Annotated in this window: 50 protein-coding genes and 1 pseudogene (2 of these 51 cut by a window edge); 14 read left to right on the plus strand and 37 right to left on the minus strand. The window is 34.8% G+C overall.

Annotated elements, in window-relative coordinates; genetic code table 11:
- Window positions 1-412 carry the 3' end of a peptide MFS transporter gene (locus MKO96_RS23550; RefSeq protein WP_087979402.1) on the plus strand. It extends 974 nt beyond the left edge of the window, so the window shows 412 of its 1,386 coding nt (coding positions 975-1,386); the start codon falls outside the window, past its left edge; the stop codon is at window positions 410-412.
- A 42-nt stretch (window positions 413-454) separates the two neighbouring features.
- On the opposite strand, the gene MKO96_RS23555 is transcribed toward MKO96_RS23550, so the two are convergent.
- Both MKO96_RS23555 and MKO96_RS23560 read right to left on the minus strand, forming a co-directional pair.
- Window positions 455-634: an acid-soluble spore protein H gene (locus tag MKO96_RS23555; protein ID WP_087979401.1), complete on the minus strand. Its 180-nt coding sequence runs from the start codon at window positions 632-634 to the stop codon at window positions 455-457.
- 191 nt (window positions 635-825) lie between these two features.
- Window positions 826-1,113, minus strand: a complete 288-nt coding sequence (locus tag MKO96_RS23560) for an ArsR/SmtB family transcription factor (RefSeq protein ID WP_000081429.1) — start codon at window positions 1,111-1,113, stop codon at window positions 826-828.
- Between the two features lie 814 nt (window positions 1,114-1,927).
- Here MKO96_RS23560 and MKO96_RS23565 point away from each other — a divergent pair.
- Window positions 1,928-3,547 (plus strand): L-lactate permease, encoded by a 1,620-nt coding sequence (locus MKO96_RS23565; protein ID WP_087979400.1) that lies wholly within the window; start codon window positions 1,928-1,930, stop codon window positions 3,545-3,547.
- Window positions 3,548-3,587: 40 nt separating this feature from the next.
- Here the strand turns inward: MKO96_RS23565 and aspA are convergent, their stop codons facing one another.
- The 3 genes from aspA to gloA2 all read right to left on the minus strand — a co-directional run bounded on the left by aspA (window position 3,588) and on the right by gloA2 (window position 7,138).
- On the minus strand, window positions 3,588-5,021 hold the full coding sequence (aspA, locus tag MKO96_RS23570) for an aspartate ammonia-lyase (protein ID WP_240588854.1): 1,434 nt from the start codon (window positions 5,019-5,021) through the stop codon (window positions 3,588-3,590).
- Between the two features lie 324 nt (window positions 5,022-5,345).
- Window positions 5,346-6,644, minus strand: a complete 1,299-nt coding sequence (locus MKO96_RS23575; protein ID WP_240588855.1) for a hemolysin family protein — start codon at window positions 6,642-6,644, stop codon at window positions 5,346-5,348.
- Window positions 6,645-6,751: 107 nt separating this feature from the next.
- Complete coding sequence (gene gloA2 / locus MKO96_RS23580; protein WP_240588856.1) at window positions 6,752-7,138, minus strand: SMU1112c/YaeR family gloxylase I-like metalloprotein; 387 nt, start codon at window positions 7,136-7,138, stop codon at window positions 6,752-6,754.
- Between the two features lie 91 nt (window positions 7,139-7,229).
- Between gloA2 and MKO96_RS23585 the strand changes: the two genes are divergently transcribed.
- The 3 genes from MKO96_RS23585 (at window position 7,230) to MKO96_RS23595 (ending at window position 11,107) form a co-directional block, all read left to right on the plus strand.
- On the plus strand, window positions 7,230-8,408 hold the full coding sequence (locus MKO96_RS23585) for a NupC/NupG family nucleoside CNT transporter (RefSeq protein ID WP_240588857.1): 1,179 nt from the start codon (window positions 7,230-7,232) through the stop codon (window positions 8,406-8,408).
- A gap of 185 nt (window positions 8,409-8,593) precedes the next feature.
- Entirely contained in the window at window positions 8,594-9,610 is a 1,017-nt protein-coding gene (locus MKO96_RS23590) for an LCP family protein (RefSeq protein ID WP_369294526.1), read from the plus strand.
- A 234-nt stretch (window positions 9,611-9,844) separates the two neighbouring features.
- Window positions 9,845-11,107 (plus strand): VanW family protein, encoded by a 1,263-nt coding sequence (locus MKO96_RS23595; protein WP_240588859.1) that lies wholly within the window; start codon window positions 9,845-9,847, stop codon window positions 11,105-11,107.
- A gap of 39 nt (window positions 11,108-11,146) precedes the next feature.
- On the opposite strand, the gene MKO96_RS23600 is transcribed toward MKO96_RS23595, so the two are convergent.
- Together MKO96_RS23600 and MKO96_RS23605 are read right to left on the minus strand one after the other, a co-directional pair.
- Window positions 11,147-11,419, minus strand: a complete 273-nt coding sequence (locus MKO96_RS23600; protein ID WP_000288799.1) for a hypothetical protein — start codon at window positions 11,417-11,419, stop codon at window positions 11,147-11,149.
- A 15-nt stretch (window positions 11,420-11,434) separates the two neighbouring features.
- The gene (locus MKO96_RS23605; protein ID WP_240588860.1) at window positions 11,435-11,953 is read right to left on the minus strand and encodes an RNase A-like domain-containing lipoprotein; all 519 of its coding nucleotides are present in this window, start codon (window positions 11,951-11,953) and stop codon (window positions 11,435-11,437) included.
- A gap of 399 nt (window positions 11,954-12,352) precedes the next feature.
- Here MKO96_RS23605 and MKO96_RS23610 point away from each other — a divergent pair, with 399 nt between their 5' ends.
- A complete protein-coding gene (locus MKO96_RS23610) occupies window positions 12,353-12,901 on the plus strand; it encodes a TVP38/TMEM64 family protein (protein ID WP_240588861.1) in 549 nt (182 codons plus the stop codon).
- A gap of 63 nt (window positions 12,902-12,964) precedes the next feature.
- Here the strand turns inward: MKO96_RS23610 and MKO96_RS23615 are convergent, their stop codons facing one another.
- From MKO96_RS23615 to MKO96_RS23625, 3 genes are all read right to left on the minus strand, one after another.
- Complete coding sequence (locus MKO96_RS23615) at window positions 12,965-14,665, minus strand: M4 family metallopeptidase (protein WP_240588862.1); 1,701 nt, start codon at window positions 14,663-14,665, stop codon at window positions 12,965-12,967.
- 168 nt (window positions 14,666-14,833) lie between these two features.
- A complete protein-coding gene (locus tag MKO96_RS23620; RefSeq protein WP_000733137.1) occupies window positions 14,834-14,962 on the minus strand; it encodes an NprX family peptide pheromone in 129 nt (42 codons plus the stop codon).
- A gap of 14 nt (window positions 14,963-14,976) precedes the next feature.
- Entirely contained in the window at window positions 14,977-16,236 is a 1,260-nt protein-coding gene (locus MKO96_RS23625; protein WP_240588863.1) for a tetratricopeptide repeat protein, read from the minus strand.
- A 199-nt stretch (window positions 16,237-16,435) separates the two neighbouring features.
- Here MKO96_RS23625 and MKO96_RS23630 point away from each other — a divergent pair, with 199 nt between their 5' ends.
- Entirely contained in the window at window positions 16,436-17,899 is a 1,464-nt protein-coding gene (locus MKO96_RS23630) for a nicotinate phosphoribosyltransferase (protein WP_240588864.1), read from the plus strand.
- Window positions 17,900-18,100: 201 nt separating this feature from the next.
- On the opposite strand, the gene MKO96_RS23635 is transcribed toward MKO96_RS23630, so the two are convergent.
- The 7 genes from MKO96_RS23635 to fdhF form a co-directional block, all read right to left on the minus strand.
- Window positions 18,101-20,467: a heavy metal translocating P-type ATPase gene (locus tag MKO96_RS23635; protein ID WP_240588865.1), complete on the minus strand. Its 2,367-nt coding sequence runs from the start codon at window positions 20,465-20,467 to the stop codon at window positions 18,101-18,103.
- Between the two features lie 23 nt (window positions 20,468-20,490).
- A complete protein-coding gene (locus MKO96_RS23640; RefSeq protein WP_000290207.1) occupies window positions 20,491-20,868 on the minus strand; it encodes an ArsR/SmtB family transcription factor in 378 nt (125 codons plus the stop codon).
- Window positions 20,869-21,124: 256 nt separating this feature from the next.
- Window positions 21,125-22,540 carry an amino acid permease gene (locus MKO96_RS23645; RefSeq protein WP_048562855.1) on the minus strand — a complete coding sequence of 472 codons (1,416 nt, stop codon included), beginning with the start codon at window positions 22,538-22,540 and terminating at the stop codon, window positions 21,125-21,127.
- A 103-nt stretch (window positions 22,541-22,643) separates the two neighbouring features.
- Window positions 22,644-23,777, minus strand: a complete 1,134-nt coding sequence (ald, locus tag MKO96_RS23650) for an alanine dehydrogenase (protein WP_001219749.1) — start codon at window positions 23,775-23,777, stop codon at window positions 22,644-22,646.
- 370 nt (window positions 23,778-24,147) lie between these two features.
- The gene (locus MKO96_RS23655; protein WP_098096014.1) at window positions 24,148-26,019 is read right to left on the minus strand and encodes a glycerophosphoryl diester phosphodiesterase membrane domain-containing protein; all 1,872 of its coding nucleotides are present in this window, start codon (window positions 26,017-26,019) and stop codon (window positions 24,148-24,150) included.
- Window positions 26,020-26,175: 156 nt separating this feature from the next.
- On the minus strand, window positions 26,176-26,658 hold the full coding sequence (locus MKO96_RS23660) for a helical membrane plugin domain-containing protein (RefSeq protein WP_240588866.1): 483 nt from the start codon (window positions 26,656-26,658) through the stop codon (window positions 26,176-26,178).
- 12 nt (window positions 26,659-26,670) lie between these two features.
- Entirely contained in the window at window positions 26,671-29,607 is a 2,937-nt protein-coding gene (gene fdhF, locus MKO96_RS23665; RefSeq protein ID WP_240588867.1) for a formate dehydrogenase subunit alpha, read from the minus strand.
- Between the two features lie 300 nt (window positions 29,608-29,907).
- On the opposite strand from fdhF, the gene fdhD reads away from it, so the two are divergent.
- Window positions 29,908-30,714, plus strand: coding sequence for a formate dehydrogenase accessory sulfurtransferase FdhD (fdhD, locus tag MKO96_RS23670; protein WP_240588868.1), 807 nt, complete (start codon window positions 29,908-29,910; stop codon window positions 30,712-30,714).
- Window positions 30,715-30,944: 230 nt separating this feature from the next.
- Window positions 30,945-31,451, plus strand: coding sequence for a GNAT family N-acetyltransferase (locus MKO96_RS23675; protein ID WP_240588869.1), 507 nt, complete (start codon window positions 30,945-30,947; stop codon window positions 31,449-31,451).
- Between the two features lie 359 nt (window positions 31,452-31,810).
- Here the strand turns inward: MKO96_RS23675 and MKO96_RS29425 are convergent, their stop codons facing one another.
- A complete protein-coding gene (locus MKO96_RS29425; RefSeq protein ID WP_001068388.1) occupies window positions 31,811-31,933 on the minus strand; it encodes a hypothetical protein in 123 nt (40 codons plus the stop codon).
- Between the two features lie 329 nt (window positions 31,934-32,262).
- On the opposite strand from MKO96_RS29425, the gene MKO96_RS23680 reads away from it, so the two are divergent.
- From MKO96_RS23680 to MKO96_RS23690, 3 genes are all read left to right on the plus strand, one after another.
- Window positions 32,263-32,934: a response regulator transcription factor gene (locus MKO96_RS23680; RefSeq protein ID WP_240588870.1), complete on the plus strand. Its 672-nt coding sequence runs from the start codon at window positions 32,263-32,265 to the stop codon at window positions 32,932-32,934.
- A gap of 65 nt (window positions 32,935-32,999) precedes the next feature.
- Window positions 33,000-34,463 carry a sensor histidine kinase gene (locus tag MKO96_RS23685; protein WP_240588871.1) on the plus strand — a complete coding sequence of 488 codons (1,464 nt, stop codon included), beginning with the start codon at window positions 33,000-33,002 and terminating at the stop codon, window positions 34,461-34,463.
- A gap of 145 nt (window positions 34,464-34,608) precedes the next feature.
- Window positions 34,609-35,121, plus strand: a complete 513-nt coding sequence (locus MKO96_RS23690; protein ID WP_000351216.1) for a GNAT family N-acetyltransferase — start codon at window positions 34,609-34,611, stop codon at window positions 35,119-35,121.
- Between the two features lie 32 nt (window positions 35,122-35,153).
- On the opposite strand, the gene pdxR is transcribed toward MKO96_RS23690, so the two are convergent.
- Entirely contained in the window at window positions 35,154-36,554 is a 1,401-nt protein-coding gene (gene pdxR / locus MKO96_RS23695; RefSeq protein WP_240588872.1) for a MocR-like pyridoxine biosynthesis transcription factor PdxR, read from the minus strand.
- Window positions 36,555-36,674: 120 nt separating this feature from the next.
- Here pdxR and MKO96_RS23700 point away from each other — a divergent pair, with 120 nt between their 5' ends.
- Window positions 36,675-37,601 (plus strand): DMT family transporter, encoded by a 927-nt coding sequence (locus MKO96_RS23700; protein ID WP_240588873.1) that lies wholly within the window; start codon window positions 36,675-36,677, stop codon window positions 37,599-37,601.
- Between the two features lie 50 nt (window positions 37,602-37,651).
- On the opposite strand, the gene MKO96_RS23705 is transcribed toward MKO96_RS23700, so the two are convergent.
- A complete protein-coding gene (locus MKO96_RS23705) occupies window positions 37,652-39,052 on the minus strand; it encodes an RNA-guided endonuclease InsQ/TnpB family protein (RefSeq protein WP_240588904.1) in 1,401 nt (466 codons plus the stop codon).
- A 183-nt stretch (window positions 39,053-39,235) separates the two neighbouring features.
- Here MKO96_RS23705 and MKO96_RS23710 point away from each other — a divergent pair, with 183 nt between their 5' ends.
- Complete coding sequence (locus MKO96_RS23710; RefSeq protein WP_240588874.1) at window positions 39,236-39,760, plus strand: DUF4871 domain-containing protein; 525 nt, start codon at window positions 39,236-39,238, stop codon at window positions 39,758-39,760.
- A 297-nt stretch (window positions 39,761-40,057) separates the two neighbouring features.
- Here the strand turns inward: MKO96_RS23710 and MKO96_RS23715 are convergent, their stop codons facing one another.
- The 17 genes and pseudogenes from MKO96_RS23715 to MKO96_RS23790 all read right to left on the minus strand — a co-directional run.
- A complete protein-coding gene (locus MKO96_RS23715) occupies window positions 40,058-41,257 on the minus strand; it encodes an NAD(P)-dependent malic enzyme (protein ID WP_240588875.1) in 1,200 nt (399 codons plus the stop codon).
- A 59-nt stretch (window positions 41,258-41,316) separates the two neighbouring features.
- Window positions 41,317-42,663 (minus strand): 2-hydroxycarboxylate transporter family protein, encoded by a 1,347-nt coding sequence (locus MKO96_RS23720; protein WP_000512714.1) that lies wholly within the window; start codon window positions 42,661-42,663, stop codon window positions 41,317-41,319.
- Between the two features lie 122 nt (window positions 42,664-42,785).
- On the minus strand, window positions 42,786-43,493 hold the full coding sequence (locus MKO96_RS23725) for a response regulator (RefSeq protein ID WP_087979378.1): 708 nt from the start codon (window positions 43,491-43,493) through the stop codon (window positions 42,786-42,788).
- Complete coding sequence (locus tag MKO96_RS23730; protein ID WP_240588876.1) at window positions 43,490-45,091, minus strand: sensor histidine kinase; 1,602 nt, start codon at window positions 45,089-45,091, stop codon at window positions 43,490-43,492. Before MKO96_RS23730 ends, MKO96_RS23725 begins: the two co-directional genes overlap by 4 nt.
- Window positions 45,092-45,169: 78 nt before the next feature.
- Window positions 45,170-46,117: a methyl-accepting chemotaxis protein gene (locus MKO96_RS29640; protein ID WP_437435021.1), complete on the minus strand. Its 948-nt coding sequence runs from the start codon at window positions 46,115-46,117 to the stop codon at window positions 45,170-45,172.
- Window positions 46,109-47,152: pseudogene (locus MKO96_RS29645) on the minus strand (HAMP domain-containing protein); the annotation flags it as partial. The pseudogene MKO96_RS29645 and the gene MKO96_RS29640, both read right to left, overlap by 9 nt.
- 234 nt (window positions 47,153-47,386) lie before the next feature.
- Window positions 47,387-48,133, minus strand: coding sequence for a C39 family peptidase (locus MKO96_RS23740; protein ID WP_240588878.1), 747 nt, complete (start codon window positions 48,131-48,133; stop codon window positions 47,387-47,389).
- 13 nt (window positions 48,134-48,146) lie between these two features.
- Window positions 48,147-48,968 (minus strand): transporter, encoded by an 822-nt coding sequence (locus MKO96_RS23745; RefSeq protein WP_240588879.1) that lies wholly within the window; start codon window positions 48,966-48,968, stop codon window positions 48,147-48,149.
- Window positions 48,969-49,175: 207 nt separating this feature from the next.
- Window positions 49,176-50,426, minus strand: coding sequence for a sensor histidine kinase (locus tag MKO96_RS23750; RefSeq protein WP_483298334.1), 1,251 nt, complete (start codon window positions 50,424-50,426; stop codon window positions 49,176-49,178).
- Entirely contained in the window at window positions 50,423-51,094 is a 672-nt protein-coding gene (locus tag MKO96_RS23755; RefSeq protein WP_001238626.1) for a response regulator transcription factor, read from the minus strand. Before MKO96_RS23755 ends, MKO96_RS23750 begins: the two co-directional genes overlap by 4 nt.
- A gap of 150 nt (window positions 51,095-51,244) precedes the next feature.
- Window positions 51,245-51,949, minus strand: a complete 705-nt coding sequence (locus MKO96_RS23760) for a metallophosphoesterase family protein (protein ID WP_240588881.1) — start codon at window positions 51,947-51,949, stop codon at window positions 51,245-51,247.
- A gap of 419 nt (window positions 51,950-52,368) precedes the next feature.
- Window positions 52,369-53,745, minus strand: coding sequence for an ABC transporter substrate-binding protein (locus MKO96_RS23765; protein WP_240588882.1), 1,377 nt, complete (start codon window positions 53,743-53,745; stop codon window positions 52,369-52,371).
- A 21-nt stretch (window positions 53,746-53,766) separates the two neighbouring features.
- A complete protein-coding gene (locus MKO96_RS23770) occupies window positions 53,767-54,588 on the minus strand; it encodes a carbohydrate ABC transporter permease (RefSeq protein ID WP_064477144.1) in 822 nt (273 codons plus the stop codon).
- Window positions 54,585-55,517, minus strand: coding sequence for a carbohydrate ABC transporter permease (locus tag MKO96_RS23775; protein ID WP_060629471.1), 933 nt, complete (start codon window positions 55,515-55,517; stop codon window positions 54,585-54,587). The genes MKO96_RS23770 and MKO96_RS23775 overlap by 4 nt, the downstream gene beginning before the upstream one ends.
- On the minus strand, window positions 55,517-56,614 hold the full coding sequence (locus MKO96_RS23780; RefSeq protein WP_240588883.1) for an ABC transporter ATP-binding protein: 1,098 nt from the start codon (window positions 56,612-56,614) through the stop codon (window positions 55,517-55,519). The genes MKO96_RS23775 and MKO96_RS23780 overlap by 1 nt, the downstream gene beginning before the upstream one ends.
- The gene (locus MKO96_RS23785) at window positions 56,611-57,177 is read right to left on the minus strand and encodes a glycerol-3-phosphate responsive antiterminator (protein ID WP_000472007.1); all 567 of its coding nucleotides are present in this window, start codon (window positions 57,175-57,177) and stop codon (window positions 56,611-56,613) included. Before MKO96_RS23785 ends, MKO96_RS23780 begins: the two co-directional genes overlap by 4 nt.
- Before the next feature lie 306 nt (window positions 57,178-57,483).
- Window positions 57,484-57,671: the 3' portion of a GNAT family N-acetyltransferase gene (locus MKO96_RS23790; protein WP_240588884.1), read on the minus strand. It continues 493 nt past the right edge of the window; 188 of the gene's 681 nt are visible here — the last part of the coding sequence; its start codon lies beyond the right edge, outside the window; it ends in the stop codon at window positions 57,484-57,486.

The following is a 57,671-nucleotide window of genomic DNA, read 5'->3' on the forward strand; positions in this document are numbered from 1 at the left end:
CGATTTAAAAATACCAACAAAAATGGCATTTGGTATGATTTTACTAGGTATAGGTTACCTTGTTTTAACATTAGCGGTTCTAAAAACTGGAAGTAGTGAAGCTGATATAACTGTTAAAGCAAACTTATTATTCATCGTTATCACTTATATGTTCCATACAATTGGCGAACTATTCTTATCACCAATCGGTCTATCAATGGTAAGTGCAATTGCACCTGTTAAATTAGCATCATTACTAATGGGGGTATGGTTAGCTGGTTCAGGTATGGCTAACTGGTTAGCTGGTAAGCTTGCTTCCTTTACACAATCATTAGGCTATCTTGAAGTATTTGCAAGTATTGGTATTATCGTTATCGTCCTAGGATTTGTACTTCTTCTCTGCTCTAAAAAAGTTGCAAGTATGATGGAATAACACAAAAAAGACGCTTCTAAACATTTAGAAGCGTCTTTTCTATTACTTCTCCTCTAAGGCCGTCACGTTCACGTGAACGCTTTCTCCAGGATTAGATACATCATACACTTGAGCAACTCCACTCTGCTCGTCACAGCTCTCAATCCATACTGGTACGCCCTCATATGTAACGTCAATTCTACTTGAAGAAGATAAAATCTGTTTCGCACGTTTTACATCCATACTACTATTCCTCCTTTTCCTTACTACACTCCTTTCTATCTTTTCTTTTCCCTTTAGAATATATTCCATATAGCAACATGTTAATTGATAGCCTTTTCTTCCTTACATACTAACATTTACTCTTATATCACCTTTCTGACAAATAAAAAAAGACGTATATCCTACACGTCTTTTTCCATAATATTCAAATTTTAAGAAAATAATGTTTTTACAACTTCACTTACTTTATCATTATGAATTTGATAATACACTTCTAATCCTCGTCGTTCAAAGCGCACTACTTTATTTTGTTTTAATTTCGTTAAATGTTGTGAAACTGTTGATTGCGGAATTTCTAATACTTCCTGTAATTGTGTTACATTACATGTTCCACGTTGCATTAGTTCCATTACTAGGCGTAGACGCAACGGATGCGCTAACGCTCTTAACATTTGTACATCTTCTTCTGAAATACGACATTCGAATTGATTTTGGCTCATAAAGTTCCCCTCATTTTCGTTTTTATTTTCTTTTTATTTATTTATATATCTGTTCTTATATTTCCTGTTACGACATAACTTTATCAACTTATAAAGCCGAAAATTTTTTCCATCTTAACCAGCAAAGAACTCAGGAATAAATCCTTGCTGATTTTGAATATTATACTATATGATATAACGAAAAAGCAAAACAACAGGCTGCAAATACTTTGCTTGCAAACGTTGTTTTATCAAGCTTTTTGTTATATTTTCACCTCATTGAAACGTACAGTAATGATATTGTAAAATACCGTCCATAATTGATAACCTCTCGTAACGTAGTTGAACCATATTTAACCTCTTTGTTATGCTAAAAGGAATTTTCAGTAAAAAAGATAATGTAATATTAAAAATTAACTTATTGTTGTTTTAATTCGTATTGTACTTGCTCAGACTGTTATTCAAAACTTCCTATTAAATGCATTTACTTTCTCTTTCTTACTAGATCAACTCAGACCAGCATGTGACACCTATCAAATTTCAACATCCTATATACTTAATGCAAAGACGTCATCTAACATATAGGATTAATGATATACGAACAAATAAAACAATATGGAAATAACTTCAAAAAGCGCACTCAAATCTATTCGAGTGCGCTTTTTGTCTACTTTATGAACAAAGTATTCCTTTTAACACTATTATGGAATAATTATACTTTTTTACGTTGACAATAGTGTTGAAGGAGAATATACTAAGCATGTAAGTTGATTGTGAATTGTTTCACAAATAATGTGAATTTCTTCACATAAAATAGATAGGAGTTGTCATTATTATGAGTACTTGGACACAAATTTATGACCCATTAAACAATATTTGGTTATCTGCACTAATCGCAGCACTTCCAATTTTCTGCTTCATCATTTGTTTAATGGGACTGAAAATGAAAAGTTATATCGCTGGTCTTTACAGTGTGATTGTCGCTATTATTCTTGCTATATTTGTTTATAAAATGCCAGCAACTGTAGCTGTAGCATCTGCCGGATTCGGTGTTTTATCTGGATTTTATCCAATTTGTACTATCGTTATCGCAGCAATTTTCCTTTACAAATTAACTGTTAAAACAGAGCAATTCAACATCATTCGTGATAGTATTTCAAGCATTACAAATGATCAACGTTTACAAGTATTATTAATTGCTTATTCTTTCGGTGCTTTCTTAGAAGGCGCAGCTGGTCTAGGGGTTCCAGTTGCTATTACAGCTGCACTACTTGTAGGTATGGGCTTTAATCCATTAAAAGCAGCAGGTATTTGTTTAGTAGCTAACATCGCTGGTGGTGCTATGGGGGCTATGGGTATCCCAGTTACAGTACCAGCACAATTAACTGAACTGGATGCATTAACTATCGGTCGTCAAACTGTTCTTATTTTACCTTTCATTAGCATTATTTTACCTTTCTTACTTGTTTCAATGGTCGATGGAATTAAAGGTATTAAAGAAACTTGGCAAGGTATTCTTGTAAGTGGTTTTTCTTTCGCCATTACTCAGTTCCTTGTAACTTACTTCTTAGGTGCAGAACTTACTAATATTTTCGCAGCTGTTGTAAGTATGGTCTCTCTTGCATTATTCTTACGTGTTTGGCAGCCAAAATCTTCTACTAAAGAAGAAAAACAAGAAGAAAAAGGATCTCATACATTCAACCAAATTTTATATGCTTGGTCTCCATTCGTATTCTTAACTGCATTCGTAACAATCTTTAATTTAAAACCAATTAAAGCTTTATTTGCTCCAGATGGCGCACTAGCAAACTTAGTATTTAACATTCAGTTCCCTGGTCTTCATAATGCTGTTATGAAAACTACACCAATTACAAAAGCTGATACACCTTTCGCAGCTGTTTTCAAGTTTGATGTATTCTCTTCTACAACTACTGCAATCGTATTAGCAATTATCGTTTCACTTATCGTTTACCGCGTAAAGGGTAAAATGATTAAAGAACTAATAGTTGAAACAATGAAGGAACTAAAAGCTCCAGTATATACAATTTGTAGCGTTATCGCTTTAGCTTACGTAGAGAACTACTCTGGTATGTCATCTACACTTGGACTTGCATTCTCTTCTACTGGTAATGCATTCCCAGTTCTTTCTCCAATCTTAGGATGGATTGGCGTATTCATTACAGGATCAGTAGTATCAAGTGGTTCATTATTCGCACCACTTCAAGCAGTAACTGCAGATCAATTAAACATCGTTCCTTCTACACTCGTTGCTTTAAACGTAGTAGGTGGTACAATGGCGAAAATGGTTTCACCACAATCTGTAGCAGTTGCTTGTGCAGCAGTTGGACTAGTTGGTCAAGAATCTGCCTTATTTAAAACAGCAATGAAATACAGTTTAATCTTCTTAGCTGTTATTAGCTTACTTCAATTAAACGCTGTATTTAATATCTTTTAAAAATAAAACACCGATCCAAATGGATCGGTGTTTTTTCACATTACATTTTCTTGTTCTTTAATAAAGAAGCTCCAGCAATTTCAGGATGCGTCATTTCGAATGGATCTAAAATAATATCCAATTCTTCTTCTGTCAGTACACCATGTTCTAAACATAACTCCCTAACAGATTTTCCTGTTTCAATTGCTTCACGTGCAATACGAGATGCTGCTTCATACCCAATATGAGGATTAACTGCTGTAATAATCCCAACACTTTTCTCAACATATTGCTTCAACAATTCTTCATTTGCTGTAATTCCTTTAATGCAATATTCACGGAATACACGGAATCCGTTATTCATAATACTAATAGATTGAATTAAATTAAATACGAGTACAGGCTCCATTACGTTTAACTCTAATTGGCCTGCTTCTGATGCTAAGCAAATTGTATGATCATTACCAATTACTTGGAAAGCAACTTGATTAATTACTTCTGCCATAACAGGATTTACTTTCCCTGGCATAATAGATGAACCTGGTTGACGAGCTGGTAATTGAATTTCTGCCAATCCAACACGTGGACCAGATGCCATAATACGAAGGTCATTCGCAATTTTAGACATATTCATCATACATACTTTTAATGCCGCAGATACTTCTGTGTATGCATCTGTATTTTGCGTTGCATCAACTAAATGCTCTGCACCAACAAGTGGGAATCCGCTAAATGTTCGTAAATGTTTAACCACTTGTTCAATGTACGTAGGGTTTGCATTTAATCCCGTACCAACAGCTGTCGCCCCCATGTTCACTTCATATAAATGTTGGCGAGACTGTTTAATTCTTTTTATATCACGCTCAAGCACGCGGCTATACGCTTCAAATTCTTGCCCAAGACGAATCGGAACAGCATCTTGTAAATGTGTACGTCCCATTTTAATGACGTGATCAAACTCTTTTGCTTTTGCACGGAAAGCAGCATGAAGTTCTTCCATTGTAATAAGAAGTTCTTCTAACATCATAAGAGTTGCAATATGAATTCCTGTTGGAAACGCATCATTCGTTGATTGAGCCATGTTCACATGCGTGTTTGGACTAATTTTCGCATACTCACCTTTTTCATATCCCATACGTTCTAACGCTCGATTAGCGATTACTTCATTTGTATTCATATTAATAGAAGTTCCAGCACCGCCTTGGATCGGATCCACGATAAATTGATCATGGAATTTTCCATCAACAATTTCTTGCGCTGCTTCTGCAATTTCACGTCCAATATCTTTAGCTAAGTAACCAGTATCCATATTTGCAAGTGCCGCCGCTTTTTTCACAATTGCCATTGCCGTAATGAGTGACGGATGAATGCGATATCCTGTAATCGGGAAGTTTTCAACAGCACGTAATGTTTGTACACCATAATAAGCTACACTCGGTACTTCCTTTTCACCTAAAAAATCTTTTTCTATACGTATATCCTTCGTTGCTATCATTTTCATCACCTATGCTTTTCATTCTAAATCCTTATCTAAAAAATTCGCCATCTAAAAATACGAGTATCATTCAGAAGAATTTTTCAGTATCCACCTTCACTATATAGCACCTATTTTGAAAGCGCAAACATTTATTTATATATATATATCTTTTATAAAGCGAAACCTTAATCAGTGGGAATTTTGTTCATCCCCCACTGATTATTAGTTGAACCAATCGAGCTTTTACAGGCAGTTGATCCCCCACCTAACTTTTTCGCTTTCGCTGAATTTTGAGGTGGGGGTCTTACTGCCCGTTAATGCGGGATAAAAATTTATAGAAAATCATTCTTCTATCTTCTTTATTTCCACTCGTTTAATTTGATGCATATCCTTTTCAAGAACTTTAAAAGAAAAGCCGTTTTTTTCAATAATATCTCCTTCAGCAACGATTTGCTTTTGTACCATAATCCAGCCACCGATTGTATCTACATCATCAGCGATTAAGTGTATGCCAAATAAATCATTTACTTCACTAATAAGCACTTTTCCCTCTACGATTTTATAGCCTTCACTTATATGCTCTATAGGCGGGTGTTCATCTTCATCGTATTCATCTCGGATTTCTCCAACAATTTCTTCTAAAATATCTTCTAGTGTAACAATCCCCGCTGTACCACCATATTCGTCATATAATACAGCTAATGGGATTCGTTTTCTTTGCATTTGTAATAGCAAATCATGTATAGGAATATTTTCTAGTACTTCAATAACTGGCCTTGTATACGGTGTAATCGAGCACTCCTCATCTCGATTACCATCCATATAACGAATAAATAAATCTTTTACATTAACCATCCCAATAATTTCATCTTTATCTTCACCAAATACGGGATACCTCGTATATTTTTCTTGTGCGATTATTTTAATATGTGTTTCAAATGGTTCGTCCTCATATAAACCTACAACTTCTGTACGAGGTACCATAATTTCCTTTGCGACTCTATTATCGAATTCAAAAATATTATTTACATATTTAAATTCCCTTTGATTGATCTCTCCGCTCTCATAACTCTCAGATAAGATTAATCGTAATTCTTCCTCCGAATGAGCTACTTCATGTTCAGAAGCCGGATGTAATCCGAATAACCCTGTTACAAGCCTCGCAGAACCATTTAAAGCCCAAATAAACGGATACATTACTCGGTAAAAGTAAATAATTGGCTTCGATAATAATAAGCTAACTTGCTCTGCTCTTTGTATAGCTAACGTCTTCGGAGCAAGTTCACCAATAACAACATGTAAAAACGTAATCAATGCAAAGGCAATAATAAATGAAACTGTACTTGCAATTGCAGGAGATAGGTGTAGTTTTAAAAACAACGGCTCGAGTAAATGTTTTATAGTCGGCTCGCCTAACCACCCAAGCCCTAAAGCAGTAATTGTAATACCTAACTGACATGCTGATAAATACTCATCTAAATTCGAAGTTACTTTTTTTGCTGCCAATGCTCCTCGTCGTTTCTCACTAACGAGTTGATCAATACGACTGCTACGCACCTTAATAATTGCAAACTCAACAGCCACAAAAAATGCTGTTAACGCAATAAGGATGGCTACCATCAGTAATTTTAAAATATCCACATATGTCCTTTAGCTTTCTTAGCTAAAGTTACACCTCCTTTAAAAAAGAAGTTTCACTTTAGTTTCTTCATTTATTTGAAAGCAACCCTATATAAAATTCACCAATTTCAAGCCTCATACAATTCTAAAGGCAAGCCATCAGGATCTTGGAAAAAGACGAATTTCTTTCCGGTTATTTCATCTATACGTATCGATTCAGTCTCCACACCGCATTGTTTTAAATGGTTTACAGCTTCTTCTATATTTGTAACAGCAAATGCTAAATGTCTAAGTCCAGCTGCTTCTGGAAAACTTGGTCGCTCAGGCGGACTAGGAAATGAAAATAATTCAATTTGATACTCTTCCCCTACACATAAATCTAACTTATAAGAATCTCGTTCTTTTCTATATACTTCATTTATCGCTTTAAAACCTAATATCCGAGTATAAAAATCCTTTGACAGTTCATAATTCGAACAAATAATTGCAACGTGGTGCACTCTACTTATATTCATGCTCTCTCTATTCCTTTCTTTACCAAAGATGCATATTCTCCCTTGAAATGAAAAACATATATAGCAGAATATCTCTTTTAGGAGGCTTACTATGAAATTTATTACTTTTTTCGTGGGACTTATCGTTGTTTTCTTCTTTGCTTATATTGCTAGCAACAATAAGAAACATATTAAATTTAAACCCATTTTCATCATGCTTATTATACAGTTGATTTTAACCTATTTATTATTAAATACAGAAATTGGCCTCATACTTATTCGGGTCATTTCCAGTCTGTTTACAAAGCTACTCGAGTATGCTGCTGATGGTATAAACTTTGTATTTGGCGGTCTTGCCAATAAAGGTGAAATGTCATTTTTCCTTACTGTATTATTACCAATTGTCTTCATTTCTGTCTTAATTGGTATACTACAACATTTCAAAATACTTCCATTTTTTATTCATTGGATCGGTTACTTCCTTAGCAAAATAAATGGTCTTGGGAAATTAGAATCTTACAACGCTATCGCCTCTGCCATTGTCGGCCAATCAGAAGTTTTTATTACAGTTAAAAAGCAATTAGCTCAAATTCCAAAACACCGTCTTTATACACTTTGTGCTTCTGCCATGTCAACCGTATCTATGTCTATCGTAGGTGCCTATATGACAATGATCGAGCCTAAATATGTAGTAACCGCACTCGTTCTCAATTTATTTAGTGGTTTTATTATCGTACTCATCATCAATCCTTACGACGTTAAAGATGACGAAGATATTTTAGAAATTAAAGGCGAAAAGCAAAGCTTTTTTGAAATGCTTGGAGAATACATTCTAGATGGCTTTCGCGTAGCTATTGTTGTCGGTGCTATGCTCATCGGATTCGTCGCATTAATTAGCTGCATTAATGACCTATTTCTCATTATATTCGGCATTACTTTCCAGCAATTAATCGGCTACGTATTTGCGCCTGTTGCATTCCTTATCGGTGTACCAAGTTCCGAAATTGTCACAGCTGGTAGCATTATGGCAACGAAGCTTGTAACGAATGAATTTGTAGCAATGATGGACCTTAATAAAATTTCTAATAGCCTTTCTCCCCGTACAGTAGGTATCATTTCTGTTTTCCTCGTTTCTTTTGCCAATTTTTCTTCTATCGGTATTATTTCAGGTGCAGTAAAAGGGTTAAACGAAGAACAAGGAAACGTCGTTGCCAGATTTGGCCTTAAATTACTATATGGAGCTACTCTCGTTAGCATTTTATCTGCAATTATCGTAAGCATTATGTTGTAATTAGGTAAAATTTTATCATTTTCTTATCCCTATCTTTTGTATACAATAACGAATAGATGTCTTATAAATAATCAAGACATCTATTTTTTATACATGTACAATCGCTTTTATTTAGCGTACAATATTTTTTATGTGTTTGAATGCGCTTCTAGATGTATACACTTTGATAGTTTTAAAGGAGAAAAATGATGAAATCCGATATGAACAAAGATACCCGAGCCAAAAAAGGACACTCAAAGAAAAAACGCCTACTCTGGTTCCTTCTTATTCCATTACTGATTATAGCACTTGGAGCAGGAGGTTACTCCTTCCATATATACAGTAAAGCAAAGTCTGTATTAAGTAATGCTTATTCTGAACTGGGCCGCGGGGATAAATCCAGCAAACGTGAAAAAGCCGTGAAACCTATGACTGACAACATTTCCGTACTTATTATGGGTGTTGATGAAAGTGAGATTAGGGATAAGAATTATGGAAAAGCAACTCGTACGGATGCGCTATTACTTGCAACAATTAATAAAAACGATAAATCTGTTAAACTTGTGAGTATTCCACGTGACTCACGTGTCTACATTAAATCACGTGATAAATACGATAAAATTACACATGCGCACGTATTCGGTGGTGTGGATAGCACAATTGATACAGTAGAGAACTTTTTAGATGTTCCAGTTGATTACTATGTAAAATTCAACTTTAAATCATTTATCAAAATTGTCGATTCTCTTGGTGGTATTACTGTCGATGTTCCAGTTGAGTTTACAGAACAAAATAGTAAAGACGAAGCAGGTGCTATTCATCTGAAAAAAGGACGTCAACATTTAAATGGAGAAGAGGCATTAGCACTAGCTAGAACTCGTCATATCGATAGTGATTATATGCGCGGTCAACGACAACAGCTTGTTCTAGAAGCTATTGCTGCAAAAGCACTATCTCTTAATTCCATTAATAAAATCGGTGGTCTATTAGACGCTGTCGATAAAGACTTAAAAACAAATTTAACTTTTGATGATATGATGACAATTGCCAAAAATTCAATGGATTCCAATTTAAAAATGGACAAAATGCAAGTAGAAGGTACTGATAAATATATAGGTGGTATTTATTATTACGTTCCAAATGAAAAAAGCGTCAATAATATTTCGACAACACTACAAGAACATCTCGGTGTTACGAATAAAAATGAACATAAAAAATTATAATAAAAAGGCTGCTAGATCTTTCTAGACAGCCTTTTTATTATAATTTTCAACATATTTCTCGTACATATTGTGACAAAAAGAGACAATTATTACAACAGTGTAACGTTTTTTATAAAAACATTACACACATAGTGGAAATAATAGTATACTAGTACGTACATAATGTTATTTTCATCATTTTTATACAAAAAATGTAATACATATATTTATACAAAAATTTCTGGGGGGAAATAAATGAAGCTAAGTAAAATACTGATCGGTTCTGCAATTACTGGAGGCATATTACTTTGTGTAGGCGGTGTTGGTGGATATCAATATGTATCCAAACTAAATAATCAATTAGATACTACTGCATTACCAAATACTACATTTGAAGGTATTTCTCTCGATGGAAAAAATAAAAAAGATATTCAAGCAATTATAAATCAAAAGGTAACTGAATTAGATCAAAAATCTCTTACATACATATTCCAAAATGATAAACAAACGTACACATGGAAAGATTTAGGTATAAATTATAAAGAAAAAGATATTATCGACAAAATCTTTAAAGAACAAGAAGGAAGCGCAATGAATCGTTACCAAATGCGGAAGCAGGCCGAAAACGGTGAATTAAAACGTGACTATAAATTAACAGCTCAATTAAATACAACTGCTTATGAAAGCTTTATGAAGGATAAATATAATGACACATTAAAAAATCCTGTTAATGCAGAATTAAGTGTTGAAGGCTCTACAGTAAATATTAGCCAAAGTCAAAATGGAGAAAAAATTGATAAAGGAAAACTAACTGATTTAACGCAGCAAGCCATTACTTCTGGCTCATCGGACGTTACATTACCAGTTACACTCTTAAAACCTGAGCGTTCTACAGAAGATATACAGAAAATGGGGATTAAAGAAGTAATTGCTGAATATTCAACTCCAATGGCTGGTCGGAATGGAAACCAGTCCTATAACGTAAATAAGTCAGCTAATACTTTAAGTGGAGTTATTGTCGCACCTGATGAAACGTTTAGTTTTAATGGCCGTGTTGGCGTAACGGATGCTGCCCATGGTTATAAATCCGCAGCAGTATTTTCACAAGGTAAAGTTATACAAAGTGCAGGCGGAGGCGTTTGCCAAGTTAGTAGCACTTTATATAGCGCAGCTTTAAGAGCAGATTTAGGAATTGTTTCTCGAAGCAATCATTCTATGCCCGTAAATTATTTACCACTTGGGCAAGATGCAGCAGTGGCAGATTATGGTCCGGATTTAAAATTTAAAAACAATACAGGCAATCATATTTATATTCAAGCATTTTCAAATGGCGGTAGTATTACTACTCGCATTTTTGGTACAAATACTGGTAAAAATGTTGAAGTTTCTTCTCAAGTAATTAGTAGAACTGGTGATAAAATAACAGCGGTTACGTATAAAAAAGTAACACAAAACGGTGAAGTAGTATCAAATAGACAAATTTCAAAAAGCGTATATAAAAGTGCCCCAACACAATGAGACACTATCAAATTTGCAAACAAAAAAGGCGTGATCTATTCACGCCTTTTTCTTTTGCAATAATAGTAAAAAAGCTTCAAGATGGTCTTTCGTTTCTTCTAAAGACCACATGCGATTTCCTTGCTTCGCAGCTAATACGCACGCCTCTTCCCAAGCGTTCTTTTTCTTCATATATAATAATTCATCGCGTAATTTCAAAACAATTTCTTCATCTTCTTGCTCTATAAACTCTTCCATCACGCCTACTATTTCATCCTCATGGATACTTAACGTACAATACGATTTGAGAAAATATTGTAATGTCGTATACATATTTACTCCCCCTTCTTATTTATCAGATGGATAAGAAGTAATGATCTTATATCCTAAATCTCCTGACTTATCTCTCGCCAAAACAGTAACAGTTTTTACTAACTTGTCTTTTACATTCATATTTTTCTTTATTACCGTTTTTCCAACTGGGAATGAATGAGTTGTATTTAATACGAGACGAGCCTCTTTAGAATTTTTTAACCAATCTTGAATTTCCTTCTCATGCTGCTTCAAACTATCTTTTACAGCTTTCGTCGCTGTTTCCTTATCATAGTATGTACTTGCCGCTGATACTTTATCTGTCTTCAAGCGATTCTTCAAATCCTCTTCTGATTTTCCTACATGTCTTTCAATCGTATGACCATTTTTAGGTGGCCCTTCCATTTCATCTAAAATATTATCACTAATTTTTTCTACTGATGTCGATTGATTCCCTGTTTGTTTCTCTGTTTTTTGTTCTTTTCCTGCACATCCACTTAAGATCAGCATTAATGCCAATAAACTACTCAAGAGAAGACTACTTATTCGTTTCATCATATCACCTCTTCCATGATTATTATCGTAACTTCACTAAAAGTCAATTTCACAACGAAAAAACATATACACTTTTTAAATTCCTCATCAATTTTGCCATATTACCACCCTAGTTTCATCAAACTACTATTTTGGATCCCCTCCGAAATATACCCCTGTATTTTACTGATTATTTCCCGACTTAAAACACCACTTAAAACACCGAACGAACCCTGTAATTACGGGGTTCGTTCGGTGTTTTTCAAACCATAAAAATATACCCCTCATTTTATATACCCAATACCCTAATAAGGTATATAAACGGTGTTTTATCAACAGTTTCCTACATTATGTAAATTTGCACTTGCCTACACAATAGAAATATGGTGTAATGCAAAAAAAGATAAAGGATTTTAAACAATGGCTGAAACAATTCAAAACTTCTTAACAGACTATTATTCAATCGCAATTCCACTTAGTATCTTAATTAACGTCATCATCAGTCTTCTAGGTTTTATCCCTAGTATTTTTTTGACCGCTATTAACATACAGCTCTTTGGTGTAACAAACGGAACTATTATTTCGATCGCTGGTGAGGCATTAGGGGCTATTATCGCGTTTTATATTTATCGTATAGGCCTTCAGAAATTCACTCACAACAAAGTAAATAAGTATCCAAAGGTAGAACGCCTACTTTATGTAGAAGGTAGAGAAGCCTTTCTACTCGTTCTATCGTTTCGATTCATACCTTTCATCCCATCAAGTATCGTTACTTTATTTGCCGCTCTAGGCAAAATGTCACTACTCTCTTTCAGTATTGCCAGCACAATAGGGAAAATACCGGCTTTGTTAATCGAAGTATATTCTGCCTATCATGTCATGAATGGAACGAATGAAGCGAAGTGGATTGTAACAATAGCGGGGTGTGTTGGATTGTTTTATTTGTGGAAAAAATGGAGAAAAAAATAAAGAAGGAGCATAGGCTCCTTCTTTATTTTTGAAGTATTTTATTAATAATACTCTCTTAAACCCTTAGTTTACACCAACAGCACTAAATGATTGCTTCACTGCTGCTACTTCCGCAGAAGTCGCACCATATAAATCAGCTGCAGCTTGTACTGCACCAGCACGAGCTTGGCTAAATGTAGTAGATTGCGTGAAATATTGTGTATTTGCACGGTAATAAATTGCACCTAACTTATCTTTACCAATACCAGTTACAGTTACACCAGAATGTGTACCACCATTTGCTAATAAATACGCTTGTTTGTTAATGATACCACTGTTTGTATGAACTCCACCGTTATCACTTGAACCAGTGTAACGCTTAGAATAATGGTCTGGGTCACCATATTTCGTCGGATCACTCATAGAGCGAAGCGCGTCTCCTGCTTTACCAGGTGTGTAAATATCTTCACCAATCTCCCAATCTGGATTACGGTTATCATAGAACTCTACTAATGTACCAAAGATATCAGAAATTGCTTCATTTAATGCTCCTGATTCATTTTGATAAATTAAATTCGAGCTATTTTCCGTAACAGCATGCGTTAATTCATGACCAATTACATCAATTCCACCAGATAATGAAGTAAACGTTACACCATCACCATCTCCGTATACCATTTGTGATCCGTTCCAGAATGCATTATTATAATTACTTCCGTAATGAACTGTTGATTTTAACGGCGCTCCTGCATCATTAATAGAATTTCTATTAAATGTAGCTTTATAATAATCATATGTTTTACCTGCATAGTAATGAGCATCTACCGCCGCTGCATCATACGCTGCATTGAAAACATTATCTGCATCTGCCCATAATGTTCCTGGTAATGTTGAACGATTTTTCGCATCATATGTGAAAATTGTTGCCCCACGTGTATTATCTTGTAAGTAGTATGATGATCCAGATAACGTTGTATTAAGCGATTTCGTATCTCCTAATACCCCTTTACCAGTTCCTACTTTATTTGTTCCTGTTACAGGCTTTACAACTGCTTTTGCATCTTGCTTAGGAGCCTCTTGTTTAACTGGTGACTTATCATCATTCGTCACATGATCGATTGTATTAAACTTATTTAATACTTTACCGCTTTCTGCTTCAATGAAATAGTAGTAGTTTCCTGGGCTTGGATCTAAGAAGTTTAGATTTACAACGTATGCATATGTTGTTTCTTCACCATTTTGATATACATATAAGTCCGCTTTTGGTTCTACCTCATATTTCGGTGTTACACCTAAATCTTGCTGCGCGATTTCAATTGCTTTTGCGCCTTCAATCTTATTTTTATTTTTCAGCTTTTCCTTTTTGTCTAAATCAGGCGCAACTGTTCCAGACAATACTTTTAAAGAACCATCTTTACTTACGTGAGCTACTTGCGTAGAGCCCCATACAGGTACTCCTTCGTATACTTGTTGCATACGTACTACTGTTGAATCAGTTACAGCATCTTTTTTCACTTGTTTTACTTTGAAAGAATCTTGCGCACTCTTTTCCCCTAACTTATAATCACCTTTTGCTGCGTTTAAGTAATCAAACACAACAGATTCCGCTTTCTTACCAGTCGCTCCAGTTAGATCACCAGAAATAAACTCCGGTGACTGTACTGTCTCATTGTACTTCTTCGTAGAGAGCACATTTTTAGAATCTGCAAACGCAGAGCCTGTCCCTCCAAACGTTGTAACTGCCATTCCTGCCGCTAACACTAATGCTAAACTTTTCTTTTTCATGAACCTTCCCCCTAATAAAAATTTTTTTGAAAAAGAGTAGTTTTATCGTAGCACTATGTTTCCACTAATAATATACTAAAAATTCAAATAATTTTTTTCTCAAGTTTTGTAGAATTTTGAGGAACAAATATTGAAAAAACCCCTTTCCGATTGGAAAGGGGTTTTCAATTATGAATTAATTTGTTGAACTGTTTTAGCTTCTTGACCAAGAGTATCTGGCTTCCACGCATACTGAATATCCAATACCACCGCCGCAATCGCCATAACTACAAATGTTCCTGCAATTAACTTTTTCATACTATTTCTCCTCCTTATTCTTCTAATAAATTTATCGCTAACTTATAGTAGCGATTACTTTCTTTAAAATCTGAACATTCTTCTAAGTATTCAGCTAGTTCTAAGTATATTTTCTTTAAATCTTTTATATTTTCCTCTGCTTTAAAGAAAGGAACTACTTCTATTTCTAGAAATTTTTTATAAACATCTCTTTCTTCAAAATACTTATATCGTAAACTTAATAATAAATATAGCATCCCTTTATATCTATCATCTTTCCTTGCGGCAATGATGCCTTTTTCAATCCATTTAGCCGCTTCCTCGATTTCTCCTAATTGAATACACTGTAACGAAAGCTCATACATAGCATCAATATAGTTCATATCCTCTTCTTTTTTATATTTTAAGCATTCTATATAATACTCTTTCGCCTTGGCATAATTTTTTTGTCGGTAGTACAGATAACCAATATTATTTAAAGCAATAGAAAGAATATTATCTTTATCAGCAAAAGAAGTTGCTTCTCTTATGATATGATTATAGATTTCCATAGCTTCATTATATTGTTTTTTTCTAGTATAACTAAACGCAATTAAAAACTTACAATTAATTATATTTCTAAATTTATATTCGCTTTTAAAACCTTCTAATGCCACATTAGCAAAGTATAATGTCATATGATCTATTTCCATCTGACTATATGTCAATGCTAAATTATAATATATTCCTGTTTCATAATATCCTAACTCTTTCGCCATCGATTCTGTTTTTAACAAATACTCTAATGCTTGCGTATATTTGTACTGCACAGAATATAATAATGCCTTATTATACGTATATAACATCTTCTGAAAAGGCGAGTATTTCTTATACACTTTCTTCAATCCGTCCAATTCTTCTTCAACAGCAGGGAGATCCCGCTTCATCATTAAATAACGTGTATACAGCAGTTTATAATAATTTATAATTTCAAAATCCAAAACATGCTTCATTTCACCTTGTAATTCTTCATATATGCGCTCTACTTGTGGCTTGTCCAAATGAACTAGTGCATTCAACCATTCATCTAGCTTCCCCTTCACATCTTCTTCTACATCTCTCAAATCCGTCACGGCAATTTCTAACCTTGTGCAGAGCAATTGTAGAATTTCTTCTGATGCTTCGATTTTCCCATTTTCGATCTTACTTAAGTATGAGACAGAACAAATGCCCTGACATAATTCTTCTTGTGTCATTTTTTGCTGTAGCCGTTTATAAAAGACTTGTTTGCCTATTTTTTCTAATGTTTGTTGCATTGTCCTCCTCCATTCTCATTACCCCCATTACTCTAATAATACATAAAATCTTGAGAAATATAAATTGATAAATGTTAATTTTCTAAAAAATATGCATTATTTCATTTTTTTCCCTCTTGACTCTACCTTCATATCCTTTCTTTGCTACGAGCGGTGAAAAATTGGTATACTATAACCAAATTATGGAGGTGTTTTCGCGATGACTTATTATAAAGACGATAGCTATGCCTTACATACAGATTTATATCAAATTAATATGGCCTATACATATTGGAAAGATGGCATTCATAATCGCCGCTCGGTGTTTGATTTATACTTTCGAAAACTTCCATTCGAGAACGGTTATGCTGTTTTTGCTGGCCTTGAAAAGATTGTAGAGTACATAGAAAACTTCAGCTTTACGGAAAGCGATATCGCTTATTTAGCAGAATTACAATTTGAAGAAGAATTCCTTCAGTATTTACAAAATATGAAATTCACTGGGACCGTTCGAAGTATGCAAGAAGGTGAAGTGGTATTTAATAACGAGCCTTTATTACGTGTTGATGCACCGCTCGGTGAAGCACAAATTATTGAAACTGCCCTGTTAAACATCGTGAATTACCAAACATTAATTGCGACAAAAGCTGCTCGTATGAAGCACGCTGCAAATAATGATGAACTTTTAGAATTCGGTACAAGACGTGCCCACGAGTTCGATGCAGCTCTTTGGGGCACACGAGCTGCCTTTATTGGTGGTTTCTCATCTACGAGTAACGTTCGTGCTGGAAAACGCTTCGGAATACCTGTAGCCGGCACACACGCTCACTCTTTCGTTCAAGCTTATCGCGATGAATATGTCGCGTTTAAGAAATACGCTGAAACTCATAAAAAATGCGTCTTTCTCGTTGATACATACGATACTTTAAAATCAGGTGTTCCAAATGCAATTCGCGTCGCGAAAGAGTTTGGAGATCGTATCGATTTTTACGGCATTCGCCTTGATAGTGGTGATATGGCTTATTTATCTAAAAAGGCAAGAAAACTACTAGATGAAGCTGGATTTACACATACAAAAATTATTGCTTCTAGCGATTTAGATGAATACACAATTATGCATTTGAAATCTCAAGGCGCAAAAATTGATGTATGGGGCGTTGGAACAAAATTAATTACGTCCTTTGAACAACCAGCGTTAGGGGCCGTTTATAAACTAGTTGCGATTGAAGATACTGATGGAAAGTTAAATGATACAATTAAAATTTCATCTAACCCTGAAAAAATTACAACTCCAGGACTGAAACGAATTTATCGCATTATCAATCGAGTTAACGATCATGCAGAAGGCGATTATATTGCATTAGATTCTGAAGAACCAGGAAAAGAAGAACGTTTAAAAATGTTTCATCCTGTTCACACGTATATAAGTAAATTTGTAACAAACTTTGAAGCTCGCGAACTGCATAAAGACATTTTCGTTAACGGCGAAAGAACATATGAACTACCAAACATATTAGATATTCAAAAATATAATGAACAGAGTCTCGCACTATTTTGGGAAGAATATATGCGAACTTTAAATCCCGAAGAGTACCCTGTCGATTTAAGTCAAGAATGCTGGGATCATAAAATGAATTACATTCAAACTGTTCGAGAGCAAGTTGAAAAAAATATACAAAAATAAAACAGAGAAGCTTCTCCTTCTCTGTTTTTCAATACGATATGTATCTTTGTGAAAAATATATTAAAATAGTAAGACAAATATTTTTTATTTGTAAATTTTAATATTACGTTATTTATTTGTAAAATAATATTTGTTATTATTTTATTGAGTCAATTTCAACAAAATAACCTAAAAAAGGGGACGCAGGTTGCGTCCTCTTTTTTATAAATCTTTCACCCGTAGTACACGCATTGCATTTAACACTGCAAGTAGTGTCACACCAACATCTGAGAAGACAGCTTCCCACATTGTTGCAATACCAAAAGCACCAAGTAATAAAACTAATCCTTTTACCCCTAATGCAAAGATGATATTCTGCCATACAATGCGTCGTGTGCGTTTTGCAATATTTAAGGCTGTCGCAATTTTTGAAGGCTCATCAGTCATAATAACAATGTCTGCCGCCTCAATCGCTGCATCTGATCCTAAACCACCCATCGCAATACCAACGTCTGCTCTTGCTAATACCGGTGTGTCATTAATACCATCACCAACGAAAGCAACTTTTTCTTTTCCGTTCTTCGCCGCATCAATTTTTTCAATCTCTTCGACTTTTTGTTGCGGTAATAGTTCTGCGTGAACTTCATCTAAACCTAATTCTTTACCAACAGCCTCACCAACTGATTTTGCATCACCCGTTAACATGACTGTCTTCTTAATACCTAGTTCTTTTAATTTTTGAATTGCTTGTTTTGAATCTTCTTTTACCTCATCAGAGATAACGATATAACCTGCATATTCCCCATCTACAGCAACGTGAACTAATGTACCTACCGTTTCTGGTTGCTTAAATGTAATGTTTTCTTTTCTCATTAATTTAGCATTACCTGCAAAAATTTCTTTTCCTTGTACTTTTACGACTGTACCGTGACCAGAAATTTCGTTATAATCATCGATTATTTTTTCATCAATTGATTTTCCATATGCCTTTCGAATAGATTGTGCAATTGGATGATTAGAATACACTTCAGCAAATGCTGCATACTCTAATAATTCTTCATTTGCAATACCTTCGCTTGGTTCCATTTTTGTAACTTTGAAGACACCTTTTGTTAATGTTCCTGTTTTATCAAAAACAATATATTTCACATCATTTAAAGCTTCTAAATAGTTACTTCCTTTTATTAACACACCACTTTTAGATGCACCACCAATTCCTCCAAAGAATCCAAGAGGAATAGATACAACTAACGCACATGGACAAGAGATTACTAAGAACACTAAAGCTCTATAAATCCATTCTGAGAATGTAGCTCCTTCTAAAATAAGTGGTGGAATAAACGCCATGATCGCTGCTGTAATAACTACAACTGGAGTGTAGTAACGCGCGAACTTCGTAATAAAGTTTTCTGTTGGCGCTTTTTTACTACTTGCATTTTGAACTAAATCTAAAATTTTTGATACAGTTGATTCACCAAATTCTTTTGTCACTTCAATTGTTAATACACCATTTTGATTCACAAAACCACTTAATACATCATTTCCAACTTCGACTTCACGTGGTACAGATTCACCAGTCAATGCTGAAGTATCTACCATTGATGTTCCTTCAACTACTTTTCCGTCTAATGGTACTTTCTCACCAGGCTTCACGATAATATAATCGCCGATTTGTACATCTTCTGGTGATACTTGTTTCGTTTCATTTCCAACCTTCACATTCGCATAATCAGGACGGATATCCATTAATGAAGTAATTGACTTTCGGGAGCGATTGACCGCAATACTTTGGAATAGTTCTCCTACTTGATAGAATAGCATTACCGCAACAGCTTCTGAATATTGTTGAATCGCAAAAGCTCCTAGTGTTGCAATTGCCATTAAGAAGTTCTCATCGAACACTTGGCCGCGAGTTATGTTTCTTACCGCTCTCCAAACGATATCTCCGCCTATTAATAAATACGCAAGGACGAATAACGGAATTGTTATCATTTGTGGTAAGCCAGCTAATGCAGCAATTGCTGTCAAAATTCCGCCGACCACTAATCGTCCTACCATCTTTTTCACATTTGCTTCACCATGGTCGTGACTATGTCCGTGGTCATGACCACCTTTTTCTTCACGAACAACTTTCACATCTGGTTCTAACTTTTGTACGACATTTGTTATATTTGCTACAGTCGCTTCTAATTCTCTTTTATTCGCTACTTCAACTCTTAATTTCTTTGATACGAAATCAACAGTTGCTGCTGAAATAGCCGGCATTTCCTTCACTTTATTTTCAATCTTCATCGCACAGTTCGCGCAATCTAAACCTTCTAATATAAATACTTCTTTTGCAACTTTATTTTTTTGTTCTTCTTGTACTTTAATATGCGGTTCTAATTTTGTAACGAGTTGTTTTGCTTCTGTAACAACTTCACTTTCTTTATTTTGTGCTGTTTCTAAAACCATTGTTTTTGTCGCGAAATTTACAGAGCAAGAATTTACTCCTTCTATATTCCCAACGCCTTTTTCAATTTTCATTGCACAGTTCGCACAATCTAAACCTTCTAACACCAGTTTCTTTTTCACTAATGCTTCAGCCATCGTTCTCCCTCCTCGCGTTCTTTTTATTCTTCCTCGTTTACGTGTTCAAACGCTTGCTCGAAGATATGAATTACGTGCTGGTCAGCTAACGAATAATAAACGACCTTTCCTTCTTTACGATTCTTTACAAGTTTCGCTTGCTTTAACACACGAAGCTGATGCGAAATAGATGATTGTGTCATTCCTAATAAATAAGCTAAATCACAAACACACATTTCAGCTTCAAATAATGCATGTAATATTCTCGTCCGTGTACGATCGCCTAATACTTTAAATAATTCTGCTACTTTACTTAAACTTTCATCAGTTGGAATTGTTTGTTTTACTTGATCAACAACTTCTTCATGAATTATCGTTTGAGAGCATGTCTCTTGTGGTGTTTCTACTTTATTTACAGCCATTATAGCTCACCTCTTCATTTGAACATATGAACAATCATTCATATATCTTATACTTTTATTATATGAGCGTCTATTCATATGTGTCAATGAAATCTCATACATTTTTTCGAACATTTTAATAAGACGTATACATATTTTCCGCATCCATTACATTCTCATACAAAAAAGGATGTGCATTTTGCACAAAAGAAAAAAGCCTTGCGCGTTCCCTAGACGCACAAGGCTTACTATACTTATATCCCTTTTAATTAAGCTTTTAATTAGCTTGTTCTAAATTATCCTGCGAACTTCCATCGTCTTTTAAATGACTATGTTTTTTCGAATAAACAAAGTATACAACTACTCCAATTGCTAACCAAACACCGAAGTATATCCATGTTTTTAACGGTAAATTTACCATTAAGAATAGACAACATGCAACTGAAATAATCGGTAAGATCGGTACAAGTGGTACCATAAATCCACGTTGTAATTTCGGATGCGTTTTACGAAGAATGATAACAGTTACACCAACCATGGCGAATGTTAATAACGCTCCAATATTCGCTAAATTTGACAATTCCTTTAAATCGATAAATCCAGCAATTAATGCACTACCAATTCCTGTTAACCAAACTGAAAATGTTGGTGCTTCTGTCTTCTTATTAATTTTTGCAAATGATTTTGGTAATAAACCGTCACGGCTCATCGCGAAGAATACACGTGTTGTTGCATAAATGTAAGCAAAAATTACAGCCATAATACCAATTACAGCTCCAATTGCGATTATACCTGCTACTTTGTCTTGTCCTACAACTTCTAACACATATGCCATAGCTTCTGGTACATCTAATTCTTTATAAGAAACCATACCTGTCATAACGAGACAAACTACAACATAAATGATTGTACAAATGACTAATGAAGCAATAATACCAATCGGCAGATCACGTTGCGGATTTTTTACTTCTTCAGCAGAAGTTGCTAATGCATCAAACCCTAAGAAAGCGAAGAATACTGCTGCTCCTCCGGCAAAGACTCCACTTATGCCGTACGGTGCAAATGGTATCCAGTTTTCTGGTTTTACGTAGAATACACCAACTGCAATGAATAAAACAACAATACCAATTTTAATTAATACCATTATGTTATTCACACGCTTACTTTCTTTTGTACCTCGTGATAATAACCAAGTTATCACCAACGTAACGATAATTGCGGGTAAGTTCACCATACCACCTTGCGACGGAATCGTTAACAAGGCTTTAGGAATTTCAAGTCCTAATCCACTAACTAAGTTATTGAAATAACCCGTCCATCCGCCAGCTACTGCGGCAGTTGTTACGACATATACGGATAACAATGTCCATCCCATTAAATGGGCAACAAACTCACCAATTGTTGCATATGAATATGTGTACACACTACCTGAAACCGGAAGTGTAGATGCAACCTCTGCATAACATAAAGCTGCAAATCCACAAACAATTGCTGCAATCATAAATGAAAAAATAACTGCTGGACCAGCATCTCTTGCTGCTACTAATCCTGTTAATACTAGAACTCCTGTACCGATTATCGCACCAATCCCTAGCATTGTTAGGTCGAATGCCCCTAGCGTTTTCGTTAAAGTTTTACTTTTACTTTCCCCTAACAATTGCGTAACGGATTTCTTTTTAAATAGGTTGGCCACGATGTATGCCCCCTTTTGCCAAGAAGAGCTAAGAGATCTTCACTCTTAGCTCTTATCATGTTGGTTTATATATTGTTCGATTTTGTTTTGTATAATGCTTCTATTAGCAAGATACTGTTTCTGCTTCTAATAATTCTTTAGCACCTTTGTACTCTACACCGTGAGCTTCTGCAACTGCTTCGAATGTTACATAGCCGTCTAATGTGTTAATACCTTTTAGTAATGCAGAGTTGCCTAGGCAAGCTTCTTTGTAGCCTTTGTTAGCAATTTGCACTGCATATGGTACTGTTACGTTTGTTAATGCAAGAGTTGATGTACGTGGAACCGCACCTGGCATGTTTGCAACTGCATAATGAACAACGCCGTGTTTTTCGTAAGTTGGGTTATCATGAGTTGTAATACGGTCAGTTGTTTCGAAAATACCACCTTGGTCAATCGCGATATCTACAACAACAGAACCTGGTTCCATTGATTGAATCATTTCTTCTGTTACAAGTTTTGGCGCTTTTGCACCTGGAATTAATACTGCACCGATTACAAGATCAGACTCTTTTACAGCTTCTGCAATATTGTAAGGATTAGACATTAAAGTTTTTACTTGGTTTCCGAAAATGTCATCTAATTGACGAAGACGTTCTGCACTTAAGTCGATGATTGTTACATCCGCACCTAGTCCAACTGCAATTTTAGCAGCATTTGTACCAGCTTGTCCACCACCGATGATTGTTACTTTACCACGTTTAACCCCTGGAACACCTGCAAGTAAGATACCTTTACCGCCTTTGTTTTTCTCAAGGAATTGTGCACCAATTTGTGCAGCCATACGACCAGCTACTTCACTCATAGGTGCAAGTAATGGTAGAGAACGGTTTTCTAATTGTACTGTTTCGTATGCAATCGCAACAACTTTCTTCTCAATTAACGCTTTTGTTAATTCTGGTTCTGGAGCTAAGTGTAAGTATGTGAATAAGATTAAACCTTCGCTGAAGTGTTTGTATTCGCTTTCAACTGGTTCCTTAACTTTCATAACCATTTCCATGTTCCAAGCTTCTTCAGCCGTATCAACAATTTTCGCTCCTGCTTCAACATACTGAGCATCTGTGAAACCAGATCCTAGACCTGCACCCTTTTGAATGAATACTTCGTGATTGTTACGAATTAAATGTACAACACCTGCTGGTGTCATTGCCACACGGTTTTCGTTGTTTTTAATTTCTGCTGGTACCCCAATACGCATAATGAAATGCCCCCTTATAATTAACAGAAAAAAGAAAGTCTTTTTTCTTTTTGTAATAATTAATAACTTATGTCCTTATTCTAGCATAACTTAAAAATTATGAAAACGCTAACATATCATTTTTTTAAAGTTTATATATTTAGAATAGTGTAAATATATGGAACATTGATTCTATTAGCCTCTTCGTTACATCCCATTATCTATAACTCTATTTTTATTATACTCCTTAAAAATAAGTAGCAATCATTTATTATTCGACAATAATGTAACAATGTAAGAAACCCCAAGGATGCCGTATACATATACAGTTATTAATTTACACAATACTTTAGGGATATATTCTTGTCATACAAAAAACAGCTGCGGGCATTTAGCCAGCAGCTGGATAACTTATAAATAACTTGGAAAATAAATCATCTGTTGTTTCACTAATTTTATCAAACAGATCACTTTCTTCCGCTTCTTGTTCTTTTAACATCTTAATTGTTTCACGTGCATCTTCAGGATAATCGGTAATGATACCATCTACGTTTAACTTATAATATCCCTTTAAACTTTCCATATCGTTTACCGTCCATACGTAAATTGGCTTATTTAACTTCCTTGCTTCTTTTACTAATTTCTTATTTAACATGTATTCTTCCGCTACATAAAAATCAGCTTTCACATTCTTTAAGTTGGCTCTACTTGCATACAGTATATATCCTACTTTTATATTTGGATTTGCACGTTTAAACTCTTTAATAAGCGGATAGTGTAGCGTTTGAATGACACATTGCTTCTCAAATTCATTATCTTTAATCGCTTTTAATACTTTGTTTACGAAATCTTTTTCGCCACCATGAAGCTTCACTTCAATATTAAGTTTAATTTTGTCCTTTGACAGCTTAATGATTTCATCCAGCGTACTTATTTGTCCTGACAATCCGTCTTGACTAAGAGTAAGCTGCCTTAACTCATCCATCGTTAAATCTGACACATGAACATTAGCATTAGCAAGACGTTTGAGCTTCAAATCATGTATAACTGCTAGTTCACCGTCTTTCGTTTGCAGTACATCAATTTCAGCGTAGTCTGCTTTCGCATCAATAGCCCCCTGCACAGCTTCTTTCGTATTCTCTACACCTTTTGAAATATAACCACGATGCGCCATAATAATTGGTTCTTTATATGTGTTTGTAATAAAGGTCACAATGAAAGCAACAACCATTCCCGCAGTAATAATTCCTACAATATATACGCCAATAAATTTCCAACGATGTTTTTGGAAGAAACATTTATCTGCTTTCGTTTTCGAATAATCTAATCCTTCTTCTAATAAAACATCTTCAACCGGAACCTTTTGTAAATACAATCTTGTTAACGCCATAATATAAAACGGCGTCATAATAAAGCTAAATAGATACAATGTACTTGTTAGGAAGACTGAAATAGTTGACTCTGCTAGTAGTGCAAATGTCCCTTCGGGGTTTGTAAATTCATATACTCCCCACAGACAAAGTAGATAAATTCCTACACATAAAAGAAAGACAATTCCTACAGATATGAAAAAACCTACTAAAAAGAACAATACTTTAAAAAAGCTTTCTTTTACTAAGTTCGCACTTTTTCGTGCTGCCGTACGGAACGGCTTTTCCTCTAAAACTATAATAGGTAAAACAAAAATCCAACGAAGATTCAAATAGGCAACTACAGCAAAGAAAGTATAATATCCAACTTGCCCCATTGTTGTCTTAAATAGTTCACCTGTAATAAAATTAGGAATTTGAATTTCAGGAATCAATGCAGATTTATACCCCATACTTAATAGTGGTAATAGTACAACTGCATACAAAACAAATCCAGGTAAGCAATATGTAAACAGGGAAGGTAAATACGTTACTGTTTTATACAAAATTGGACGTAATCTCACTTTTTGCCTTTTATGAGCGAAGTACGAAATGATAATAAGTACTGCAAACTCTGTAAAGATAAGAAACAATGCCAATATAGATAAAATTACAATCGCCAAAATCCCGTATGGTGTTTTCAAAAATGCTAATAACTCATCATTTGTTGCATTTGCATACCCACCAAAGTACAACAACTTATTGAAAATAATACCGAAAAGTGGGATAAACACAATCGCTGCTAACAATTTATAAGCAAGTTGGAATGTTAACACATTCCAAAAAGCAAATCTAACAGTTTGAAAGGAATGTCTCATTACTCCTGGTATAGATAGTCTTTTACGGTGTTGCATATATTCCTCCACATTCTAAAACGATATTTGAGATGGATTCCATATTTCCATTTCTAATCCATCTTTTTAATAATAATATATTCCGCCTAACATGAACACTCTTATACATACAATGAAAAAAGTGATGGCTACTTCCCATCACTTTTTTCATTTACTCTATTTTTTCTCTAATCCTTGCCCAAATGCTTTCAAGAAGCTAAAACCGAATGTAATAGCTCTATTGATATCTGGATCTTTTAACACTTTAAAGAAATCCATCACTTTTGTTTTTTTACCACTATTTAATTCCTCTGTAGCAAATTGCAATCCAGTAACTAAACTCGATGTGATTTGCTTTGTTACTTCTGGGTCAACTGCAGATAGCGCTTCCCCCGCTCCCATCATATTGTTGAGTGCATTTTTAACTGGTTCACGATTTAATTGCTCCACAGCGATTTTTGAAACATCTTCCTTCGCAGCAAGTAAACTAATCGCTGCATCTAATATCCCAGCCTTCTGCAACTGTGCTAAAAGCTGCATCGTTTCTTCTACTGCTTCACGATTATTAGATAGCTCATTTAGAAGTTCATCTGCTAATTGCTGTTTCTGTTCTTCCTCTGTTACAACTTTCTTTTTTATTAACGTAATTTCTTTCGCCACTATCTCCGCCCCCTAGTCCACAAGTGATACGTATTGTTTTCTTTGCCACTTTTGCTCGATTTCAACACCATTTTGCGGATTACGCTTTTTATCTCGCGGGTTCGAAGATGGTAACGGGCGGTTTCCTTTTTCACGTAATACACGCATTTTCACCATCGTTTGTTTATACGCCGGTGTACACGTATAAATGTCTGTTGCCGTCCCAGTTAAAATATTAATCGCTTCTTCATTTATCGTTGCATGCATCGGTAAATATAGCTCTTTCCCCGTTACACGATCTGTAATAAGCGCTTGTACTTTAATTTTCCCAAATGGTGATGCTAATTCCACAAGACCACCATCTTTCACATTGCGCTCTATAGCAAGTTCCGGTGAAATTTCAACGAATACTTCAGATACTTTAGATAAAATACCAGCCGACTTATTCGTCATATTCCCTTCATGGAAATGCTCAAGTATGCGTCCATTATTTAAAAGTAAATCATACTCATCTGGTGCTACAACCGGTGGTACCCATTCATCTAATGATAAACGAGCAAGTTTATCTGAGAAGTTAAATCCGTCTACATATAATAACGGTGTATCGCTACCATCATGACTACCCCAACATAAACTATTCCATCCTTCTAGACGGTCATACGTCGCTTGAGAGTATAACGGTGCAAGTGATGCGATTTCGTCCATAATTTCACTCGGACTTTCGTAATTCCAATTCCCGCCCAGTGCACGAGCAACTTTTTGCAAAATCCACCAATCTGGTTTGGAATCACCAAGCGGTTTCAATACTTCATATAATCTTTGAATACGGCGCTCTGTATTCGTAAACGTTCCTTCTTTTTCTAAGCTTGGTGCTGCCGGTAAAATAACATCAGCAAAACGAGCTGTTTTTGATAAGAACATATCTTGAACAACGAGGAAGTCTAAATTCGATAAAATATGTTGTACATGGTTCGCATTTGAATCGACTAAAGCCATTTCTTCACCCATGACATACATACCACGTAGTTTTCCTTCTTCTGCCGCAAGTAACATTGCAATATTATTTAATCCTGGCGCTTTCGGAATAGTTGTACCATATGCTTTTTCAAACTTAGCACGAAGCGTATCATCTGATACTGCTTGATAACCTGGAAGCCAGTTTGGTAATGTTGCCATATCACAAGCACCTTGTACGTTATTATGTCCTCGTAATGGATATGCACCTGCACCAGGACGACGGTAGTTACCCGTAACAAGTAGTAAATTTGAAATTGCAGCGGACGTCGTACTTCCTCCTGTATTTTGAGTTACGCCCATTCCCCAAAGTATACAAGTACCATCTGCTTCATATACCATACGAGCCATTTCTTTCAGATTTTCTTTCGAAATCCCTGTAATTTTCTCTGTATAGTCCAGCGTATATTTCTCTACCATTTTGCTATATTCATCAAAATTCTTTACGTTTTCAGCTATGAACTTTTTATCATGCCAATCTTGATCAATAATATATTTCGTAATACCAGCAAGCCATACGTAATCCGTTCCTTGGCTCGGATGAACAAATAAATCCGCACGCTCTGCCATTTCATGTTTACGGAGGTCTGCTACAATTAGTTTTTGTTCGTGTAATTTATGAGCACGTTTTACACGCGTCGCAAGTACAGGATGTCCTTCTGTTGGATTCGCACCAACGATAATGACAAGTCCTGCTTCAGCTATATCTTTCACTGTTCCAGCATCCCCGCCCATACCGACAGTTTTAAATAAACCATCTGTCGCTGGCGACTGACAGTAACGAGAACAGTTGTCTACATTATTCGTTCCATATATTTGTCGAGCTAGTTTTTGCATAAGGTAATTTTCTTCATTCGTTACTTTCGATGAAGAAATGAATCCAAATGCATCGCTGCCATATTGAGATTTAATATGCTGCATGTTAGAAGCAACAACTTCTAATGCTTCTTCCCATGAAGCTTCAACAAACATATCTCCTTGGCGAAGTAATGGCTTCGTAATTCGATCTTCACTATTTACAAAGTCCCATCCAAATTTACCTTTTACACATGTGGAAATACCATTAACAGGTGCATCTGAAACAGGTTGTACTTTTAATATATGACGATCTTTTGTCCATACTTCAAAGGAACAACCGACACCACAAAATGTACAAACTGTTTTTGTTTTATTAACTTTCGTCTTACGCATCGCAGCCTCTACTTCTGAAACTGCCAAAATACTACTATATCCAGGCTCTACATCCTTTACAAAATCAATCATCGGATCTAACACATCTGGTTTTAATCCTGTCATGAATCCAGCTTCACCTAACATTGATTTTTCCATTAACGCATTACATGGACATACTGTTACACATTGCCCACAACTCACACAAGATGAGTCATTTATGCTTACACCATGATCCCATATAACACGTGGACGATCTAAGTTCCAGTCTATCGATATAGTTTCATTAACCTGTAAGTTTTGACATACTTCTACACACTGTCCACAAGCAATACATTGATTTGGATCATACCGATAAAACGGATGTGACATATCCACTTCACAAGCACTTACTTTCGGCTCATACGGATATTTCTGTTCTTCGATTCCCATCATATGTACCGTGTTATGGACTTTACAGTTACCATTATTGTTATCACAAACGGTACAATACAATAAATGATTCTCTAATATTCGATCCATTGCCTCAGTCTGTGCCTCTTTTGCACGCTGGGACTGTCTTTCGATATGCATACCGTTCTCTAATTTCGTTGAACAAGCACGCAATAACTTCCCATTTACTTCTACAATACACGTATCACAAGTTTGAATTGGATCTACTTCTGGTACATGACAAATTTGAGGATGTTCCAAATTACTCTCGTTAAATAATTGTAGTATCGTCTTTTCACCCGATGTGGAAAATTCTTTACCATCCACGGTTACACGGACTGTCTGTTCTGCCATAGTTTCCCCTCTCCTTACAACCAACTGTACAACACAATTATGAATCCGTTTTCAAAATCGCATTACTGTACATATTTTTGAAACGCTCTGCCCGAATACTTTTCTTATGAAGTCGATTCTAGATGTTATAAGGTATAACTACGAAAGCTTGAAAATATCACTATTCTACGGTTCTATTATATCGTACATATACAATAATAACCAAAATAATCTGTGATTTCCTTGCTAATAGGTGTTTTTATTTCCCCATTGTTTTATGATAAATATGGGAGAGAAATACATATAAAAGGGGAATTAAATATGGGGCCTACGCAAGAGACTTATACAATTGTACGCTATCAATCTGGTACATTTTCAAAACAACTGGATGAGATTGTTACAGAATCTCCTATTACTATTAAATTAAATGGTGAAGAATATGTAACAGTCGTATGCACACCAAATTATATTGAAGATATGGTAATTGGTTTTTTAATTTCTGAAGGAATTATTGCTTCCTATAAAGATGTTGAAAAACTATGGATGCAAAAAGATAACGGAATTGTCCATGTAACATCATCAAAAGTAAATCCACTCTATCAAACTTTATATAATAAACGATACATCACTTCTTGCTGCGGAAAAGGTAGACAAGGTTTTATTTTCGTTAACGATGCAGCAAAAGCAAAAGATTTACATGATATACATGTAAAAATTACTCCTGAAGAATGCTTTTACTTAATGAATACTTTACAACAATCTTCCACTACCTTTCGCCAAACCGGCGGGGTTCACAATACCGCGCTATGTGATCGAAACAATATCCTCCTATCAAGAATGGATATCGGAAGACATAATGCATTAGATAAAATATATGGCCATTGTTTGCGCAACGATATATCTGTTAAAGGAAAAATCATTGCATTTAGTGGGCGTATTTCATCCGAAATTTTACTCAAAGTTTCAAAAATCGGATGTGAAATGGTTCTATCTAAATCCGCTCCAACAAAATTAGCATTACAACTCGCTCATGATTTAGGCATTACAGTCGTAGGATTTATTAGAAATGAATCTTGCAATATTTACACACATCCACATCGAATTGATGGTTATCAATCGAATAACTAAAATAACTCCTCGGTTGAGGAGTTATTTTAGTTATAAAAATGTAATATATTAAACGCTTGAATAGTTAATGAAGTTAATATATAATTTCATTACATATTAAAAACAAAACATTGTAGCATATATCTTTTCATTCTTTTACAAATTAAAAGAGACTGTTAACAAAACGCATACACAATCTTATAGAAGTAATGGATTTATTTGATTTGAAATCGACCAAGGAGGTTATAACTATGGAAATTCGCTTATTAACGACAGAGGACGCAGAAATATATTTAAAAGTTTGTATGGAAGGTTTAACGAAGAACCCGGAAGCTTTTAGCTCTTCTTATGAAGATGTTCTTAAACATGAGGATCCTGTAGCTGCTATGGCAAAACGATTAAGCAATCCGGATAAGTATACTCTAGGGGTCTTCAAAGATAACGATTTAATCGGCATTTCTACTTTAGAAACAAAGCCTTTCATTAAACAAGAACATAAAGCAAAAATCGGTTCCGTTTTTGTTTCCCCAAAAGCGCGTGGCCTTGGAGCAGGACGAGCTCTAATTAAAGCAATTATTGAAAATGCCGATAAATTAAATGTAGAACAACTTATGCTCGATGTTGTAGTTGGTAACGATGCGGCAAAAAAATTATATGAGTCATTAGGTTTCCAAACTTACGGCGTACAAGAACGTTCATTAAAACATAACGGTCAATATTGGGACGAGGAACATATGGTTCTGTTCTTAAATGATTAATACTTCAATATAGTTTTTTAAAAGCATCTTCTTATTAAGGAAGGTGCTTTTTTCATTACAACAATGTAATCTTCATGTCACCTTTATCGATCGTACCAAACCTTTCCATTCCTTATACTAAAAGTATAAAGTGACACTTTAATTAGTGAGGCACCAATTATGAAATGAACGTATAGCATTCAATTGATAGATAGAGGAGAATGTGACATGAAACAAAACAAACGAGCTATGCTTTTAATATTTACTACAGCGATTGTAACTTCTGGGTTAGCAATTTTACCTTGGTTTATTATATAGAACTATTCCCTTAATAACGAAAAAAGCTTATTGCTTCTTAAGAAGCAATAAGCTTTTTTATATTATAAAATCCCCAAAATTTTATTTACACAACTTATAATAATAACCATAGATACGGCAATGCACATGACAACCGTATTACGATCTTGCTTTTCTTTTTTTGAAATTTCTTCTTTTGGATTCATGTGTATGATCTCCTTTTAAAAAAAGTGTGAGATAGGAAATTTTTCTTATCCGATGCGAGGTGAATACGAAAACCCTCTCTATCTCACATACACAATAGAATGGAATTGTCATTTTATAAATAAAATGACATGACGTTATGTCGCAACATAGGGTATTTTGTGTCGCTACGTTTTCTATTATAAAAAATAGTTGTGCAAAACTAGTGCATTTTTTATGTCAATTACTCTAAGCGAAAAATAACTCTTCGACTCAATCACATAAAAAGAGTTTTTTATTATTTTCATGTAAACTATACAAGTAGAATGAAAAGTTTGGGGTGCACAAGATTATGGTTAAAATTTTATTAGTAGACGATGAAGAACGCATGTTACGATTATTAGATTTGTTCTTAAGTCCTCGTGGCTATTTTTGTATGAAAGCTACCTCTGGTCTTGAAGCACTAAAGTTAGTAGAACAAAAAGACTTCGATATTATTTTATTAGATGTTATGATGCCGAACATGGATGGATGGGATACTTGCTATCAAATCCGTCAAATTTCCAACGTTCCAATTATTATGCTAACAGCTCGTAATCAAAATTACGATATGGTGAAAGGCCTCACTATGGGCGCGGATGACTATATTACAAAACCCTTTGATGAGCATGTATTAGTCGCACGCATTGAGGCTATATTACGCCGTACAAAGAAAGATGGATTTGTTAGCTTCAATGGTATCGAGTGGGATAAAACGAAACATACTGTCACAGTATATGATGAAAAAATCTCACTAACGCCTATCGAGTTTTCGTTACTTGGACTATTTTTACTAAATACAAACCGTGCTTATAGCCGAGATGATTTGATTGAAAAAATTTGGGGTTATGAAACAGACATTGAATATAGAACAATCGATTCACATATTCGCAATATCCGCGATAAATTACGTAAAAAAGGATTTCCAGTTGAAAATTACTTAGAAACTGTTTATAAAGTCGGATATAAATGGAAAAGTGAATAATTACTTCGGTCAGTGGACAATAGTATACCACTGACCCTTTATATGAAATAAGGTATGGTGAGAAAATGAGTAAACTTTCACTTAAAATTGGGACATACTTTTTAATACTAGCTTTATGTATTGAAACAATTGCTTTCGTATCTTTTTACAAAAGCATTTCAAACATGCGCATTGAGGAGGAAACACTTGCTCTTTTAGAAAAGGGTAATCGCTATAGTAGCATGATTAAAAACCGCGCCAAGTGGAATACATATTCTAAAGAAAAGAAACTCACAGAAAGCGCTGAACACAGTAAACGGCCTAAACGTGCTGTATACCCCGAGTTTGATATCAACACTGAAGCTGAACACTTAGTCGAATCAGAAGCAATTGCTAACTCTGATATAGCTATCATTATAACGGACGATAATGGCAAAATTATTTCCACTTCAGAACCTGTAACAAAAGCAATGCAAAAACAGCTTACTTGTAAAACAGAACCTATTCCAGCAAACGGATTAGTTGTCGAAAAGAACTGGAAAAAATCAAAATTCATCACAACGGTAAGCCCACTTAACACAGAAGAGTTTCAAGGAAAGTTATATATGTTATTAAAAACATCTTTCTTAGAAAATATGTTACTTAAACTTATGAATCAATTTCTTATCATTAGTGTTGTGACAATTATTTTAACGACTATTTCTGTCTTTGTTTTTTCTCGTGTTATTACAGAGCCGCTTATAAAAATGAAGAGGGCAACAGAAAAAATGTCAAAATTAAATACACCCATTCAATTAGGTATTAAACGGAACGATGAGCTTGGCAGCTTAGCAAAAACGATTGAAGATTTATCTAGTGAACTGACTTATATGAAAAAAGAACGAAATGAATTTCTCGCTAGTGTTGCCCATGAACTATTAACTCCATTGACCTATATGAAAGGTTATGCGAAGGTAGCAAAGAGGGACTCTTTAACGAAAGAAGAGCGTGAAGAATACTTACAAATCATTGAAGATGAAACAGATAGTGTAACCGATCTCGTCCAAGATTTATTTATGCTAGTGCAATTAGAACAACATCAGTTTGTTATAAAAAAACAAAAAGTGATCCTTAAACCATTTTTAGAACGAATGGTTGAAAAAACAAAAACAACATTAACTAACAAACAAATGCAACTCCATGTATATTGCAAAGATGATTTAGAAGTTTGCATAGACGAAAGACGTATGGAACAAGTTATGTTAAATTTATTACACAATGCTTATCAACATTCGCCAGAAAACACATCTATTACGATACGTGTACTCACGGAAACAGATTCTTTTACAATAAATGTAGACGATGAGGGAGAAGGTATTCCTGAAGAAGATATCCCGCATATTTTTGATCGTTTTTATCGTGTTGATAAATCCAGAACGAGAGCTACTGGAGGAAAAGGTATCGGGCTAGCTGTTGCAAAAGAAATTGTAGAATTGCATAACGGTTCCATCCTAGTAACAAGCCAATTAGGAGTAGGAACAAACTTTAGAATCGAGCTACCTTTTGAATAAGATGCGTGTGAAAACACCAGTAGTAGTAAACACTACTGGTGTTATTTTGTTCATAAAATCAGCTAATATAAGCTAAGCTTTTGAAATTATTCTTATTTCAATATAAAATAAAGGTACATTTGCAAAGATTTGGAGGGTGATATAATTGGATATCCATGTATTAACAAAAGACGAAGCAGAAATTTACTTAGAACTTCGTGTAGAAGGATTAAAGCAAAACCCTGAAGCTTTCAGCTCTTCTTATGAAGATATTATTAATAAAGAGTGTGCGATTGAATATAAAGCACAAAAATTAGCACAAGATGAAAACTATACGCTAGGTGCATTTAAAGATGGACAATTAATCGGAGTTGCAACGCTGGAAACGAAACCATATGTAAAACAAGAACATAAAGCTAAAATCGGTTCTGTATATGTGTCTCCAAAAGCACGCGGACTTGGAGCAGGAAAAGCACTTATTAAAGAATGTCTTGAACTTGCTAAATCTTTAGAAGTAGAACAAGTTATGCTTGATGTTGTTGTTGGCAACGATGGTGCGAAGAAACTTTATGAATCATTAGGTTTTAAAACATTCGGTGTACAAGAACGTTCACTGAAATATAACGGACAGTATTGGGACGAAGAGCATATGGTCTTATTCTTAGATGAAAATAAATAATAAAAAACATCCTCATGCTTGGAGGATGTTTTTTACTTTCTTGTATACCATGCCTTATGTAATAATTGAATCGCTTTCGCAATTTCGTCTTCTGATAAAATCGCAAACCCAAGTAAAACTACATTTTCAGGCGCAGTACCGTCTTTATAGTACGTAGAAACAGGATATATTTTAATACTATATTTTGCAGCTTCTTTAATTAGTTCTTCTTCTCGCATTCCATTATGCACTTGTAATAAAATGTGTAATCCAGAATCTTCTCCTATCACTTCAACACGATTAGAGAAATACTTCTCTATTTCAAAAACAAGTCGATCCCTCTTTTTTCGGTAAACGACACGCATTTTATGAATATGTTTTTCCCAATAGCCTTCATTTAAAAACCTTCTTATCACTTCTTGGTCCATTCTTGAAACACTTTGCGTATAAAATAAATATTCCTTTTGATACTTTTCAATTACATTCTTCGGTAATACTATATAACTCATCCGTAATGAGGGTAACAAAGCTTTTGATAGCGTCCCCATATAAATAACTTTCCCATCTGTATCCAACCCTTGCAGTGCCGGAATTGGCTTTCCTGAATAACGAAATTCACTATCGTAATCATCTTCAATAATATACCTGTCTTCTTCTTTCTTTGCCCATTGTAAAAGCTGCGTCCTTCTCGTAATAGGCATAATCATTCCATATGGGAACTGATGAGAAGGAGTTACAAATACAACATTTGCATCGCTATTTTCTAAATCTGCCATACAAATTCCGTCCCTATCTAAAGACAACATTTGAACCTTCTTTTCTCCCTGTTCAAAAACGACCATTTTCCTATGATAACCTGGGTTTTCAACTGCATAATTACTTCCCTTCAACAACTGAAAAAGTAACTTCACTAATATTTGTGTTCCCGCCCCTAATACAATTTGACTAGCTGAACAACGCACACCTCTAGATTCATACAAATAGCTCGTAATTTCCTCCCTTAAGCTCAATTCTCCTTGAGGGTGTCCAAGAAAAAGCAACTCATTATTATGTGGCTGCCATACATCATTTATAAGCTTGCGGTACATAGTGAACGGAAAAGTATCCGTATCAACCCCTGTTTGGGTGAAATCAAATTTATAGTTCTCCTCCCGAAACGATACTTCTTCTACTTTCGCTTCGCTTCCTTCTACATAAATCATTTGTTCAATTTTGCATACAAAATAACCTTTTCTCGATGCCGATTCAATATAACCTTCTGCAAGTAATTGCTCGTAAGCCGCTTCTACTGTGTTCTTACTCACTTGTAAATAGCTCGCCAGCTTTCTTTTAGCAGGTAATTTTGTAAAAGCCGGAATCGTTCCATCTTTAATCTCTTTTTTTATATACTCATACAATTGCACATACAATGCTATTTTACTTTTCGTATTTAAATTAGGCGTTAATTCTAACATAATATCTGACCCCTTAAAAAAACTAAAATCTGATACTTTTTACAGTACCAGAAGTTATATATAATTCCTTGTATCATGTCACACATAAAAAATCAAATACTCGAGAGGGGATGCATGATTATGAACAACAATAGACGGATTGGACTCATTATGATTATTTCAGGAGCTACCTTATGGGGATTATCTGGCCCGATGATTCAGTGGCTATTTCAACATACTAACGTATCATCAATTGATTTTTTAACAATTCGCTTGTTGCTTGCGGGAATATTTATTTTATCTTTCTTGCTTATAAAGAAACAAAACATATTTCAAATTTGGAAACATCCTAGACATTCTATACAACTTATTATTTTCTCTATTCTCGGCATGCTCGGTGCGCAATATGCCTTTATCGAAACAGTTCATATTAGTAATGCGGTCACAGCGACATTATTTCAATTTCTAGGTCCTGTTCTTATTACCATTTATGTCGCATTTGGACAAAGAAAATTCCCTGCTTCTATGCAACTACTCGCAATTATAACTGCCCTAACGGGAACGTACTTTATTATTACAAACGGTTCAATTGAAAATATTGTTTTATCGAAAGAAGCCATTATTTTCGGCCTATTAACAGCAATTGGCTTTGCATTTTATACCCTTCATCCAGCTTCTCTTATTAAAGAATGCGGAACAACTGTAGTAATTGGCTGGGGGATGTTAATCGGTGGCATTGCCCTACTTATTTGTAATCGCTCGTTTGAATGGAATCAGCTTTCACAAACTTTTACACCAAAAACTTTTTCTATGCTTATTCTTATCATCATAAGTGGCACTCTTTCTTTCCTCCTTTATATCGGTAGTCTGAAATATTTAGCAGCAACAGAAACGAGCATTTTATCTAGCATTGAACCACTTGTAGCTGCCATCGTTTCAATCGCTTGGCTAAATGAATCCTTTGGAGCATATCAATTATTAGGCGGCGTATGTATCGTTCTTTCTGTTATTTTCTTAACGATGCCACAAAAAGAGAACGAACCGACTTTTACAACTGAACAAATATGAACACTCCCCCACTTAGCAAAGCTTGAAGTGGGGGTTTCTAACGTTTCGACCTAACGGACGATTAACGTCAGGGGAGTTAACACATTAGCGAGCTGTTTCACGCCTAACCCCTCTATCCCATTTGTCCATGCATTTGGGATTACTTTTCGTAAAATGTTAGCCGCAGCATTTACATCTGCATTAATTAAAGTTTTATTTGCTGAACGATATATGCCGCGCTCTATTCGTTTTCCTGAAAAAGTTGTATTTTGGTCATTTTCTCCATACGTTGGAATGAAGTCGTTATCCAGAAAACTTGCTTTCGATGTATATGATTCTTCAGTTACAACAACTTGAATGCCTACAGCATTTGCTTTGTATGTAATCATTTGAATCAGTAAACTATGTGGGATATGACAAAACGATTGGTTATTTCTTTTTCCCATATTCGTTTCTTGTTTCCAACTTTTGTTTTGACCAATAACAATTTTACAAACTTCTTCTTGAGCTAGTTTTACGATATGGTGACTAACTTTATGGAAGATGTCTTTTATTTTCAAGTAACGTTTTTGATGAAGTTTTTCTATCCTTTTAGAATTAAAAGGTCCTTCATTAGTTTGTTTTCCATTTCTAAGAATGCTTGTAAAATGACTCTTCATTTTGTTGTAATATTGATTTATGCTTTTGACATGTTTGCCCTTAACAAGGACAGGTTTCATACCTGTGTTTGTTACGATGGTTGCAAGGTTATCAATACCTAAATCAATACTCATATAACGAGCATTCTCTTCAATAATTTGTTGTTCAGAAGGAACATCAATTACCAATTCCACTACATATTCATTGTATTTTGGAATCACACGAACTTGTTTCAGTTTACCTTCAGTGAAACCTAGTTTCCCAATATTTAATTGCAATTTCGTCTTTGGAAACTTTAAAAATCTACCGTTTTTAATGATGCAATCTTGGTTTGTATACAGAATCTCTTTTTCAGAAGAACGAATATACTTTGGAATCCTAGGCGTTCCAGCATATTTGTTTGGATTCTTTTTATAGTCTTTTAAACTAGCAAAAAAAGATTTCCAATTTTGGAACAAACCTTTCATGATTGACTGGCTACATTGCGTAGGCAAAGCTCGATAATCATTTTGAATCATAGCCTTAAATAGTGCATCTAGAAAGTTGTAATCTACATAAGGTTTTTCAAAATTAGGTTCTGAAAACAAATTACATTTAATCTCTTTCTGTTCTTCTTTAGGCTTTAATTTCTCTTTTTCTAATTTCTTCCGATAGGCAAGAAGTTGTGTTTCATTCATCTTACCAATATTTTTATGAATATTATCCAGAACTTCTTTTTGCAAAGGCTGCAACTCTTTTTCTTGTGTTAATCCAGTGTACACCTGGCGTATATAAAAGTTTGTGGTGTTGTACATATTCTTAGCGTTATGACAACATTCTTGAAAATAAAATATTTCTTTCGATTCACCTCACCACCTTCACTTACGTTTAGAGGTGGGAGTCCTCTCGAAAGGCATGATAGAAAATGTCAAAAGAGGTCGTACAAAACTTACGACCCCTTTTTATACTTTAAAGGAATTGTCCCGCTTTCTAGCAAATACAATTACACTAACAATAAAAATTAGGAGTGTGACACCATGAAAAAAATTGGAACTATGCTACTTTTCTCTTTTCTCATCGCTGGATGCACACAAGCGCAACCTGATTCAGAAGCACCTAAAAAAGAAGCCATCGCAACGTCATCCACTCAAGTTAATGCACCTTCCTTCTTTCATCTTAGCGTTTTAAAAGATGTAAATTGGGAAGAAACACCCTCCTTCATACAAGAAAAAATACCTTTAAAAGGCATCGAAGAAAAAATCGCAATGGCTGATAGTCCTATTATCGCAAATGAAAAAAGTGAAATGATGTGGTACTTTTTAGATCCTGAAATGCCAACTGGAAAACTATCTATTATTGCACTAAAACAAGGATCAATAACTCCAACACCCGTACTCTTTCAACAAAAAACTTCCAAACCAACTTGGACTACTTCAAATACAATTGATTCTACTACAAACGAACTCCCTCTCACTATGTCACTACCTTCATCTGGATTATGGGTATTAAATATATATGTGAATGAAAAATATTATGATCAGTTTGTAATTACCGCTGAGTAAAGTGACAAAACTAAAACACTTTCTTACAACAATGTAATTTCTACGTCATATACTTCGATAGTGTAAGTATCTCTCTTCTCTTATACTTAAAGTAAGAAATGACACGAGGAGAGATGAGAGATGAAAAAAATGATAGAAGTGATCGTAGCAGTAACTGAGGTTTTAGTAAATGGTAAACAAGTTGCAATGGAATTAAATAAATAGTGAAGACACACAAATAAATAATTTTACACTTCTTCATTATTTTGATTTCTTATCTCAAAAAAGCAGTGCCTTTTTAGGCACTGCTTTTAGCTATTAATAACTTGGTATTTTCATAATTTGCGCCACACCTGAATCAATGGCTGCTTTCGCTACAGCTTCCGCAACACTTGGAACAACTCTTTTATCTAACGGATTCGGGATTACATAATTCGCATTACGTTCTTCGTCCGTAATGATGTTAGCGATTCCATATGCTGCCGCTAATTTCATCTCTTCTGTAATATCAGTCGCACGCACATCTAACGCACCACGGAATATCCCTGGGAACGCCAATACATTATTTACTTGATTCACATAATCCGAGCGCCCGGTTCCTACTACAGCTGCCCCAGCCTCTAATGCATCCTCTGGGAAAATTTCTGGAATTGGATTTGCCATTGCAAACACAATTGCTTTCTCATTCATCGTCTTTACAAGTTCTTTCGTTAATACGTTAGGCGCAGATACGCCAATAAAGATATCAGCCTGATGAATCGCTTCTTTTAACGTTCCACGCACATATTCTCGATTTGTCTTCTTTGAAACTTCAATTTGCGCTTCGTTCATCCATGTTTCACCTTCACAAACAATACCTTCTAAGCTAACTAACGTAATGTGTTTTGCACCAGCTTTTAATAATAATTTTCCAATTGCAATTCCTGCCGAACCCGCACCGTTAATAACAATTTTCACATTATCCATTTGTTTACTTACAACTTTTAATGCATTAATAACAGCTGCTAAGACGACAATAGCTGTTCCATGTTGATCATCATGGAATACAGGGATATTCGTTTCTTCATTTAATCGTTTTTCAATTTCAAAGCAACGTGGTGCTGCAATATCTTCTAAATTAATACCTGCAAACGTAGGCTCTAAATTTTTCACAAGGGTAACGATTTCATCCACATCAGTCGTACCTAAACATAACGGGAAAGCATCTACATTCGCAAACTTTTTAAATAAAATACTTTTCCCTTCCATAACAGGCATAGCCGCTTTCGGTCCAATATTCCCTAAACCAAGTACTGCTGTTCCATCTGAAACAACTGCAACCATATTCCCTCTCGCTGTATAGTCATACGCTGTTTCTTCATCTGCTGCAATTGCTTTGCAAGACTCCGCTACACCTGGTGTATAAGTCAGGCTTAAATCATCCGCTGTATTAACTTCTACCTTACTTGTAATCTCAATTTTCCCTACCAACTCTTTATGCAATAACAATGATCTTTCATTAATTTGATTTTCTAACATACTTATAATCTCCCCTTAATTTGACAAGCTAGCTATATGAATATAGCTAGCTTGTTTGATCATGAAAACATTGTTAATAAGATTGTCGCTGTTACAACCATTGCTGCCCCGCCTAAACGCGTCGAAATTTGTGCGAAAGGCATTAATTCCATACGATTTGAAGCTGATAAAATAGCAACATCTCCAGTACCACCTAAACCACTATGACATCCAGTTACAATCGCTGATTCAACTGGATACATTTTCATCACTTTTCCTATAAGAAAACCTGATGCTACCATTGTAAGAACAACCGATGCACAAACAACAACATATCCTACAGAAAGAACTGCTGCTACGTCTTTTAACGGAATATATAGCAATCCTAATCCGACCATTAACGGCCAAGTTAAGTTCTTTGAAATAAATTTATATAAATGGAATGCTCCTTGCTCCATTTTTGCTGGCATTAGTTTAAAGTATTTCACAAGTGCTGCTGAGAAAATCATAATGATTGCCCCAGGAATACCGATGAACTTAGAAGCAAATCCTCCGAAGATGAAGAACGTACATGCGATTAATAAACCTGCTCCCATTAATGAGAAATCAATTGGCTTCTCTGTATTTTGTTCTTTTAATAATTCTGCTTGATTGTCTGTTTTCACTAATACACCATTACCACTAAGCTCAGGTCTCTTCTCACCTAAACGCTTCATATACCCTGCACTCACGATTGCAAACATATTCCCAATAATAGCTGCTGGAATAAGCTGTGATACGAATGTTGCTGATGATTCATTTAAAATGTCACTGTACGCTAGTGACAATGGTAAAATCCCTTCTCCAATACCACCGCTTACAATTGGTACGATAATAAAGAAGAATGTATGCTTCATTTCAAACCCGAATAGTGAACCGACCAATAATCCTACTGCTACAGAAGCTAACGTCCCTACTACTAAAGGAATAAACATACGAACGAAACCTTGTACTAACACTTTACGGTTCATTCCTAAAATACTTCCGACTACTAAACAAGAAATATATAAATATAAAAAGTTCGATTTTTTCATTAACATAGTCGCAGCTTCCATTGAAGCTGGATTCATCCAGTTAAAAAATACAAGTAATGATGGAATAAATAATGAGAGAATTGCTGGACCACCGATATTTTTTAAAATTGGAATTCTCATTCCAATGTCACCTAAGAAAATACCCATGATCATAATAACTGCAAAACCACCAATCATATCTGCTGGTAATTTATTATATACAGATGCCCCATAAATAATAGCAGCCAATACTACATATAACGGTAAAGGTATAACACCGATTTTAACGTTCATAATTTTAGAAGCGAAAGATTCACTTTTCAATTCATTTCCTTCAGCGAATGATACCGCTTCCACATTCTTTTGAATTCCCATATGGCACCCCCTTGTTTTCTTAATAACAATATTAAAACGCTTTCAATAGTAAAAATAGTTTTTGTAAGTTTTGTAATTGGTTTTGTAATTAAAAAAAGTATAAGCGACTTATAATAAGTCGCTTATACGTAAAAACCTATTTTATTTTGATCAACACATCTTAATTTACTTACAGGTCTTCCCACATGCTGATACACCATTTCGTTTTCTAACACTCCAATTTCAGTCAAAAACATTACATACTTTCGAATAGAAACTCTTGAAATTCCTACTAATTGTGCCATTTCATCTGTTGTAAACGCTCGTCCATTCAGCGACTCGATCTTCTGCCAAATTAATTGCAACGTTTGCTTCGTTAATCCTTTCGGGAGCTCTTTAGTGACAGTAGGCTCTCTTTTTTCTTTTTGTAAAATTAACGAATCTAATTCCGATTGACTAATTTTTTGTTGTTCTTTCATGAAAGTAAGTTTTTCTCGATATATAGTTAATGCATCTTTAAATCGTTCAAATGTAAATGGTTTAATTAAATAATCTACTACGCCATATTGTAATGCTTTTTTAATACTCCCCATATCATGTACAGCTGAAATCATCATAATATCGATTTCTTTTTCTTGATTCCGAATATACATTAAAAGCTCAAACCCAGTCTCTTCAGGCATAAAAATATCAAGTAATACTAAATCTACTCGTGATTCCTCTAATACTTCTATAGCTTCTTTAACGGAGTTAACTGCTTGAACAAGTTCAAATCCTCCTACTTGCTCTAAATAATGCGTATTTAACATTGCTACCATCGGGTCATCTTCTACAATTAAAACTTTAATCATATTTGCCTCTCATCCCTACCTTTAGGTATTTCAATTGTTATCGTTGTTCCCTTTCCTACTAATGAATGCATATGAATTTCCCCATTTATTCGCTGTATACTTTCTTTTACAAGATACAAACCATAACCGCGGTTATCTCCCTTTGTGGAATAACCTTTCGTAAATAATACCCCTATTTCTTCTTGTATACCTTTTCCCGTATCTTGTACTGTAATGGTTAATGTATCCCCATATTGTATCTCAACTTCAACTTGCTTCTTTTCACAATTCGTCACTGCCTCAAATGCATTATCAATTAAATTTCCGACAATCGTAATCAGTTCATGAGTAATACTTTCATCATCCATTTCCGGCATGTAAGAGTCTTCACTTATGATTAATTTTATATTTTTTTCTCTAGCATAGCTAAGCTTTCCAAGTAAAAAGCCAGCAAATACTGGACTTTTTATTCTTTTCATAACCCCACCAATTTCATATTGATGCTCTGATACCATACCGCTTATATACTTCTGTAATTCTTCATACTGCTTCATATGTGTAAGCCCTAATACGACATGCATTTTATTCATAAATTCATGCGATTGTGCCCGTAATGCTTCCGCATATAGCCTAATACCAGTTAATTCTTCTGCTAATTTTCTAATCTCTGTTTTATCACGAAATGTTGCAATTGCACCAACTATTTCTCCTTTTACATATAAAGGAACACGATTCGTCACAATCGTAATTCCATAAATATTTTGTTCTTCGTTTAATTGTACCTCTCCCGTTTGTAATACTTCTTTTATACGTGAATTAGGCATATACAACTCAACATCTTTACCGATAAAATCTTCTTCAAGACCACTTTTCTTAAACAATCGTTTTGCCTCATTATTTATTAAAGTTACATTTGCTTCTTTATCTACAGCAATAATACCTTCCTTTACAGATTGTAGCATCGTATTTCTTTCTTCAAGAATTTTCGCTATCCTGTGAGGTTCAAGACCGAATAAACTTTTCTTTATATGTCTAGCTAGCAATATTGCTCCTATAATTCCGACTAGTACTCCAACTCCGACACCAATATAAATGATATGTCTACTTTCCTTAACTCTCTCTTTTACATTATCTGCTGAAATACCAACGGCCACCGCTCCAAGTTGTTCACCTGTTTCAGAAAATACAGGTACAAACACTCGCATTGAAATACCTAAAGTTCCTTCTGCCAGCGATACATGTTCCTTTCCTTTCAGTGCAGGCCCTTCATCTCCCCCAATAAAATGATGGCCTATTTTTTGAGGATTTGGATGTGATTTTCTTATTCCATTCATGTCCATAACTACAATAAATTGAACACCTGTGTTTTTTAATATTCTATTTGTATGCGTTTGGATTGCAGAAGTATCTGCCTTCCCAATCAAACCATCGATTACAATTGAATCATTCGCCACAATGTGTGCAATTGTTTTTGCTTTCTCTGCTTGGCTATCCTCCGTCGTCCGTTCTACATTATGACTAATTAATATATCTGTCACAAGTAAAGAAAAAATTACAACTGTACAAACTAATAATGTAATCGTTTTCCATAAATTCCATAGTCTTTTTCTTTTTTTCATCCCGTTAATGACTCCCCTAATTGCTGAATAGAAAAATAAGTAAGGTGAAAATAATATCACCTTACTTATCTGCTGTTATTATACTTTAAATTTACTAGTCATCGCTTGTAGTTCTTCGGCCATCCCAGCTAAGTTTTGCGAAGCTGAACTAATTTCTTCCATTGAATTCACTTGTTCTTCTGTTGAAGCAGCAACACTTTGCATACTAGCTGTATTTTCTTCTGCAGCCGCTGCAATTTCATCAATAGCATTTGTCACTTCATTTGCATCTCCAGCAATTCTCTTCGTTGTTTCTACCATTTGATTAACTTGAGAAACAATATGTGTAGTAGAACTTAAAATTTCCGTAAAACTTGCTTTCGTTTTTGTTACAACATCAAGGCCTTGTTGAACTTCTCCATTCACATTATCCATCGCCTTAACAGTATGTTCAATATCCGCCTTAATTTCTGCGATTAAATTTGCAATCTCTCCAGATGATTCTCCTGATTGCTCCGCTAATTTTCTAACCTCATCAGCTACAATAGCAAACCCTCGGCCCTGTTCACCTGCTCTTGCCGCTTCAATAGCCGCATTTAAAGCTAATAAGTTCGTTTGAGTAGCGATGTTTTGAATCGCTTCAGAAATAGCTCCTACCTGCTTTGATTTCTCATCAAGAAGTTTAATAATAGCATCTGACTCGGATACCGATCTAGAAATAGACTGCATTTGTTTTGCTGTTTGTTCAACCAATTCTTCCCCTTCTTCAGCTCTTTCTCTCGCATGTAATGAGGAGATAGAAATTGATTCCGCGCTTCCAGTTACATCTTGAATTGCTGTATTTACCTGTTGTAATGTAGCCGCACCTTCTTCAACACCTTGACTTTGTGATTCAGCCCCACCTGATACTTGTTCCATTGCAATTGTAATTTGATCTGTCGCATCATTTGCTTGCTGTACGCTCGCTGTTAACTCTTCAGCCGATGCAGCGACATGCTCTGCTGAAAAACTAATTTGAGTAATCACATCTTGTAAAGAGGCAGACATTTCATTAAATGAATTCCCTAATTTCCCTATATCATCCTTGGAATCGATTGTAATTTTCTCTGTCAAATCTCCCTTACTAATTTTATGTGCCGAGTCAGCTATTTTTCTTAATGGTCTTGTAATAGACTTTGTAATGAAATAAATTAATACACTACCAAATACAATAGCGATAGCAATGACAATCAAAGTCTTATAAAACACTGGATTCGCAGCTTGGGTAATTTCTTCGTCGAACATAACTCCAACTACTTTCCATCCTGTTTTTTCATTTGTTGCAAAGATTAAATTCTTTTTATCACCTTGTTCTGTATAAGACACATTTCCTTGTTTATCTTCATAAATTGGTTTAATCCAAGGATCAGTAACTTTTGCACCTGATTTTCTAGATGGATGACTAACAATTTGCTTATTTTGATCTAAAATAACTGCATAACCTTTTTCACCAATATTAATCATTTTGGAAATTTTTAAGATGTTATCTAAATTTAAGTTAATTCCTATAACACCTTTACCATCTTTTACTTCTTTAGCAATTGTCACTACCATATTTTTAGTAGATGCTGATTGATATGGTGCAGTAACAATTACTTTCCCTTTATTTTCATGCGCTTCTTTATACCAAGATCTATCTGTTGGATTATATCCATCAGCCATTTGGATAAATGGTTCTCTTATAAACTTTCCCGTCTGCGTTCCAATATAAATGCCTTCTACTTCTGGATGAAGTTTTATATATTGTGCTAACTTCGTTCTTACTATTTCTTCTTGCCCGTTTGGATATGTATCCTCTGTTAAAATGTCTGCAAAGTATGCTGCATCAACAAATTTCTCTTCTATATTTTGAGAAATAACAGTATTTAAAATCGAAATGTTTTCCTTTGCTTTACCTGTGATTTGTTGTTCAAAATTTGTTTTAGCAGTTTGATATGAAACACCACCGATAATAAGTCCTGGTATAGTTAAAATAAGAAAAAATGAAATGATTAATTTTTTCTTGATACTCATACATTTAACCCAGTTAAATATTTTTTGCATAATAAGCCTCCTTTATGTAATGTGAATACTTGTGTAATTTTATACAATTAACATATATAAAACAATATATAATGATAACATGTAATTTTTTTGTCAATTATGCATTTTTACATATTCACTACTTCTAAAGATTTAATCATAAAAAATAAGAGAACTTCAGCTTATATAATAAGCTGAAGTTCTCTTATTTCTTAACAAAAACTCCTCTTACAATTCCTTACATCTCTTTCCTTACTAATTGCTTTTCACGTAACTAATCGCCTGACTCCCCATTTGCATCCATGCCTTTTCAAATTTTCCTCTCGGCACTTTTACATCTAGGCTATCCTCGAGAGGATCCCGAATATATACAAACTCTTCATCGTATCCAATCAGCACTACACAATGTTCATTATACGTAATAGAAACATCTCCGCTATTTGTTTCCCATGTAGTAAATTCATCTTCATCTAATGGCGCAAATGTTGCATTCGTAATCATAACTACCGGTTGTCCTGATTTTACACTCTTATAAAGTTCTTCTATACTCTTCCCTGTTAAGTCCACAGCTTTATTAGGTAAATACTTTTTCGCTAATTGAAAAAGTGGCTCATGATATACACCATATCCAGATTCAGAAAAGGTATAAATATTTCCTACAAATCCTTCATTCGGATTCCCACGTACACCATCATTCATAAAATCAACTTTCTTTATTTCATTTGCTAATTTCATCTTATCCACTGTAATGCCTGCATATTGTAACATCATCGCTAAGCTAGTCACTTCACAGCCTCTATCTAGCTCTGGTAATTGCTGAATTAAAGGTACATTCGATAAGATGACCTTTTCATCATTATTACTAAACTCTGTCTCTTTTCCGCTTTGTATATTAAAGAATGTTAACTTCTCCACATACTTTGTAATTCCATTTGTATATACATTCCATACTGCTATAGCTAGTAAAGCCATACATATATACCACTTCCATCTCCGTATCACTCTCACGCCCTTTTTAGTTCGTTAAATAAGAATAAAACGCGTCAGCATCCGTGCGAATCACCGGTACAAAATTTAGTTCTTTTCCTTTTTCAGGCTGATCTTTTTTAATTTTTTCTGCTAATTCTTGAACATTCATATTCGTTTTATCCATATTAAGCTCATTTGCCATTTGTAACACTTTTTGTTCATTAATTTCGCTTAATACTTGATATATATCTTTACCATACAAATCAATATGATATTTTTTTGCTTCTTCCTGCACTTTTTGTTCGTACACTTCTTGCGCTAACGTTTCTATCTCTTTTCCTTTTTGTGAAATACCTAACTTCCCCGCTTCCTCTCTTACCTTCGTTCCATAGATTTCTTCCGCAATGTCCTCTATTTCTTTTCCATTTGTCGAAATGCCTAATTTATCCGCTTCATCATTAATTTTAATCGTATTAATTTGATTAATTAAATTTACAATCGTTGTATTCTCTATAGATATGCCTAGCTTTAATGCTTCTTGCTTCACTTTTGTTTCATAGATTTCTTCTGAAAGAGTTCCAACGTCTTTTCCTTCAATCGAAATTCCTAGCTGTTCAGCTTCTCTTCCTACTTCTGTTTCATGGATTTCTTTTTCTAGCGTAATTTGTTCTTTCCCTTCCGTTTCAATACCTAGATTCTCCGCCTTTTCTTCTGTATGCACCGCATGTATCTTCCCATTATTTAATTGTTCTTTACTGCGCTGCGTGTAATTTGTCTTTCCTTGTGATGTTTCAGAAGGAGAGGCACCCCCTAATATGCTTAAGCTCATTACTCCAATAGTGAATACCGTCATCATTTTCTTTTTCAAAATTAATTCCTCCCTCTTACACTTTCTTTTCCATCATTCCCTATACATAATCGAAATAACATTATGATCGATATAATCTGCTCAAATACCTTTTTATAATCGCTTCTTTATGCGACGAACTTTCTGTATATCATACATGTTATAAATAGTTTCTTAACTTTCCCTTAAAAAAAAGACGAACTTGTAAAAACAAGATCGTCTTCTCACTTATATTCTTTGGTTTTTAGGGAAATTCACTTCAAAACAAGTACCCTCTCCCCATTTGCTCTCTACTGATATTTTCCCATAATGCTTTTCTACAATCCAATTTGCGATTGAAAGGCCTAATCCCGCTCCTTCTGACGCACTTCTCGCTTTATCACCTTGATAAAAACGGTCAAATAATTTTGGGATGTCCTCATCTTTCACCCCTATCCCGTCATCTTTCACTCGTATATGAATTGAGCTGCTCGTTTGCGTACAATCGATTTGAATATGTCCGCCCCCATTCGTATACTTCATCGCATTATCTAACAATATGACCATCATTTGATGAATTCTCTCTCTATCACCCATAAATGATATGTCATGTTCTACTTTCAATATCATCTCTTTTTCTTGATATGAAGCAATTTCCTTATACGGATCTACTATTTCTTCTAACAATTTATCCATTTCAAATGTTTTCTTATCCATCTCAATTTGATTAGAATCCGAACGTGCTAACAATAATAAGTTAGTTACAAGCTTAGATAACCGTCTACACTCCTTTGAAATCGTAGAAATATCCATCGCTTTTTCTTCTATTGTCGCAGATGGTGACTGGAATAACACATCCGTTTTTGATTGAATAACCGCAAGTGGTGTCCTTAATTCATGCGATGCATCCGAAACGAATTGCTGCTGTTTTTCCCACGAATTTTGAATGGGTATGAGTGCCCTGCCGGCTAAGAAAAAGCCGATGCCTATTGCACATAAACTTCCTACACTACAACCAATAACAAGAATTAAAAATAAAGTATTTACCATTTCTTTTTCAGCTGTTATATCGCGTACAATTTGAACTATTTTTGTATCTTGTTGAAATGCAAACGTTCTAAAATATTGCCCTTGCACTTCTATATCTTGCAAAGTTCCTAATTTCTTTGGAGAAAACTTTTCCAAATTATCTTCAAAGATAATACGGCGTTTGCCGTTTTCAATACCTATCTCCACTGTGTTTCCAAGCCAAGTTAACTCCGTTATCCTTGGATCCCCAATCGGAGGATATCCCCTAATTTTTTTAGGTAGTTTTTTATCATCTGAATTCTTTCTATGCTGAACGGATTTTCCTATTGATTTATCTACTTCATTATAAATGCGATTATATGTGTATGAATAAATGATACTGCCTAATACACCTATCAAGATAATAAATACTAATGAATTCAATATAGTCAATCGAATGCGTGTTTTCTGAAACATGCTTCCCTTTTTCATTGTTCTTTTAATATATATCCAATACCTCGAACAGTTTGAATATCTTTCTGATAACCGAATGGCTCTAATTTTTTACGTAAATGATGTACATACACTTCTACAATTGCTACTGTCGTATCTGAATCAAATCCCCAAACACGATCAAAAATTTGTTCACGCATTAAAATCTTTCCGCTATTTTGAACAAGGTACTCTAAAAGCTCATATTGTTTTAATGTTAGCTTCATACTTTGTCCATCTACTTGAACATCTTTATCTTTTCCGAACAGTTCAATCCCTTTATAGCGAATGGTCTGCTTTGTTGTTAAACTACCACTTCTTCGTAACAACGCACGAATTCTCGCTTTTAATTCTGGAGCCTGAAACGGCTTAACGATATAGTCATCTCCACCAAAATCTAAGCCTTTCACGCGATCTTCTAGAGAGTCTCTCGCTGTCAAAAATAGGACTGGTGTTTCAATCTTTTCATCACGTATTTTTTGAATTACTTCAAAACCATCCATTTCTGGCATCATCACATCAAGCAAAATGGCGTCATATATATTTTGTAATGCTAGAAATAATCCATCTTCCCCATTCAATGCTGTATCTACTTCAAATTCATCGCGTAATATTTGGACAATAGACTCTAATAAAGAAGCATTATCTTCTACTACGAGTAAGCGCATATTCTCACCTTCCACCATATTGTTCAATCCTATTTATAATTACATTTTAACGTTTTTCTCAATATAAAATTTGAAAGATTTATTATAAAAATTCTTTCTTAAATTTTTCTTAATAAAAAATTGAAAGAAATAAGATTCCCCTTATCTCTTTCAACTTTTTACTACGTATACCTTTTTACTCGGCAATTCTAAACAATTTAACTGGCCACCATATACAGCACCGCCATCAATCCCTATAATACGATTACTCCCAAAATACACGCCGCAATTCTCACTACCATGAAGCGTTTTTGTTTCCGTATGACCAAATACAACAACCTTTTCACCACTATACCCACTATGAAACTCATTACGTATCCATATTAACGTATATGGTTCACATTCCGAAACTCGCTTCAATGGCTCAATACCGGCATGTACAAATATATACTCTTCTGTTTCAACATAATGAGCTAATTTTTGAATAAACTTTACATGTTCCTCTAAAACATGCGATTGTAAAATGGGTTTTTGGAAGGCTTCTTCATTAACTACAATATCTTCTTCTACAAAGCCATAGCTGTATAAAGTCTTATCTCCACCATTCCTTTTTACCCAATGATTCCATGAACGTTCCTCATCTGTCGTTAACGCTTTAATCATCATATCTTCATGATTGCCCTTTAGAACGAAGGCTCCCTCTTCTTTTAACTCTTTTACCTTTTCAATTACAGCACGCGCATTTGGACCACGATCTACATAATCTCCCAGTAAAATTAATTGATCCTGTCTTACATCATATTGAGCTTCTTCCAATAACCGTTCGAACTTTTCTATCTCTCCATGAATATCACTAATAACAAGAATTCTTTTCATATTATCCCCTTCTTTCTAAACCACTCTCTTTCTAATTATAGTTCAAAACAACAGAAATTTCTGAATCCACATTCAAAATCACATTTATTACAAATAAAACGATTGTCCTTACAACAATGTAAGTCTCTTGTCATCCAATTCGATAGTTGCAAGTGCTATATTTCCTTATACTAAAAGTAAGAAATGAAACAAAAAACAAGGAGAGATGAGACATGAAAAAAGTGATGGAAGTTGTAGTAGCGGTGGCAGAGGTTTTCGTAAACGGCAAACAAGTTGCAATGGAGTTAAACAAATAATGAAAAGGACAAGATTCATTCTAGACCCTTTACTCATATAAAAGGGATAAGACTTCTTCATTTTTTTGATCCCTTATCTCCTTGTAAAGAAAACCGCATCCTGAAAAAGGATGCGGTTTTCTTTTATTTTTGACTCGTACGAGCTGAAATACTAATTGCTCTATCAGTTGCTTTTGCAGCTTCATCTAACGCTTCTTTACTATTCTTTCCGTCATACATTGCTTCTAATGCTCTTACAACTGCATCTCGTGATTCTGGGAATACACTAATTAATGCTCCTTGAGTTGCTGGAGATTGCTTCGTCGCTTGTAATTGTTCCACTGTTACTTTTAGCTGTGGATATTTTTCATATTGCTCTTTTACTAATGGTTCATTGTATGCATCTGGATTAATAGAGAAATAGCCTGTTGCAGTATGCCATTTTGCTTGTACGTCTGGCTTCGTTAAATATTTCATAAAGTCCCAAGCACCTTGTTGCGTTTCTTCTGAAACCATATTCGTCATCCATAATGATGCTCCGCCAATAACAACACCATTTTGTTTCGAATCCTCTGGATATGGAATATATGACACGCCTACATTAAACTTAGATGCATCAATTAAGTCGCGAACACCAGCTGAAGAATCTAAATACATAGCAACTTGTCCAGATTGGAACGCGGCACGAATATCATCCCAACTTGCTCCATACTTTCCAAGTGCGCCAGCTTTATTTAAATCATCTAACATTCCAAATACTTTTTGTCCTTCTTTACCGTTAAATACCGCCTTCTTTGCAGCATCTTTGCGGCCGTTTTCGTTATCTACATATAAAGCACCTTGTGTCGCTAACAATTCTTCAAAGAACCAACCATAATTCAGCATGGAGAATCCATATTGTTTTACATTTCCGCCTTCTTTGATCGTTAACTTTTTCGCTGCTTCTTGTAATTCCGCATATGTTTGTGGGGCTTTCTCTGGATCTAAGCCCGCCTTTGCAAAAGCATCTTTATTATAAATTAATACTGGTGTAGATGAATTAAATGGCATAGAATACATTTTTCCATCAACTGAATAATAATTTGTAATTGCTTTTTCCAACTTTGAGGTATCGTACTTATCTTTTTTTATCCAACTATCAATTGGCGTAATCTTTTTGCTATCAATCATATATTTTGTTGTAATTTCACTCGACTGAACAAGAGCTGGCGCTTCTTTCGTAGCAGACATCGTTCTAAATTTCGTTAAAGACTCTTCATATGTCCCTTGGAACTCTGCCTTTATCTCGTATTTATTCTGTGACTTATTATAGTCTGCAACAAGCCCATCTAGTACGCCTTGTGTTTTTCCACCCATCGCATGCCAAAAACGAATTACAGTCTTATCACCATTTTTTTCAACTGGTGCTACTTTTGCCTGCGCTTCAGATTTCCCCTCCGTTTTACTACTTGAACAAGCGGCACTAGATAATGCCATTGTTGCTGCCATTAATAGAGCAGCACCTTTTTTAACTAAACTCATTTTAATCTCACCTTCTCTTAGTTATTTAATTGCACCTTTTGTTAATCCTTGTTGTAATTGCTTTTGCCCTACAAATAGTAAAATCAGTGTTGGAATGACAATAACCGTAACACCGGCCATTACGCTTCCCCAATCAGTTGCAACTTCTTGAGACTGAAGCTGCTTTACACCAATTTGAACTGTTCTTACTTTTTCATCAGTGGTCACTAAGAGTGGCCATAAGTACATATTCCATGTTGTTAAAAAACTATATACTCCAAGCGTAATAAAACTCGTTTTACAATACGGAATTACGACGCTAAATAAAAACCTTACATTTCCAATCCCTTCAATAAAGGCTGCTTCTTTCAGTTCATTCGGAAGCGTCATAAAATGTTGACGTAACAAGAAAATACCGAAAGCTGTTGCAAAAAACGGCACTGTCATCCCAGCAAAGCTATTGATCCAACCGAAGTTTTGAATCGTTAAAAAGTTCGGTACCATCGTTGCTTCCCACGGAATAAGCATCGTTGAAATAAACAGGAAGAAAATAAGGTTTCTTCCTTTAAACTGTAGAAAGACAAAAGCATAAGCCGCTAAGCTTGATACGATAAGTTGTCCAATCATAACGACTGTCGATACAACTAAACTGTTGTACAAGTATGTCAAAAGCGGTACTTTTTGAAAAATATTAATAAAATTATCGAAAGTAAATTGGGTCGGAAATAGCCTTCTCATTTGAATATCATCTGGTGTCATAAAGCTTATTAAAAACGCATAGAGTACAGGAAAAAACACCATTACTGCACTAATAATGAGCAGCATGTATAATAGGAAATTTTGTTTCCACTGTTTAACGATCATTTATAATGCACCTTTCTCTCAGCAAACTTGAATTGAAGTAATGTAGCAATGAAAATGAAAACAAATAATATCATCGCTTGTGCACTTGCTGTTCCAAATTGATGATTCACAAACGCCTCTTTATAAATCGAATATACAATTAAATTCGTTGCATCATTTGGTCCACCGTGCGTTAAAATGTCAATTTGTCCAAAGCTTTGGAACGCACTAATTAACGTTACTGTCACGATAAAGAATAAAGTTGGTGATAGCATCGGTAATGTAACACGGCGAAGCTTATATAAATAGCTAGCGCCATCTATAGATGCACTCTCATATAAAGACGTATCAATATTTTGTAAACCACCTAATATAACTAAAAATGCAAATCCTGTATTCACCCAAACCGTTGTAACCGATACAGAGAACAATGCCCAATCTGGACTCGTTAACCATGCGATTGCAGGTAGATTCATAGAGGCTAATATATTATTAAATAACCCGACACTTGGATGAAATAAAAATAGCCAAATCACCGCACTAGCAGCTACTGATATTCCCATAGTGGAAGAAAATAACACACGGAATAACCCAATACCTCTTACTTTTCCATTTGCAATCAATGCAAGAAATAAAGCGAATATAATACTCGTAGGCACTGTATATACAACAAATAATAAAGTTGACTTTATGCTTTTGTAGAAAGCAGGATCAGAAAATAAGTATTGATAATTTTCTAAGCCAACAAAAAGATTAGCTTCTCCGTGTATATCTGTTAAATAAAAGCTATAGTAAATCGTCCTAAATAATGGATAAAAAAGAAAAATCGAAAATAGCAAAATAGATGGCGCCAAAAATAATAATCCTATTCTTAAATCTTTCGTTTTACTCCATAAATTCTTCTTTTTTGACACTTTTGTTTGTGCTGGTAACTTGCCTACCTCAATCATTATTTCGCCACCACTTTCAACTCTTCTTCAGCTACCACTTTTAATCGTTCATTCGTATTTTGGTGAAAGAAGCATAACTTATCTTGCGAGAATAATAATTTTACTTTGTCACCTTTTTTCAGGAGTAGCTGTCCAATGACTTTTGCACTCCAAGTTATTCCATTTACCGCGAAATTTAATATAGATTCGTTCCCTAATACTTCTACAGATTGTAACGTGACTTCTTGCCCTTCCTCAGACAGTTTAATATGTTCAGGACGCATGCCTATTCGAATTGTTCCTTCTGGTAATTGCTTTAACAGTCCATTAGATAATGGAATTTGCAATTGCCCTATATGTAATACGCCTTTTTCTTTGTCCATTTCTCCATCATTTATATTCATCGAAGGAGACCCTATAAAGCTTGCAACAAATTCATTCGCTGGTTCGTTATATATATCAAGCGGTGTTCCAACTTGCTGTATGCTTCCTTTATTTAAGACCATGATACGATCTCCCATAGTCATCGCTTCTATTTGATCGTGAGTAACGTAAATCATTGTAATTCCTAACCGTTGCTGAATTTCTCTAATTTCAATCCTCATTTGCGCACGTAATTTCGCATCTAAATTCGAAAGTGGTTCATCCATTAAACAAATTGGTGCTTGACTCACGATCGCCCTAGCAAGCGCAACACGCTGTCTTTGTCCCCCTGATAATTGTCCTGGCTTCATTTTTACATACTCTTTCAGTCCTACCATTTCAATTGCTTCCATTAATCGCTTTTGTCGCTCTTCTTTTTGTACTTTTCTTACCTTAAGTCCGAATAAAATGTTTTCTTCTACAGATAAGTGTGGATATAGCGCATAATTTTGAAATACCATTGATAGATTACGGTCTTTCGGCTCTAAATCATTTGCAACATGTTCATTAATAATTAAATCCCCCGAAGAAATCTCTTCTAAGCCAGCAATCATTCGTAATAGTGTACTTTTCCCACATCCTGAAGGTCCAACTAAAACAAAAAACTCGCCCTTTTTAATGTGAACCGATACACCTTTCACCGCTGTCTCTTCCGCATTTTTATACACCTTTGAAACATTTTTCAATTCAATCACAAGATTGCACTCCTTTTTTCTTCGTGTATCCATACTTCATAATGACTCGTTGAAATTGCACTTGCTCCTGCACGAATAGCAATTTCCGCATCTTCTCGTGTTTGAATCAGTCCGCCTGCAATAATAGGAAATTCTATTTCCTCTGCTAACTGCTTAATAATGGAAGGCATAATACCAGGCATGATCTCTACCGCATTCGGTTTAGTCGTTTTACAATTCTCAATTGATTTTGTAAGAGACAAAGTATCAACAATAAAAATGCGTTGAATCGTCTTTAATCCAATTTTATTAGCATTCCGAATTGTCGAACCTTTTGTTGAAATAATACCTTGCGCCCCGATAACATCTTGAATATACAAAAGAGCTTCCTCTGTATTTGTATTTAAACCTTGTATAAAATCACAATGAAGAAATACATCATGTCCATGCTTCTGTAATTCATATACACGCTCTGGTAACTCCAGCATTGAACCAGTCATAAGAAAAACTGTTTTCGGTAATTTTTTGTAAGTTTTGTACCCTTTCCAATCTTTTATCATCGCAATATAAGGTTCTTTAAACATTAGTTCCACCTAGCTTTTCTATTTTTATCCAAACTAAAAACACCTACTTACATAGAACACCTTTCTCCTTATTTGAACTCTAGGAAATAGAGCACACCTAAGAAAGTGGCACGTTATATGTAAGCGGGTGTTCTCAAATGTTCTCTACCCTAGTTATTCTGTTACCTTTACTATATTACGCATTTATTAAGTCAGTTTTGATAGATTGTTAATTAGGTGTTAATCGAATGTTAATATTCACCATATTTTTTAACGATAATCTAAATATACGAATGAATCCCAACAACAAACAACTATTTTTAAAATTTAAGTAATATGCAAATTCATTCCATAGTTAATCAGTTTTAGTTTTCTCGCAACTGCTTGTGAAGCATAATTATCCCAAGAAGTACTATAAAGTGGAATGCGTTTTTCTTCTTGTATTGATATCGCCCAGGCTGTAACAACATCAGTACCATATCCATTCCCTTGAAATTCCGCTAAAGTTTCCACAC

It is taken from the genome of Bacillus sp. ES1-5 (assembly GCF_022487605.1).
Taxonomy (GTDB): Bacteria; Bacillota; Bacilli; order Bacillales; family Bacillaceae_G; genus Bacillus_A; species Bacillus_A wiedmannii.

Bases quoted from the DNA above. Each gene is read 5' to 3' on its own strand.
- MKO96_RS23555 (WP_087979401.1), bottom strand. From the start codon at position 634: ATGGATGTAAAACGTGCGAAACAGATTTTATCTTCTTCAAGTAGAATT.
- MKO96_RS23560 (WP_000081429.1), bottom strand. From the start codon at position 1,113: ATGAGCCAAAATCAATTCGAATGTCGTATTTCAGAAGAAGATGTACAA.
- MKO96_RS23565 (WP_087979400.1), top strand. From the start codon at position 1,928: ATGAGTACTTGGACACAAATTTATGACCCATTAAACAATATTTGGTTA.
- aspA (WP_240588854.1), bottom strand. From the start codon at position 5,021: ATGATAGCAACGAAGGATATACGTATAGAAAAAGATTTTTTAGGTGAA.
- gloA2 (WP_240588856.1), bottom strand. From the start codon at position 7,138: ATGAATATAAGTAGAGTGCACCACGTTGCAATTATTTGTTCGAATTAT.
- MKO96_RS23585 (WP_240588857.1), top strand. From the start codon at position 7,230: ATGAAATTTATTACTTTTTTCGTGGGACTTATCGTTGTTTTCTTCTTT.
- MKO96_RS23590 (WP_369294526.1), top strand. From the start codon at position 8,594: ATGATGAAATCCGATATGAACAAAGATACCCGAGCCAAAAAAGGACAC.
- MKO96_RS23595 (WP_240588859.1), top strand. From the start codon at position 9,845: ATGAAGCTAAGTAAAATACTGATCGGTTCTGCAATTACTGGAGGCATA.
- MKO96_RS23600 (WP_000288799.1), bottom strand. From the start codon at position 11,419: ATGTATACGACATTACAATATTTTCTCAAATCGTATTGTACGTTAAGT.
- MKO96_RS23605 (WP_240588860.1), bottom strand. From the start codon at position 11,953: ATGAAACGAATAAGTAGTCTTCTCTTGAGTAGTTTATTGGCATTAATG.
- MKO96_RS23610 (WP_240588861.1), top strand. From the start codon at position 12,353: ATGGCTGAAACAATTCAAAACTTCTTAACAGACTATTATTCAATCGCA.
- MKO96_RS23615 (WP_240588862.1), bottom strand. From the start codon at position 14,665: ATGAAAAAGAAAAGTTTAGCATTAGTGTTAGCGGCAGGAATGGCAGTT.
- MKO96_RS23620 (WP_000733137.1), bottom strand. From the start codon at position 14,962: ATGAAAAAGTTAATTGCAGGAACATTTGTAGTTATGGCGATTGCGGCG.
- MKO96_RS23625 (WP_240588863.1), bottom strand. From the start codon at position 16,236: ATGCAACAAACATTAGAAAAAATAGGCAAACAAGTCTTTTATAAACGG.
- MKO96_RS23630 (WP_240588864.1), top strand. From the start codon at position 16,436: ATGACTTATTATAAAGACGATAGCTATGCCTTACATACAGATTTATAT.
- MKO96_RS23635 (WP_240588865.1), bottom strand. From the start codon at position 20,467: ATGGCTGAAGCATTAGTGAAAAAGAAACTGGTGTTAGAAGGTTTAGAT.
- MKO96_RS23640 (WP_000290207.1), bottom strand. From the start codon at position 20,868: ATGGCTGTAAATAAAGTAGAAACACCACAAGAGACATGCTCTCAAACG.
- ald (WP_001219749.1), bottom strand. From the start codon at position 23,777: ATGCGTATTGGGGTACCAGCAGAAATTAAAAACAACGAAAACCGTGTG.
- MKO96_RS23655 (WP_098096014.1), bottom strand. From the start codon at position 26,019: ATGCAACACCGTAAAAGACTATCTATACCAGGAGTAATGAGACATTCC.
- fdhF (WP_240588867.1), bottom strand. From the start codon at position 29,607: ATGGCAGAACAGACAGTCCGTGTAACCGTGGATGGTAAAGAATTTTCC.
- fdhD (WP_240588868.1), top strand. From the start codon at position 29,908: ATGGGGCCTACGCAAGAGACTTATACAATTGTACGCTATCAATCTGGT.
- MKO96_RS23675 (WP_240588869.1), top strand. From the start codon at position 30,945: ATGGAAATTCGCTTATTAACGACAGAGGACGCAGAAATATATTTAAAA.
- MKO96_RS29425 (WP_001068388.1), bottom strand. From the start codon at position 31,933: ATGAATCCAAAAGAAGAAATTTCAAAAAAAGAAAAGCAAGATCGTAAT.
- MKO96_RS23680 (WP_240588870.1), top strand. From the start codon at position 32,263: ATGGTTAAAATTTTATTAGTAGACGATGAAGAACGCATGTTACGATTA.
- MKO96_RS23685 (WP_240588871.1), top strand. From the start codon at position 33,000: ATGAGTAAACTTTCACTTAAAATTGGGACATACTTTTTAATACTAGCT.
- pdxR (WP_240588872.1), bottom strand. From the start codon at position 36,554: ATGTTAGAATTAACGCCTAATTTAAATACGAAAAGTAAAATAGCATTG.
- MKO96_RS23700 (WP_240588873.1), top strand. From the start codon at position 36,675: ATGAACAACAATAGACGGATTGGACTCATTATGATTATTTCAGGAGCT.
- MKO96_RS23710 (WP_240588874.1), top strand. From the start codon at position 39,236: ATGAAAAAAATTGGAACTATGCTACTTTTCTCTTTTCTCATCGCTGGA.
- MKO96_RS23715 (WP_240588875.1), bottom strand. From the start codon at position 41,257: ATGTTAGAAAATCAAATTAATGAAAGATCATTGTTATTGCATAAAGAG.
- MKO96_RS23720 (WP_000512714.1), bottom strand. From the start codon at position 42,663: ATGGGAATTCAAAAGAATGTGGAAGCGGTATCATTCGCTGAAGGAAAT.
- MKO96_RS23725 (WP_087979378.1), bottom strand. From the start codon at position 43,493: ATGATTAAAGTTTTAATTGTAGAAGATGACCCGATGGTAGCAATGTTA.
- MKO96_RS23730 (WP_240588876.1), bottom strand. From the start codon at position 45,091: ATGAAAAAAAGAAAAAGACTATGGAATTTATGGAAAACGATTACATTA.
- MKO96_RS29640 (WP_437435021.1), bottom strand. From the start codon at position 46,117: ATGTCTGCCTCTTTACAAGATGTGATTACTCAAATTAGTTTTTCAGCA.
- MKO96_RS23750 (WP_483298334.1), bottom strand. From the start codon at position 50,426: ATGAAAAAGGGAAGCATGTTTCAGAAAACACGCATTCGATTGACTATA.
- MKO96_RS23755 (WP_001238626.1), bottom strand. From the start codon at position 51,094: ATGCGCTTACTCGTAGTAGAAGATAATGCTTCTTTATTAGAGTCTATT.
- MKO96_RS23760 (WP_240588881.1), bottom strand. From the start codon at position 51,949: ATGAAAAGAATTCTTGTTATTAGTGATATTCATGGAGAGATAGAAAAG.
- MKO96_RS23765 (WP_240588882.1), bottom strand. From the start codon at position 53,745: ATGAGTTTAGTTAAAAAAGGTGCTGCTCTATTAATGGCAGCAACAATG.
- MKO96_RS23770 (WP_064477144.1), bottom strand. From the start codon at position 54,588: ATGATCGTTAAACAGTGGAAACAAAATTTCCTATTATACATGCTGCTC.
- MKO96_RS23775 (WP_060629471.1), bottom strand. From the start codon at position 55,517: ATGATTGAGGTAGGCAAGTTACCAGCACAAACAAAAGTGTCAAAAAAG.
- MKO96_RS23785 (WP_000472007.1), bottom strand. From the start codon at position 57,177: ATGTTTAAAGAACCTTATATTGCGATGATAAAAGATTGGAAAGGGTAC.